At 35.9% G+C, this 57,671-nt stretch carries 57 protein-coding genes (1 of these 57 only partly in view); 39 read left to right on the top strand and 18 right to left on the bottom strand.

Translation table 11 applies throughout. From position 1 onward, the window contains the following. A protein-coding gene (locus AC3EA5_RS09640) for an SRPBCC family protein (protein WP_488608134.1) crosses the window boundary here: on the bottom strand, window positions 1-304 show its 5' portion. It extends 170 nt beyond the left edge of the window; only the first 304 of its 474 coding nucleotides appear in the window; its start codon is at window positions 302-304; its stop codon lies off the left edge, out of view. Between the two features lie 154 nt (window positions 305-458). Here AC3EA5_RS09640 and rlmD point away from each other — a divergent pair, with 154 nt between their 5' ends. The 6 genes from rlmD to AC3EA5_RS09610 all read left to right on the top strand — a co-directional run bounded on the left by rlmD (window position 459) and on the right by AC3EA5_RS09610 (window position 8,954). Continuing rightward, a complete protein-coding gene (rlmD, locus tag AC3EA5_RS09635) occupies window positions 459-1,826 on the top strand; it encodes a 23S rRNA (uracil(1939)-C(5))-methyltransferase RlmD (protein ID WP_488608133.1) in 1,368 nt (455 codons plus the stop codon). A gap of 139 nt (window positions 1,827-1,965) precedes the next feature. Further along, window positions 1,966-2,928, top strand: a complete 963-nt coding sequence (locus AC3EA5_RS09630) for a tRNA dihydrouridine synthase (protein WP_488608213.1) — start codon at window positions 1,966-1,968, stop codon at window positions 2,926-2,928. 1,097 nt (window positions 2,929-4,025) lie between these two features. After that, window positions 4,026-4,733: a M48 family metallopeptidase gene (locus tag AC3EA5_RS09625; RefSeq protein ID WP_488608132.1), complete on the top strand. Its 708-nt coding sequence runs from the start codon at window positions 4,026-4,028 to the stop codon at window positions 4,731-4,733. A gap of 255 nt (window positions 4,734-4,988) precedes the next feature. After that, window positions 4,989-5,486, top strand: coding sequence for an LURP-one-related/scramblase family protein (locus AC3EA5_RS09620; RefSeq protein ID WP_488608131.1), 498 nt, complete (start codon window positions 4,989-4,991; stop codon window positions 5,484-5,486). A gap of 159 nt (window positions 5,487-5,645) precedes the next feature. Beyond that, window positions 5,646-6,194, top strand: a complete 549-nt coding sequence (locus AC3EA5_RS09615; protein WP_488608130.1) for a GNAT family N-acetyltransferase — start codon at window positions 5,646-5,648, stop codon at window positions 6,192-6,194. 366 nt (window positions 6,195-6,560) lie between these two features. After that, window positions 6,561-8,954, top strand: a complete 2,394-nt coding sequence (locus AC3EA5_RS09610) for a S8 family serine peptidase (protein ID WP_488608129.1) — start codon at window positions 6,561-6,563, stop codon at window positions 8,952-8,954. An 80-nt stretch (window positions 8,955-9,034) separates the two neighbouring features. On the opposite strand, the gene AC3EA5_RS09605 is transcribed toward AC3EA5_RS09610, so the two are convergent. Both AC3EA5_RS09605 and AC3EA5_RS09600 read right to left on the bottom strand, forming a co-directional pair. Continuing rightward, a complete protein-coding gene (locus AC3EA5_RS09605) occupies window positions 9,035-10,267 on the bottom strand; it encodes an MFS transporter (RefSeq protein ID WP_488608128.1) in 1,233 nt (410 codons plus the stop codon). A gap of 248 nt (window positions 10,268-10,515) precedes the next feature. Continuing rightward, entirely contained in the window at window positions 10,516-11,100 is a 585-nt protein-coding gene (locus AC3EA5_RS09600; RefSeq protein ID WP_488608127.1) for a vWA domain-containing protein, read from the bottom strand. Window positions 11,101-11,196: 96 nt separating this feature from the next. Here AC3EA5_RS09600 and AC3EA5_RS09595 point away from each other — a divergent pair, with 96 nt between their 5' ends. Further along, window positions 11,197-11,688 carry a hypothetical protein gene (locus AC3EA5_RS09595; protein ID WP_488608126.1) on the top strand — a complete coding sequence of 164 codons (492 nt, stop codon included), beginning with the start codon at window positions 11,197-11,199 and terminating at the stop codon, window positions 11,686-11,688. 54 nt (window positions 11,689-11,742) lie between these two features. Then, window positions 11,743-12,174 carry a DUF4181 domain-containing protein gene (locus AC3EA5_RS09590; RefSeq protein WP_488608125.1) on the top strand — a complete coding sequence of 144 codons (432 nt, stop codon included), beginning with the start codon at window positions 11,743-11,745 and terminating at the stop codon, window positions 12,172-12,174. Between the two features lie 84 nt (window positions 12,175-12,258). Here AC3EA5_RS09590 and AC3EA5_RS09585 read toward each other — a convergent pair whose 3' ends face one another. After that, the gene (locus AC3EA5_RS09585; RefSeq protein ID WP_488608124.1) at window positions 12,259-13,728 is read right to left on the bottom strand and encodes a protein adenylyltransferase SelO; all 1,470 of its coding nucleotides are present in this window, start codon (window positions 13,726-13,728) and stop codon (window positions 12,259-12,261) included. A 119-nt stretch (window positions 13,729-13,847) separates the two neighbouring features. On the opposite strand from AC3EA5_RS09585, the gene AC3EA5_RS09580 reads away from it, so the two are divergent. The 5 genes from AC3EA5_RS09580 (at window position 13,848) to AC3EA5_RS09560 (ending at window position 16,832) form a co-directional block, all read left to right on the top strand. Continuing rightward, a complete protein-coding gene (locus AC3EA5_RS09580; protein WP_488608123.1) occupies window positions 13,848-14,069 on the top strand; it encodes a hypothetical protein in 222 nt (73 codons plus the stop codon). Between the two features lie 125 nt (window positions 14,070-14,194). Next, a complete protein-coding gene (locus AC3EA5_RS09575; protein WP_488608122.1) occupies window positions 14,195-14,710 on the top strand; it encodes a hypothetical protein in 516 nt (171 codons plus the stop codon). A 158-nt stretch (window positions 14,711-14,868) separates the two neighbouring features. Further along, window positions 14,869-15,483, top strand: coding sequence for an NUDIX hydrolase (locus AC3EA5_RS09570; RefSeq protein WP_488608121.1), 615 nt, complete (start codon window positions 14,869-14,871; stop codon window positions 15,481-15,483). A 24-nt stretch (window positions 15,484-15,507) separates the two neighbouring features. After that, window positions 15,508-16,290, top strand: a complete 783-nt coding sequence (locus AC3EA5_RS09565; RefSeq protein ID WP_488608120.1) for a GNAT family N-acetyltransferase — start codon at window positions 15,508-15,510, stop codon at window positions 16,288-16,290. Between the two features lie 26 nt (window positions 16,291-16,316). After that, entirely contained in the window at window positions 16,317-16,832 is a 516-nt protein-coding gene (locus AC3EA5_RS09560) for a hypothetical protein (RefSeq protein WP_488608119.1), read from the top strand. 55 nt (window positions 16,833-16,887) lie between these two features. On the opposite strand, the gene AC3EA5_RS09555 is transcribed toward AC3EA5_RS09560, so the two are convergent. Together AC3EA5_RS09555 and AC3EA5_RS09550 are read right to left on the bottom strand one after the other, a co-directional pair. After that, window positions 16,888-17,511 carry a hypothetical protein gene (locus AC3EA5_RS09555; protein ID WP_488608118.1) on the bottom strand — a complete coding sequence of 208 codons (624 nt, stop codon included), beginning with the start codon at window positions 17,509-17,511 and terminating at the stop codon, window positions 16,888-16,890. Further along, the gene (locus AC3EA5_RS09550) at window positions 17,501-17,689 is read right to left on the bottom strand and encodes a hypothetical protein (RefSeq protein ID WP_488608117.1); all 189 of its coding nucleotides are present in this window, start codon (window positions 17,687-17,689) and stop codon (window positions 17,501-17,503) included. Before AC3EA5_RS09550 ends, AC3EA5_RS09555 begins: the two co-directional genes overlap by 11 nt. Before the next feature lie 230 nt (window positions 17,690-17,919). On the opposite strand from AC3EA5_RS09550, the gene AC3EA5_RS09545 reads away from it, so the two are divergent. The 14 genes from AC3EA5_RS09545 to AC3EA5_RS09480 all read left to right on the top strand — a co-directional run bounded on the left by AC3EA5_RS09545 (window position 17,920) and on the right by AC3EA5_RS09480 (window position 25,849). After that, window positions 17,920-18,270, top strand: coding sequence for a hypothetical protein (locus tag AC3EA5_RS09545; protein WP_488608116.1), 351 nt, complete (start codon window positions 17,920-17,922; stop codon window positions 18,268-18,270). A 12-nt stretch (window positions 18,271-18,282) separates the two neighbouring features. Further along, a complete protein-coding gene (locus tag AC3EA5_RS09540; protein WP_488608115.1) occupies window positions 18,283-19,611 on the top strand; it encodes an amidohydrolase family protein in 1,329 nt (442 codons plus the stop codon). 30 nt (window positions 19,612-19,641) lie between these two features. Next, window positions 19,642-19,785, top strand: coding sequence for a hypothetical protein (locus tag AC3EA5_RS09535; protein ID WP_394189135.1), 144 nt, complete (start codon window positions 19,642-19,644; stop codon window positions 19,783-19,785). Between the two features lie 26 nt (window positions 19,786-19,811). Then, window positions 19,812-20,645 (top strand): alpha/beta fold hydrolase, encoded by an 834-nt coding sequence (locus AC3EA5_RS09530; RefSeq protein ID WP_488608114.1) that lies wholly within the window; start codon window positions 19,812-19,814, stop codon window positions 20,643-20,645. 56 nt (window positions 20,646-20,701) lie between these two features. Beyond that, complete coding sequence (locus tag AC3EA5_RS09525) at window positions 20,702-21,160, top strand: DIP1984 family protein (protein WP_488608113.1); 459 nt, start codon at window positions 20,702-20,704, stop codon at window positions 21,158-21,160. 315 nt (window positions 21,161-21,475) lie between these two features. Next, a complete protein-coding gene (locus AC3EA5_RS09520; RefSeq protein WP_488608112.1) occupies window positions 21,476-22,567 on the top strand; it encodes a DUF4362 domain-containing protein in 1,092 nt (363 codons plus the stop codon). Window positions 22,568-22,590: 23 nt separating this feature from the next. Next, a complete protein-coding gene (locus tag AC3EA5_RS09515; protein ID WP_488608111.1) occupies window positions 22,591-22,929 on the top strand; it encodes an NIPSNAP family protein in 339 nt (112 codons plus the stop codon). Window positions 22,930-22,978: 49 nt separating this feature from the next. Further along, a complete protein-coding gene (locus AC3EA5_RS09510; protein WP_488608110.1) occupies window positions 22,979-23,419 on the top strand; it encodes a hypothetical protein in 441 nt (146 codons plus the stop codon). 86 nt (window positions 23,420-23,505) lie between these two features. Further along, complete coding sequence (locus tag AC3EA5_RS09505) at window positions 23,506-24,033, top strand: hypothetical protein (protein WP_488608109.1); 528 nt, start codon at window positions 23,506-23,508, stop codon at window positions 24,031-24,033. A gap of 80 nt (window positions 24,034-24,113) precedes the next feature. Next, window positions 24,114-24,392 (top strand): hypothetical protein, encoded by a 279-nt coding sequence (locus AC3EA5_RS09500; protein ID WP_488608108.1) that lies wholly within the window; start codon window positions 24,114-24,116, stop codon window positions 24,390-24,392. A 129-nt stretch (window positions 24,393-24,521) separates the two neighbouring features. Further along, entirely contained in the window at window positions 24,522-24,788 is a 267-nt protein-coding gene (locus tag AC3EA5_RS09495) for a hypothetical protein (protein ID WP_488608107.1), read from the top strand. A 215-nt stretch (window positions 24,789-25,003) separates the two neighbouring features. After that, the gene (locus tag AC3EA5_RS09490; RefSeq protein ID WP_488608106.1) at window positions 25,004-25,252 is read left to right on the top strand and encodes a hypothetical protein; all 249 of its coding nucleotides are present in this window, start codon (window positions 25,004-25,006) and stop codon (window positions 25,250-25,252) included. A gap of 19 nt (window positions 25,253-25,271) precedes the next feature. Beyond that, complete coding sequence (locus AC3EA5_RS09485; RefSeq protein ID WP_488608105.1) at window positions 25,272-25,547, top strand: hypothetical protein; 276 nt, start codon at window positions 25,272-25,274, stop codon at window positions 25,545-25,547. A 146-nt stretch (window positions 25,548-25,693) separates the two neighbouring features. Then, window positions 25,694-25,849: a hypothetical protein gene (locus AC3EA5_RS09480; RefSeq protein WP_488608104.1), complete on the top strand. Its 156-nt coding sequence runs from the start codon at window positions 25,694-25,696 to the stop codon at window positions 25,847-25,849. A 532-nt stretch (window positions 25,850-26,381) separates the two neighbouring features. Here the strand turns inward: AC3EA5_RS09480 and AC3EA5_RS09475 are convergent. Then, window positions 26,382-27,773: a bifunctional metallophosphatase/5'-nucleotidase gene (locus AC3EA5_RS09475; RefSeq protein WP_488608103.1), complete on the bottom strand. Its 1,392-nt coding sequence runs from the start codon at window positions 27,771-27,773 to the stop codon at window positions 26,382-26,384. Between the two features lie 199 nt (window positions 27,774-27,972). On the opposite strand from AC3EA5_RS09475, the gene AC3EA5_RS09470 reads away from it, so the two are divergent. Next, window positions 27,973-28,923 carry a DUF2268 domain-containing putative Zn-dependent protease gene (locus tag AC3EA5_RS09470; RefSeq protein WP_488608102.1) on the top strand — a complete coding sequence of 317 codons (951 nt, stop codon included), beginning with the start codon at window positions 27,973-27,975 and terminating at the stop codon, window positions 28,921-28,923. A gap of 109 nt (window positions 28,924-29,032) precedes the next feature. Here AC3EA5_RS09470 and AC3EA5_RS09465 read toward each other — a convergent pair whose 3' ends face one another. Together AC3EA5_RS09465 and AC3EA5_RS09460 are read right to left on the bottom strand one after the other, a co-directional pair. Next, window positions 29,033-30,088: a hypothetical protein gene (locus AC3EA5_RS09465; RefSeq protein WP_488608101.1), complete on the bottom strand. Its 1,056-nt coding sequence runs from the start codon at window positions 30,086-30,088 to the stop codon at window positions 29,033-29,035. Between the two features lie 20 nt (window positions 30,089-30,108). Then, complete coding sequence (locus AC3EA5_RS09460; protein ID WP_488608100.1) at window positions 30,109-30,546, bottom strand: HIT family protein; 438 nt, start codon at window positions 30,544-30,546, stop codon at window positions 30,109-30,111. A gap of 581 nt (window positions 30,547-31,127) precedes the next feature. On the opposite strand from AC3EA5_RS09460, the gene AC3EA5_RS09455 reads away from it, so the two are divergent. The 7 genes from AC3EA5_RS09455 to AC3EA5_RS09425 all read left to right on the top strand — a co-directional run bounded on the left by AC3EA5_RS09455 (window position 31,128) and on the right by AC3EA5_RS09425 (window position 44,831). Next, the gene (locus tag AC3EA5_RS09455; RefSeq protein WP_394188881.1) at window positions 31,128-33,023 is read left to right on the top strand and encodes a PrkA family serine protein kinase; all 1,896 of its coding nucleotides are present in this window, start codon (window positions 31,128-31,130) and stop codon (window positions 33,021-33,023) included. Between the two features lie 132 nt (window positions 33,024-33,155). Beyond that, window positions 33,156-34,313 carry a sporulation protein YhbH gene (gene yhbH, locus AC3EA5_RS09450; RefSeq protein ID WP_488608099.1) on the top strand — a complete coding sequence of 386 codons (1,158 nt, stop codon included), beginning with the start codon at window positions 33,156-33,158 and terminating at the stop codon, window positions 34,311-34,313. 20 nt (window positions 34,314-34,333) lie between these two features. Continuing rightward, on the top strand, window positions 34,334-35,728 hold the full coding sequence (locus AC3EA5_RS09445; protein ID WP_488608098.1) for a SpoVR family protein: 1,395 nt from the start codon (window positions 34,334-34,336) through the stop codon (window positions 35,726-35,728). Between the two features lie 836 nt (window positions 35,729-36,564). Then, window positions 36,565-38,100, top strand: a complete 1,536-nt coding sequence (locus AC3EA5_RS09440) for a TIGR02677 family protein (protein WP_488608097.1) — start codon at window positions 36,565-36,567, stop codon at window positions 38,098-38,100. Continuing rightward, the gene (locus AC3EA5_RS09435) at window positions 38,100-39,281 is read left to right on the top strand and encodes a TIGR02678 family protein (RefSeq protein ID WP_488608212.1); all 1,182 of its coding nucleotides are present in this window, start codon (window positions 38,100-38,102) and stop codon (window positions 39,279-39,281) included. The genes AC3EA5_RS09440 and AC3EA5_RS09435 overlap by 1 nt, the downstream gene beginning before the upstream one ends. Next, window positions 39,274-43,512, top strand: coding sequence for a TIGR02680 family protein (locus tag AC3EA5_RS09430; RefSeq protein WP_488608096.1), 4,239 nt, complete (start codon window positions 39,274-39,276; stop codon window positions 43,510-43,512). The genes AC3EA5_RS09435 and AC3EA5_RS09430 overlap by 8 nt, the downstream gene beginning before the upstream one ends. 26 nt (window positions 43,513-43,538) lie before the next feature. Continuing rightward, complete coding sequence (locus AC3EA5_RS09425) at window positions 43,539-44,831, top strand: TIGR02679 domain-containing protein (protein WP_488608095.1); 1,293 nt, start codon at window positions 43,539-43,541, stop codon at window positions 44,829-44,831. 195 nt (window positions 44,832-45,026) lie between these two features. Here AC3EA5_RS09425 and AC3EA5_RS09420 read toward each other — a convergent pair whose 3' ends face one another. The 4 genes from AC3EA5_RS09420 to AC3EA5_RS09405 form a co-directional block, all read right to left on the bottom strand. Further along, on the bottom strand, window positions 45,027-45,704 hold the full coding sequence (locus tag AC3EA5_RS09420) for a hypothetical protein (RefSeq protein WP_488608094.1): 678 nt from the start codon (window positions 45,702-45,704) through the stop codon (window positions 45,027-45,029). Window positions 45,705-46,034: 330 nt separating this feature from the next. Next, window positions 46,035-47,180 carry an ABC transporter permease gene (locus AC3EA5_RS09415; RefSeq protein ID WP_488608093.1) on the bottom strand — a complete coding sequence of 382 codons (1,146 nt, stop codon included), beginning with the start codon at window positions 47,178-47,180 and terminating at the stop codon, window positions 46,035-46,037. A gap of 35 nt (window positions 47,181-47,215) precedes the next feature. After that, window positions 47,216-48,136: an ABC transporter ATP-binding protein gene (locus tag AC3EA5_RS09410; protein WP_488608092.1), complete on the bottom strand. Its 921-nt coding sequence runs from the start codon at window positions 48,134-48,136 to the stop codon at window positions 47,216-47,218. A gap of 249 nt (window positions 48,137-48,385) precedes the next feature. Continuing rightward, the gene (locus AC3EA5_RS09405; RefSeq protein ID WP_488608091.1) at window positions 48,386-48,682 is read right to left on the bottom strand and encodes a hypothetical protein; all 297 of its coding nucleotides are present in this window, start codon (window positions 48,680-48,682) and stop codon (window positions 48,386-48,388) included. Window positions 48,683-48,835: 153 nt separating this feature from the next. Between AC3EA5_RS09405 and AC3EA5_RS09400 the strand changes: the two genes are divergently transcribed. Next, window positions 48,836-49,756 carry a patatin-like phospholipase family protein gene (locus AC3EA5_RS09400; protein WP_488608090.1) on the top strand — a complete coding sequence of 307 codons (921 nt, stop codon included), beginning with the start codon at window positions 48,836-48,838 and terminating at the stop codon, window positions 49,754-49,756. Window positions 49,757-49,817: 61 nt separating this feature from the next. Here the strand turns inward: AC3EA5_RS09400 and AC3EA5_RS09395 are convergent, their stop codons facing one another. Both AC3EA5_RS09395 and ku read right to left on the bottom strand, forming a co-directional pair. Beyond that, window positions 49,818-50,033 carry a small, acid-soluble spore protein tlp gene (locus AC3EA5_RS09395; protein ID WP_488608089.1) on the bottom strand — a complete coding sequence of 72 codons (216 nt, stop codon included), beginning with the start codon at window positions 50,031-50,033 and terminating at the stop codon, window positions 49,818-49,820. Window positions 50,034-50,108: 75 nt separating this feature from the next. After that, the gene (gene ku, locus AC3EA5_RS09390; RefSeq protein WP_488608088.1) at window positions 50,109-50,936 is read right to left on the bottom strand and encodes a non-homologous end joining protein Ku; all 828 of its coding nucleotides are present in this window, start codon (window positions 50,934-50,936) and stop codon (window positions 50,109-50,111) included. A 112-nt stretch (window positions 50,937-51,048) separates the two neighbouring features. Between ku and AC3EA5_RS09385 the strand changes: the two genes are divergently transcribed. From AC3EA5_RS09385 to AC3EA5_RS09375, 3 genes are all read left to right on the top strand, one after another. Then, entirely contained in the window at window positions 51,049-52,893 is a 1,845-nt protein-coding gene (locus AC3EA5_RS09385) for a DNA ligase D (RefSeq protein ID WP_488608087.1), read from the top strand. A gap of 81 nt (window positions 52,894-52,974) precedes the next feature. Beyond that, on the top strand, window positions 52,975-53,235 hold the full coding sequence (locus tag AC3EA5_RS09380; RefSeq protein ID WP_488608086.1) for a hypothetical protein: 261 nt from the start codon (window positions 52,975-52,977) through the stop codon (window positions 53,233-53,235). 659 nt (window positions 53,236-53,894) lie between these two features. After that, entirely contained in the window at window positions 53,895-55,130 is a 1,236-nt protein-coding gene (locus AC3EA5_RS09375; protein ID WP_488608085.1) for an MFS transporter, read from the top strand. A 305-nt stretch (window positions 55,131-55,435) separates the two neighbouring features. Here the strand turns inward: AC3EA5_RS09375 and AC3EA5_RS09370 are convergent, their stop codons facing one another. The 3 genes from AC3EA5_RS09370 to AC3EA5_RS09360 all read right to left on the bottom strand — a co-directional run bounded on the left by AC3EA5_RS09370 (window position 55,436) and on the right by AC3EA5_RS09360 (window position 57,446). Next, window positions 55,436-55,879 carry a GNAT family N-acetyltransferase gene (locus AC3EA5_RS09370; protein ID WP_488608084.1) on the bottom strand — a complete coding sequence of 148 codons (444 nt, stop codon included), beginning with the start codon at window positions 55,877-55,879 and terminating at the stop codon, window positions 55,436-55,438. Between the two features lie 237 nt (window positions 55,880-56,116). Next, window positions 56,117-57,214, bottom strand: coding sequence for a DUF3626 domain-containing protein (locus AC3EA5_RS09365; protein WP_488608211.1), 1,098 nt, complete (start codon window positions 57,212-57,214; stop codon window positions 56,117-56,119). A 94-nt stretch (window positions 57,215-57,308) separates the two neighbouring features. After that, window positions 57,309-57,446, bottom strand: a complete 138-nt coding sequence (locus tag AC3EA5_RS09360) for a hypothetical protein (RefSeq protein WP_488608083.1) — start codon at window positions 57,444-57,446, stop codon at window positions 57,309-57,311. Between the last annotated feature and the right edge of the window lie 225 nt (window positions 57,447-57,671).

Below are 57,671 nucleotides of genomic sequence, written 5' to 3'. Positions count from 1 at the left end.
CTTCTTGAGACAATGTCCAAATGCCTTTGCCTTCTAACTCACCCGACGCCTTAATTTCAATGTATCTTGGACTTTCTTTTTTTATGACTTCCGATTCAAACGAAAGTTGGTAGAGAAGCTTGGTATGGAAGGTGGTAATAAATCGATCTCCAACTCCGTTCAATCTCTTACCCTTTTTTATTTTCTTAGCGTCCATTCCATTCCACCAATCACCGTGGTCAAACCCATTGATGAGTTCCCATATCTGTTCGATGTCAGCTTCGAACTTCCAATGTGTTTCAAATTGATATTGATATCGAGACATAGTATGACCTCCACTAAACTTTATGCTTTTGTGGATATATACCCGAATTGTCGCAGTTCAATAAACTTTATTTGGGAAAGAATAAAAATACATTCCTTATAGGAACGACTGATTCTCATGATACAATAAACGTAATTGAAATGGAGGAAGTTACATGTCTTTACCCGTACAAAAAAACGACCGCATCACGGTTCATATAGAAGATTTAACACATGACGGAGCAGGTGTCGCAAAAGTAGACGGCTACCCGTTATTTATTGTTGGCGCATTGCCAGGAGAAACGGCAGAAATTCATGTGATGAAGACCTTAAAATCATATGGTTTTGGAAAATTAATCGAAGTGATAAAACCATCCGAACATCGAGTGGCACCACCATGTCACGTCTTTGATATTTGTGGTGGTTGCCAAGTTCAGCATTTATCTTATGAAGGACAACTTCTATGGAAACAACAAATGGTGAAAAACGCCATGACACGCATCGGCAAATTACCAAACGTACCTGTACATCCTGTGAAAGGAATGGACAACCCATGGCGCTATCGCAATAAATCTCAGATTCCATTCGGACTTCAAGATGGTAAAGTCGTCGGTGGCTTTTACCGAACTCGTTCACATGAAATCGCAGACACAGATGTGTGTATCATACAAAGTGAAGAAGCAGATGACGTTCTACGTGAAATGAAACAAGTCATGCGTGAATTAGGCATCATGCCGTACGATGAAAAATCTCATCAAGGGATGCTTAGACATATAGTCGTTCGTAAAGGACGTGCAACAGGCGAAATCATGGTAGTACTCATCACGAATAAAAAGAAATTCCGTGAAAGAGACGAAGCGGTTAAAGAAATCAGAAGAATTCTACCGGAAGTAACGTCGATCGTTCAAAATATAAACGGTGAAAAAACGAATGTGATTTTTGGTGAAACTACGATCACATTATGGGGCAAAGACGCGATTGAAGACTTAATCGGAGATGTACGTTTCGAAATTTCAGCTCGTTCTTTCTATCAAGTAAACCCAGAACAAACAGAAGTGTTGTACCAACAAGCATTAGATTATGCGCAACTTACAGGTGAAGAAACAGTGATTGATGCCTATTGTGGAATCGGAACCATTTCGCTATTTTTGGCCAAACAAGCAAAGCAAGTACTAGGTGTAGAAATCGTGCCTCAAGCCATTGAAGACGCAAAACGAAACGCAGAAATCAACGGCTTCACAAACACCTACTTCGAAGCAGGTCCAGCAGAAGTAGTCATACCGAAATGGTACAAAGAAGGAAAAACAGCGGATGTACTAGTTGTCGATCCACCGCGTAAAGGTTGCGATGAAGCTTTGCTACAAACAATCTTAGAACAAAAACCGAAGCGAATTGTGTATGTTTCATGTAACCCTGGAACACTTGCAAGAGATTTACGAATCTTAGAAGACGGTGGGTACGAGACGAAAGAAGTACAACCAGTGGATATGTTCCCTCAAACGACTCATTGTGAGGCTGTTGCTTGGTTGGAATTGAGAAAATAATGGAAGAGGAAGTCCGGAATCTTTAATTGATTCGAGGACTTCCTTTACATTCATGATCGAAAAAGAAGTGGGATATTTGGACATTATTTTTGGACAAGAAAATGAAGTTGTATCCATAGTGAGAGGATTTGAGTTTAAAATGATCGATAATTTTTGGCGTGATTTACCACGACCATTTTTTGTACTTGCACCAATGGAAGATGTGACAGATGTTGTTTTTCGTCATGTGGTAAGTGCTGCTGGTCGACCGGATGTATTTTTTACAGAGTTTACAAATTCGGATAGCTATTGTCATCCAGAAGGCATGAAAAGTGTGCGTGGCCGTTTACTCTTTACAGAAGATGAACAGCCAATGGTGGCACATATTTGGGGGGATAATCCCGAATATTTCCGTCAAATGAGTATTGGCATGGCTGAGTTAGGATTTAAAGGGATCGATATTAATATGGGCTGTCCTGTACCGAATGTGGCAACGAGAGGGAAAGGTAGTGGCCTTATTCTGCGTCCAGACGTTTCAGCAGAACTAATTCAAGCTGCAAAAGCGGGCGGACTGCCTGTCAGTGTGAAAACTCGACTTGGCTATAATGAAGTAAATGAGTGGGAGGAATGGCTAACACATATTCTAAACCAGGATATTGCAAACCTTTCGATTCACTTACGTACAAGACAGGAAATGAGTCAAGTTGATGCGCATTGGGAGTTAATTCCGGAAATCAAAGAATTACGTGACCGTATCGCACCAAATACGCTAATAACAATCAATGGAGACATTCCTGACCGTCAAACTGGGCTACAACTTGCATTGAAATATGGTATTGATGGCGTTATGATCGGTCGAGGTATCTTTAAAAATCCTTTTGCTTTTGAAAAAGAGCCTAAAGAACATAGCAGTAAAGAATACCTTGATTTATTAAGACTGCAGCTTGATCTTCAAGATCAATATGCCGAAGAGGTGCCACGTTCAATCTCTGGACTTCATCGCTTTTTCAAAATTTATGTCAAAGGATTCCGTGGAGCTGGTGAATTAAGAAATCAATTAATGAACACGAAATCCACAGATGAAGTGCGTGCATTGCTTGATAACTTTGAAAAAGAAAGTTGATGGGACGGGAACAGTGCAATAATTTAACACTCAAAAAGTTAGAGGCACTTGGATCAGCTGAGAATGCGGTTATAGAAGTTAATGAATTAGAGTAAGCATATTAGAACGCTCAATCTGACATAAAAGCCACTCACAAAATAATACATTTAGTAAGACTTAGAGTATCTGTAAAAAACTCTAGGTCTTTTTTTGTTTAATAACTATGCCTTCGGCGTATTCCATCATGAACGCTTTGATAAGGCTGTATGGACCCTAAGAATATGACGAGAATAAAAGATTTAGATATGGTATATTATGGTATTATAAGGTGAGGAAAAAAGGGGGCCTTTATAATACGTTCACGGAGTATTGTTGTCTTCATTGTTAGTTCTGTTCTCTCTGTCTTATTTATAAGTTGGAACTGGATTCAGAAGCACATTCTGATGAGTGATATACCATTTCAGTTTTCTATGTCTGAAGGTTTATCCTTTAACATATCCATATTATTTACAGTATTGATGCTAATTATTGTCTTGTTTTTTTCAGACCGATTTTTAAAAGTCGTGACTGGGATTTATGGATTTTTTACGATATTTTGTTTAGTTATCTTCATGAAAAGGTGGTTGACTTACGAAGATTATACTATCTGGAAGTACTTAGACTTGGTGTTTATATTAATGTACGCAATTCCTACAATTGTAGGCTTATTGTTAATATATAAGATCAAATTAAACACCCCTATGAAATGAAACCACTAAAAGTAGTGAATGATTTATAAAGGTTGTAAAGGATCAACAAAAGTCTAAATATAAATTTTAACTACCTCAATGATTAGAAATAAACACATGTTCAATTCTTTCTCCAAAGGTCTGTCCCCTTCTTTAGGTCCATACAAATTTTATTGCTAAAAGAGCTTATATATCGGCATATGTTATATTGATTAGGTAAATTAGGATTGTCGCAATCAGTGAGATGGCTAAAGTGGACAGGTTTGTTCAACTAGAAAGTTTTGATAATGAATTAGTAGTCGATGAGAAACAAAATGAAGTGGCTTAAAATTAATAGGATTAACTATAAATATGAGGATAGGCGCGTGAACCGCTACTACAGGTGAATAAATGAGACATACCTACTTAGGTGAAACGATACAATTTGAAATCAATTACAAAAAGCGGGCATCCATGGGTGTTCATATAGACGCCTATGGACATGTTGAAGTCCAGGCTCCTAGAGGGACATCCGATGCAATAGTGATTCAATTACTAGAGCGAAATTGGGATCAGATTCAGCAAAAATCAAAAGAAATGAAGGAAAGAAGGCTTGGGCCAAAGGAGAGGGTCTATCATCATGGTGAGAGCTTTCTTTATTTGTGGAAGACCTATCCTATTCAGATTTCTCAAGATAGCACGATTAAGCAAGATCATGTCGATTTTGAAGAGGGTATATTACATATATTTGTGAAACAACTAGAGGATGAAAAAATTAAACAAGCTTTAAAACGATTTTATTATCAACGGTGTAAAGCTTTGGTAGAGAAAAGTGTCAGAAACCATCAAAGTGACTTTAAGGTAAAACCACGCTCTATTCGTATAACTGATAGTCAAAAAACATGGGGCACTTGTGATTCACAACTGCAGTTAACATTTAACTGGAGGCTGGCAATGGCGCCACTAGAGGTGATTGACTATGTGGTCGTTCATGAAATGTGCCATATGGTCCATCTTAATCATGATCGATCCTTTTGGCGTCTTGTTGGGAAGATGAGTCCCAATTTTAAGGAACAGGAAAATTGGTTAGCCCAATCAAGCTGGAAGATGACCGTTTAATCGTTTAATTTAAGGACCTGTGTACTTAGTAACTAGCTACAGGTTTTAATAATGAATGATGAGATGGAGGCAATCATTATTGCGTTATTTATCGCTAGATCATGTATTTTACCAGAGCAATTAGTCATATAAAATTGCGAGTTAAGTTATAAGAGCTTTAAGTTTAATTTGCGGATATTTAATATTTAAATGAATGTATATCATCTTTGATAAAATCAGTATTTTAATAATATGCTATAGCGAAGGAGGCTTACGATGAAGGAACTTTACATAAAACAAAAGGTATTCAGTCTCAGTGGCAAATTTACGGTGATCGATCAGCAGGAGAACGACATTTATTACGTAGAGGGAAGTTTTATGCAATTCCCAAAGACTTTCTCCATTATGAATACAACTAGAGATGAAGTCGCGCTTATTACGAAAAAAATGTTAAGCTTTTTACCGAAGTTTTTTGTTGAGGTAAATGGTCAAGAGGTGTTAACGATTAAGAAGGAGTTTTCTTTCTTAAAAGCACGTTATACGATTGATGCTGCAGATATTGAGGTACTTGGTAACTGGTGGGATATGGATTTTCAAGTTTTACAGCAAGGTGAAGTCATCGGCCAAGTGAACAAAGAGTGGTTCACTTGGGGCGATAGCTACAAGGTGCAAATATTAAATGAGGAAATGGAAACCATCATTATAGCGTTAGTGATCGCAATTGATTGTGTGAAGGCTGACCAAGCGGCTGCATCGTCCGCAGCGACGATTTAATGCAAAGTCGTACATACGATGGGTCCTTGTAGTCACTCAAAATTAATACCAAAAAAGTAGGGGATCTCAAATGGATTTCCTGCTTTTTTATCGAAAAAAATGAAATTAGAATGTACAATTCATTCGAAATGTAATTTACTTTAAAAAGAGGTGAAATTTATGAATTTCTTGTATGAGATTATTTCTGAAGAAGAGATTGAATGCTGTAGAGAACTTTGTAATGAACTCATGGTCTTTCAAAAGTCAAAAGCATACATACAACCAGAACTGTTTGATAACATGAATTTTGACACACGCATGATTCCGTCCGTTAAAAAAGCATTACACAATTATATTGTGGTAGTGAAAGATGAGAATCAGATAGTAGGATATGTGTATTCCAATATTTCTCCAAAAGAGACGTATTCAAATGAATTCGCCACTTTTTTTGATCTTTCTAGTGTAATTGGAGACAACGTTGGTTGCTTATCTCAATTTTATATAAGAGAAGGATATCGAAAATATGGGATTGGTTCAAAGCTAATTACAATGTCAATGGAGTGGTTGCAACAGTTTGAAGAAATCGAAGATTATTTTATCTTTGTTTCAAACGGAAATGATGATGCCTTGGAATTCTATAAACGAAAAGGATTTTCCGTTAGCCATGACATTTTAGAAGGTTTTATTACAGTATTACGAAAGCATAAAGGTGAAAATATTAATACATAAGCAATTAAAGTTGAATTATCCAAAAGGGACTTCCAAGTGAAAGTCCCTTTTAAAATGTTGTTTATTTCAACAAAACAAGTGTTATTCCTCTAAAGCTATTTTTAAGATAATTCCTCGATTATTATCTGAATTTGAAGCATTTAATCGTTTCATAGAATTTATTCAACAGAAATTGTCCTAAATGGTCGGAAAATTGAGACGAATTATCCAAAGGAGATAGGACGGTGATTGGTTAACTATATAAGTGTAGGAATTTCTTGACTATACTTAACTCTTTTCCTATGGGAGCATTCTTCAAATAGGACAAAGTGTGAGTATTAAAAATGAATTCTTAACATGAATTATGAGAGAGGATGAATCAAGGGGATGAAGAGAAATTTTTCAAAAGGGTTATTTAGTTTCTTAGCATTTATACTAATTTTCTCAACGTTTAGTCTAGGTGCAACAGCAAGTACTACGCCAAAAACACAGTTGACCGAATTGCAGTTAGCTGAAATTTTTGGTGATATTGAAATGTCTTCAAGCAGACCGACATCGGTTATTGTCGAGCTAAAAGCTGAGTCCATTGTTGAAGCAAAAAACAAGGGGAAAAAGCAAACGAAGGCAAATTTAAGTGCCGAACGAGGTAAAGTAATCAATGCATTAGAAAAAGCAGTAGTTAGTGCGGATGTAAACAGAGAATATGACTATGTATTTTCAGGCTTCTCTGTAGAACTACCTGCTAATGAAATGATTAAGTTATTAGCAATCCCAGGTGTGAAAGCTGTTTATCCGAATGTACATTATACAGCGGATGTCATTTCTGCAGAAGAAATTACGGCAGAAGCATTCAGCCCAAATATGATGGAAAGTGCTCCATTTATCGGTTCGAATGAAGCTTGGGAAAGTGGTTTCACTGGTAAAGGGATAACAGTAGCTGTTATTGACACTGGTGTAGACTATACGCATCCTGACTTAACGCATGCGTTTGGGAGTTATATAGGATGGGATTTCGTTGATGACGACAACGATCCACAAGAAGGTGCAGGACAATACCATGGTACACACGTATCTGGTACAGTAGCTGCAAATGGGCAAATCAAAGGCGTTGCACCTGAAGCTACATTGTTAGGTTACCGCGTTTTAGGACCAGACGGTGGTACAACTGAAGATGTGGTTGCTGGTATTGAACGTGCAGTGCAAGATGGCGCTGACGTAATGAACTTATCTTTAGGTAATTCACTAAACAATCCTGACTGGGCAACTTCTATTGCTTTAGATTGGGCAATGGCTGAAGGAGTAGTAGCAGTTACTTCTAACGGTAACGCAGGACCAAACAACTGGACTGTTGGATCTCCTGGTACTTCTCGTGATGCTATCTCTGTAGGGGCTACTCAGCTTCCTTATAACGTATACACTTCCGTATTATCAACTTCTGAAGGTGTAAGTTATCCTACTGCAAAAGTAATGGGATTCCCTTCAGATGAAGAATTATTAGCTTTAAATGGAGAAGAATATGAGTTTGTTTATGTAGGACTAGGTGCTGAAGCAGATTTTGTAGGTAAAGATCTGACCGGAAAAATTGCTTTAATTAGCCGTGGAGGTTTTGCATTCGTTGATAAAGCAACTAATGCTAAAAACGCTGGAGCAGTTGGCGCAATCATTTTCAATAATGTGGCTGGCGAACATGCAGATGTTCCAGGTATGGCTATACCGACAATTAAAACTGAATTAGCAGATGGACAAAAACTTCTTGCTGAATTAGCAGCTGGCAATAACAAAGTTTCTTTTAACGTTGCATTCTCGAAGCATGTTGAAGAAACGATGGCCGATTTCTCTTCACGTGGGCCAGTAACATTATCTTGGATGATTAAGCCAGATGTTTCTGCACCTGGTGTGAATATCGTAAGTACGTTCCCTGGCAACACATATGCTGCGTTACAAGGAACAAGTATGTCTTCTCCTCACGTTGCTGGTGCTGCTGCAATATTATTGCAAAAGAACCCTAATTGGGGAACTGAAGATGTAAAAGCGGCATTAATGAATACAGCTGTAGATGTGATTGACCCTGCTACAGGAGTGGCATACAAACACAATTCCCAAGGTGCAGGTAGTATTCGTATCGTTGATGCGTTAAATACAAAAACGCTTGTAGCTCCTGGTAGCCACTCGTTTGGTAAATTTGTTAAAGGTAGTGGCAAACAAGTAGAAAAACAAAGCTTTGAAATTAAGAACCTATCAAATGTACGCAAGAACTATAGCTTTGACGTAGAATTTGATGGAAATCCAGATGGAATCAAAGTGATGTTAAGTAATAATTTAAAAGTAAATGCAGGAAAATCTCAACAAGTGAACTTCAATGTTCAAGTAGACACTTCTAAATTAGTGCCCGGCTACTATGAAGGAACGATTACAATAAATGATGGCACTCAAACAATTGATGTTCCTACGATTCTGTTTGTAGGAGAGCCGGATTATCCTCGTGTAACTGGCGCATTCATGGATAAAGTAGAAAATGGGTACTATGTTGGTGCTTATTTACCTGGCGGCGCTGAAGTACTTCAGTATGACTTATATGTACTCAATGCAAATGGAACAGTTGGTGGAAAGGTAGATACATTAGGTTATTATACAAATGCTTCTGCTCCATATCATGAATTCTTATGGGATGGAACTGTACAAAACGGTATAAATCTACCTAATGGAGATTGGGTATTGGCAGTTTATGTTGAAAAAGCTGGAGTTGCTGAGTATAAAGCTTATTTAGTAACAAAAGAATAATAGATAAATTAAAAGGATTCCAACTAGTTTTCTAGTTGGAATCCATTTTACTTCTATTGAATAAGCGTTATTGATACATATCATTCGTTAGTAAGAGGACTTGCCGTTATTTTCTGGTCGCGAGGTAGCGCAAGACCAACGAGTCCGATTATGGGTAAGAATGAAATGATGATCATTGTATGATAGATCCCAATATGGTCCATCAAAATACCGATTGAGACAGCTCCGATTGCACCCATACCAAATGCTAGTCCAACAGTTAACCCCGCCATCGTCCCAATTTTACTCGGAACCAGTTCTTGTGCATAAACCACCGTTACCGAAAAACTCAGCATGATGAAAAATCCAATGAGGATGAGCAAAAGAATGACAATTGGCAGTGGGACATACGGCAAGATAAGAGATAACGGAATTGGAACGATTAACGACAGAACGATGACATTTTTTCGTCCCATTTTATCCGCCAAAGGCCCACCGAAAAATGTACCAGCTGCTCCGACAGCTAGAAATAAAAATATTAAAAGTTGTCCTTTTTGAATCGTTAAGCCATAAGCTTCAATTAAATGAAAGACATAAAAACTAGTTATATTCGTTACATAAATGGAGCGGGCGAAAATAATTAGAAGTAACAAAGTAAGTGCGATACCAATTTGTTTTTTTGTTAAATTGGCCATGGAAGAAAGGAGCACTTTTTTCCGATTCAATAATCGTTCCTGTTCTAACTGGCCATTATACCAAGCGGATATCTTCATTAAAATAAAAATTCCTAGAGCCGCAACTAATATAAATAAAGCAATCCCTCTTTGTCCAAGAGGAACTAAAATAAATGCACTGATGAGTGGAGCTAATGCTTGTCCAGAGTTTCCTCCCACCTGGTAAATAGATTGCGATAAACCTCTTTTAGAACCCGCAGCCATAAAAGATACCCGAGATCCCTCAGGATGGAAGATGGCAGAACCAAGTCCAACAAAAATGACGGAAACGAGAATCATCCAGTATTCTGGAGCAAATGCGAGTCCTGCGATTCCAAGTAATGAAAGAGTCATTCCAAAAGGAAGGGAATAGGGTCTAGGCTTCAAGTCGCTAAAATAACCAACAACCGGTTGTAAAACGGAAGCAACCATATTCAAAGCAAAAGCGATTAATCCCAGCTGTGTAAATGTAAGACCGAGATCTTTTTCAAGAACAGGAAACATCGCTGGAATGACCGATTGCAGGGAATCATTTAATAAATGAACGCCGCCAATCGCAAATATGATTGGATAGACTGGATTTGAAGCCAATGAAGATGAAGCTGTTTTTTTAGTTGTCATAACACACAATCCTTCTGCACTCGAAATAAATAGATGAATACATTATAACAACCACTTTAATAGAAAGAAACATAACACCCTCAGTTAGATAGGGTGAAAATACAAAAAAACACCAAACAATTAGTCTGGTGTTTTTGAAAAATACGATTCAATTATTGAGTTATTGCATCCGTTAGAGTCATGATATTGCTCTATTGCTCAATTATATTTCTCGAGTTATTGTCTTACCGTATTGTAATTTCCTAATTTTATTTTTTTCTTCTACTTGCAATATTCTCATTCACCATCTCATACATAGACTCAACACCAGCTTCAGAAGCAACAAAACTAAATGAGTTACTTACATGTATCCCCATACTGTCTGCTTCCTTAGCAGCATCGATGTTTGCTCCAATGAAAATGAACTCCCAGTTATGATTTTCTTCTTGGTGTTTAATGAGGTCTTTTATTTTTTCATAAGTGAATTCGCGGCTAGCGTTTTCCATTCCATCTGTTGTGATGACGAATATGACTTTGTCGGGTTTACGATCTTCAAGTGTTTTCGATAATCTGTGATCGACTTCTGATATGGTTTTTCCAATTGCATCTAATAGAGCTGTCATGCCTCTAACGTAATATTCTTTCTTCGTCAGTTTTGCTTTGGTTGCGTCGATGCCGTTCCATAATAATTCGTACTGATCATCAAACAGAACTGTCGTGAGGGAAACTTCTCCTTCAAGTTGGCACTGCTTTTCAATAAAAGCATTAAACCCTCCAATCGTGTCACTTTCTAAACCAGACATGGAACCGCTTCGGTCTAACAGGAAAATAATTTCAGTTAAATTAGTTTTCATTATCATCAACCTCTTTCGTTTGTTGGTATGATAATAGTAGCTAATTTTTAAGAAGGTTTGGTCGCCTGTGAAGCGACATTTTTGAGGGGGATGTTCATGAGTGATCAACAGATGTTGGATGAGTTAAAAGAGTATATCGAGTTTCACTTAAGTATTGAAAATTTGGTTCTCCATAATAAATTGCAAGATCTTGACTACACGATTCAAGCTGAAAGTTTTTCACTTGAAATGGAGTATTATATTAAGAATCATCGTCAACCAACGGTGCATCAAGTATTGTTTAACTTTATTGACGAAAAAGGATTAAGTGACACCGATATTTATAAGAAGGCGGGTATCGACAGAAGACTTTTTTCGAAGATCCGTTCTAACCCAGAGTATCGACCTAGTAAAAATACAGCCATTGCTTTAGCTCTGTCATTGCAGTTAGATAAGGAAGACACTGAGTCACTACTTAGTGCTGCTGGATATTCCTTATCAGATAGCAACACCTTCGATTTGATTATTCAATATTGCCTCGAAAACAATATCTATGATTTGTTTTCAGTCAATCTAGCTTTAGATCATTACAATCAAAAAACTTTGTGACATTGCAAATATTTAATGGGTAATAATGGTATATTAGTATGGGGGGTGATTGTGATGTTCGGGAATTCAATTTCACAAGATTTTGAGGTTAAAATAATAATATTTCTTATTGGTTGTTTTGTATCCATCATGATTAGTAATGCTGTTTTAAGAAAAGTGCTGAACGTAGAGAAGAGAAAGTTTTTCTCCTACAACTTTGTGAATGATCTTCATAAAAAAGGGGAGTGGATTATTAGAATTAGTTTTGTCCTCATATTCACAGCAATTAATATATACGTTATCAACAATTCATTTACACCATACTTTATTTATGCCGCCATCGCATTTGGTATTATACTTTCCGGTTTCAGAGCAATCATTGAAAAGAAGTATGCTGAAAACCCGAGGGATTACCTATATACGCTTAGTGAGACTGGGTTCGCTTTCATCATCATATTTGTCATGATAATTTTAGTGCTTCCAGAATACATGGCATTACTGATCTGAATGAATATAAACATTAAAAAACGCTTGTCATCAGAAGAAGTAATTTCACTTTCGATGACAGGCGTTTCTATTTTATTCATTCAATCATGTGCCACAATACGTTCGGTAAGGTAGGTTCGACTGAGTAGGTACAGTGTTGAAATCTGTTTGTTCCTGGGAATGCGCATATGGATTGGAAAGGACTTTAAGTAGGTTCTCCATAACACTGTAGTCCCCATTTTCCACCGCAGCTTCGATTGCTTCCTCTACTCGATGATTTCGAGGAATAATCGCAGGGTTACTGTTCTGCATCAATTGCTGTGAGTCTGCTTTGGATTCATCTTGTCTAGTACGCCTTTCTTGCCATAATTCATGCCACTGAATAAATTCATTACTACTAAACAATTCTGCATCCTCTAATTGATTCAAAGTCAGCGCACGGAAGGTGTTCGTATAATCTGCTTTATGCTTTTGCATCAAATTTAGAAGATTTTCAATTAGCTCTTCATCTTGCTTTTCTTCATTGAAGAGTCCAAGCTTGGCACGCATCCCAGCAAACCAATGCACATGATACAAGTTGTTGAATTCTCCAATGGCTTCATGCGCTAATTCAATCGCTTTTTCTTGTTCTTCATGCAATAAAGGCAATAAGGATTCAGCAAATCGCGCGAGGTTCCAACCAGCCATATAAGGTTGATTGCCATACGCATAGCGGCCTTGCTGATCAATCGAACTGAAGACGGTTGCTGGATCATACGAATCCAAAAATGCACATGGTCCATAATCGATTGTTTCTCCACTAATTGTCATATTATCTGTGTTCATGACACCATGAATAAAGCCTACTAATTGCCATTTTGCAATGAGAGCAACTTGGCGTTTAATCACTTCTTGAAGGAATGAAAAATAGCGATTTTCTCCGTCTTCCATCTCTGGATAATGTCGTTCAATCGCATAGTCCGCTAGTTCCTTTAATTCATCGATGTTTGTCCAATTTGCCGCATACTGAAAAGTTCCAACGCGTAAATGACTTGCAGCTACACGTGTCATAACGGCACCAGGCAATTCGGTTTCACGAAGGACGGGTTCGCCCGTTTCTACAACTGCTAAACTACGAGTAGTAGGGATTCCCAAAGCATGCATCGCTTCGCTAATAATGTACTCGCGTAACATTGGTCCAAGAGCCGCGCGACCATCCCCACGACGGGAATATGGAGTTGGTCCAGAGCCTTTAAGTTGAAGATCGAATCGTTCACCTGTTGGTGTCATTTGTTCGCCAATCAATAAAGCACGGCCATCTCCTAACATATTAAAATGTCCAAATTGATGCCCAGCATAAGCTTGAGCTATTGGCAAAGAGCCCTTAGGAACCTCGTTTCCTGCAAGGACTTGGACACTTTCCTCACTTTGCAACGCCTTTATATTAAATCCTAACGACTTTGCTAAGGGTTCATTCAGAAAGATTAACTTTGGTAAACGCACCACATTTGGCGTAATGTTTGAGAAAAATGACTGTGGCAGGTGTGCATAACTATTATCTAAATTCCATCCTGTTTCGTTCGTTTGTTGTGTCATTAAATTTCATCCTCGTTTTTTTGTCTTATATAACTCAACATTTTTCTATATGGATAACTTTGAAACTCTTCATGACTTTTAGTCGTATATAATTTATTAGAAAAGAGAGGTGTATCATCGTGGTGAATGTGATTTTCTGGTTAATCATTTGTATTCCTTTATATGCAGTATTGATTTGGCAGTATGTAAATCCAAAAGAAGCAATGTTATGGGGCAAGCGTTGGATGTACCAAGATGAGCCTCAAATAACTGATAGTGCTATTCGTAATACCAAATTGTTGTCTCTTTTTGGCATGATATTTTTATCAATTATTTTAATAATTTTATTTTTGTCTAAATAAAAATTCAGTGACTTCTACCTATCTATAGTATACCCTTCAGACAAGAAGTTAGCCTCTTCACTTGTTTAGCATCTTGCAGAGGATATACATACATAGCGTTTGCGAAATTTTGGAGGATTGGAAAAATGGAGAAACAGCAAGCTATAGTCTTAAGCGATTATTTTGACCGCTGGAATGTATACGGTTCTTCAACTTATGAACTCAATAAATTAGACACAACAAACGATACGCTCATTCATTTTCATCAATGGGCTAATAAAAAACCTGTCGTAGCCGCATTTGATGTCAACAAACTAGGTCATGATCGTTATTATTTCTTATTCATTGATTGGCACCGAAATGATAACTATTACTTAGTAATTTATGCGTACAATAAATCAACGACTCTAGCCGAACTCAACAAAGTCATTGAAGAAGACGGCGAAACACTTCTTTCTTGGAAATACAATCCGTTAAAACGAGATGGGAAAAATGACGTTCGGAAATCGTATTTTAAGCAAACGCATGGGTCAACAACCATGAACATTCCACTTCCAACATCTGTTTTAGAAGTTGAACCTTTTGTAAATCAACTCTTTAAGCTTTGTCAAAATCGTGTTCGAGCGGATCGAATAGTGGAGATTTTGGGTCCTTCATCATAAAGAAGTATTTGAAATCATAGACTATACATATCAGTAACGCCCAAAATTTCGGGCGTTATTTTCTTTTTATTGGCGTATTCAATGAACGAAAAAAACAACGACATTTATGAAATCTGATAACATGGGATTATATGAAACTTTGCGATGGGGGAGATTTTATGTTCTTAGATCGGATTAAGAATGAGTTAATTCAAAATCAGCCTCTTTTTATAGGTGAAGACACGGCGATGCGTTCAGCCGTGCTTATTCCATTAGTAAAAGTAAACGAAGAATGGCATGTCCTTTTTGAAGTTCGTTCACTCACGATGAGACATCAACCTGGCGATATTAGTTTTCCAGGAGGTCGAATTGATCCAACCGATGCATCACCAATTGACGCAGCCATTCGAGAAACTCATGAGGAGTTAGGAATCGATCCAAGTGAAATAACCGTCATCGGTCAGATGAGTGCTTTTATTCCAACTTCATCCTTTGTTGTCTATCCATTTGTTGCGACAATCGATAACCATTTAACGCATTCTCTTAATAAAGATGAAGTCGAAGAAATCTTTACAATTCCAGTTAATTGGCTGTTAAATTATGAGCCTTATTTACATAAGGTGCCTGTTCAGCCTATGCCACTAACTGATTTTCCTTATGAAAAAATTGCGAACGGCGATCAATATCAATGGAGATCGCGAGTTATTGAGGAATGGTTTTATGACTATGAGCAGTACACGGTTTGGGGCTTAACCGCACGAATACTAAAGCATTTCATCGATACGATTAAATAGACGATACAACAGAGGAGTTCTCTAATGCGCATTGAACATATCTTTCAATTAGATTTTGCTTATTTAGAAACATTTTCAGCGCGGACAGATACGAAATGGGGTTCATTGTTTTTAAATGAAAATCAGCCTTCCTATTACGATGCCAACCATGCACATATCAATGAACCTTGTGAAAATCCGCAAGAGGTGATGGAGGAAGTAATAGCGTTTTATCAGTCTAAAAATATCATTCCAAGATTTTATTTGTACAATTTAGAAGCGATTGGAGATCTTATCTCTACATTAAAAGATAATCACTTCGGCTATGAAGAATTAACGACGCCAGTTCAACTTTGGGACAATAAAATCTTGAATAAAAAACTGAATGAAAATGTCTTGTTTGAAGTAGTGAATGAAAATAATTATTCTGAAGCACTAGATATTGAATGCAGCATCAAAGAGTTTGGTGGAAAAGATGTAAGGGAGAAAGCATTTGAAGAAGAATTTAGTCATCCCAACTTCATTCACTATTTGCTTCGATATGACGGGGTAGCGTGTGCAACTGCTTGTCTATTTATTAGTGGAGACCAAGCGCGATTGGAAAGTGTAGCTACTTTAGAAGCGTATAGAGGAAGAGGCTTAATTGGCGACTTGATTCATTATATACAAAAGGAAGCGGCAAAAAAGGATTTAGAAAATCTTTGGGTCTTCCCGATTAATGAGGAAATCGAAAAAGTCTATTTGAAGTACGGATTTCATACAGTAGAAAAACTAATTACGGGACACGCATTTTTAGGTGGCAAAAGTATAGTAGAAATTCGAGGATAAAGTGACTATCATTTGGAGGAATCGGTATGTATGATCCAACCATCTTTGACAATTTAAAAGTAGCTTTTGAAAACCAAGTGTACGATCTCGATAATTTGGAAAATGAAATCACCATTACAAACCGAATCGATCGAATGGATTTTGCGGTAATGGGCAGGGAATTCACCATTGAATTTACTCTCGTCGATTTGCCTGACGTCACTGCGGAAATTGTATTAGAAGCTTCATTAGAAAATACCGCAGCTGAGATCATGGAACTACCAGGAAAAAATCCAGGTTGTTCTTTGTTATTGCGCTTTTATAAGCGTGTTCACAATGTGACGAAGCAGTGTAAGGAAATTGACCAAGCTTTAAAAGAAATTTGGGAAGCTGACCAAAAACTAACCCAAACATTAAGCTTCATGTATGAACAAGACACTTCTAGCTACTTAGATACAATCGAAGTTTCATTTAATCACCTAATAAATGAAGAGCACATGGATGAGATTGAAGAATTTCTAGAACATGTATTAGAATCACTAGAAGTGTTAAATGAAATATAAAAAAAGAGCGATGACTTAGTCATTGCTCTTTTTTGTATAAGACAGAATGTCCTTGTCATTGTAATTCAATCGAAAAAAGATAAACTAAATCATTATTTGGTATCTTCATGAAATCTTCTTCAGTTTCAATTTCACGGACATATGCAAACTCATCATCATTTGAATATAAAAGTGTGGAAATGATTTTTTTCTCTCCCATTTTTATCGGACCAGTTCTAACATTACTTTGACTCGAGCCATATTCACCTTCAACAATATGTTCGATATTCTGAAAAGAACTAGTAGACAATTCAGAGGAACTGTCAACGGTTAGATTAGTGAACCACATTTCCTCACTATTATTAGCTGTTTGTCTTAAAATCATAGCTCTCAAATGATCTTGCTGTTGCTCTTTTGAAATTAAGTGAGTTAATTGACTTATTTGACTGATGAACTTGCCGTTCTCATAATAATCGATCGTCACAATTACTTTTCTGATTGAATCATCCTTCAATTCAATATCAAAGATTTGAAAATCCTTGTTCGAAAGACTAAGCAGTTTTTGTTCATATTCACTCAGCTTTACATCCTTAATAAAGGCATCACCAGATGAATTTTCGCCATCACAAGCAGAAATGAAGGAAAGGAGAAGTACAACAAAAAATAACATCTTTAAATGATATCCTCGACTACCTCTCACGAATCGCTTCCTCTTTTAGTAAGCGATTCGCTTCTTCTAATCTCGCAACCCTACTCTCAAGATTGCTATTCGGTATTGTAGTTTGACGATTTTTAGTTATTAAACGGTAGATAAAGAAAATGATCAGTCCCAAAATCACCATTAAGATTACCGGTGACCATCCTAATAAAGTTGACATATTTCCCCTCCTTTTTATTCATCATAACTTACAAATACGTCAATTCCAATATCAACCAAATGAAATTTTTAAAGAGTTATTAGGGAATACCAAGAAATTTAATAATAAAAGAATAAATGCTAATTTTTAACAAGTTGCAGGATTTTTGGAAGTCTTTGGAGAAAGGTATGTGATGATGAGGTTACACCGAAAGGTTTTCATCATAAACGATTAAAATTGGAGTGTGTGTGATGGATTTTTTCATATTCTTATGCGTGTTTATAGTTTTGATTTTAGCTATTAATAAAACGATTAAATTTTCATCATCAATATTAATTTTACTATTATTCTCCATAATTGCTAATGTAGCTCTAGCACAGAACTATACACAAAGTTTGATTCCTGAAGCGAATGACGGAATAAGCATTTCCAATCAATTATCTTACATGATAATAGGTGAAGATCGCTGGTCCCATGAGTTGTTTGAATCTACATATAATTCATCAACTATAATTTCGATTGTACTTTTAATTGTCTATTTGCTCACTTTGGTTTTAGAAAAGTTTTTAAGAGAAAAGTCGTTGAAAAATAATAATCTTTAAAAGGAGAATCCCATGTATTTGTTGAAAAACGGTCTTGTTTTAGATATAGGAAGTGGTGAATTTCATAAAACAAATATCATGATCGATGAGGGTAATATTATTTCTATCGAAGAAATACACAATGAAATTCCGGTTGAAGTAATAGATGTAACAGGAAAGTATATTATTCCAGGTTTAATAGATATGCATGTTCATATTAAACACAAGTTCGCTCCATTATTTACAGCTGCAGGAGTGACGACTGTTCGAAATACAGGAGGAAATGTTAACGAATTAGAATCATTGAGAAAAGCCACTAATGATTCGACAACTCCTCGAGTTATTTCAGCGGATCGTTTAATCGACGGTCCCCCTGGATTATGGGGAGAAACGAGTCCTTGGAACCTCAATGTTTCTAATAATGAAGAAGCAAGGAATGAAGTGAAGCGACAAGTTGAAGCTGGTGCTGATTTAATTAAAGTATATGGCTGGTTATCAGAAGAAAATATGAAAACAGTTGTCGAAGAAGCGAAGAAACATCAATTAGATGTTAGTTGTGATCTAATTTACTCAACTGACGTGACTGCAATCGATGCGGCAAAAATGGGTATTAAATGGAATGAACATGCATCGGGTATTCTTCAATTATTATTTCCAAAGTGGTCTATGAAGGCAGAAGATACAATTTGGAATGAGATTGACTGGAAAAAAGATTATCGTCAAGAATTAGAACCGATTTGTCAGGAATTAATCAATCATAGTGTTATCATATGTCCGACATTAACGCTTTACGATCAGTTATATCGTATGCCAGATGTATGGAAGCCAACAGCTGAATTTCCAGCGAGTCTCTCGAATCCTCAAAATCTAGTTAGACAATGGACGTATTTAGAATCGTTAAAAGAAGCATTACATAAACAGGGAAAGCCCATACATATTATTAAACAAATCGTAAAGCTTTATCACGATTTAGGAGGAATGATTGTTGCGGGGACCGATACGCCAGCAGGTGTTTGGACATATCCTGGGCTTGCTCTTCACCGAGAATTACAACTATTAGTAGAGTCGGGTTTAAGTGAATTGGAAGCATTGCAAAGTGCAACAAGGCATGCTGCTTTAGCTCTAGAAATAGATAATCTCGGAGAAATCAGTTCGGATTTCATTGCAGACTTATTAGTGTTAAATAAAAATCCTTTAGAAAATATTGAACATACCTTGTCCATTCACCAGGTTATTAAAGGCGGGAAAGTATACGAGCAAAAAGAGATATTAGCATCCGTTCCTTCCGATGATGAAGTAGAAATTATAATGAATAAGTTTATTCAAGAATTTCAAGACGGTTTATTTGTAGGAAAACTTTGAGATTAAACAATAATATAGGTGGTTTTGATCATGACATTTATCTTCACTTTGATTGTAACCTTACTTATCGGTGCATTTATGAACATCATATTTAAAACGACTAAAGTTACTGATTGGTTAGGCGTTATAGCTGTCTCGATTTTTAGTTCCATGATTATCACGGTTCTTTTATAGAACTGTTTTTGTAAAGGGGGGAAAACATGTGGGTTCAACGATTTATTGATACAACACGAGGAGCATTTGAATTGTTTGAAGCGGGTCAAGGTGAACCGCTGGCTGTTACTCATTTATACTGCGCTTTTAATGAAAAAGGGAATTTGTTTGCCAATCCATTTACATCCCACTATCGAGTGTATTTAATCAACCTTCGAGGTTGTGGGAATTCAGTGAATGCTGATCATGAAGGTCAATATAGCATGAATGAAACCGTATTAGATTTAGAGGCAATTAGGGTAGCGTTGGGATTGGAAAAGTGGGGGTTTGGAGGACATTCAACCGGTGGAATGCTTGCGTTAAAATATGCCATAGTCGCACCATCTTCTCTTACTAAAATTATTGCTGGTGGAGCTGCAGCGAGTATAGAATACGGATTGGATCCTAACAGTATTTATTGTTCAGAAAACAAGAACTTTAATCGAATAATCGATATTATGGACAAACTAAATGAATCTTCAACTCAAGTTGAAGAACGTCAGAAACTTGGATATGAGTGGGCTTTGATGTCCTATTTCTCAGAAGATAAATTGAAAGAAGCTTTAACAAAACCAAACAGTGGAAAGACAGTTGGCGCTCGTTTAGATTACTTTAGAAAGATTGAATGTAAGACCTATGATCTCCGAAATGATTTAGAAGATGTGAAATTACCAAGCTATATATACGCTGGTAAGCATGATGCACAATGTCCATATAGATTCGGTGTTGAAATTGCCAATCTATTACCCAACTCAACATTTATCACGTTTGAAGAAAGTAACCACAACCCTTTTTCGGAAGAGGAAGAAAAATTCCAAGAGTTTGTGAGATTAACTGTTTAAGCATATTTATGATTTATTAGAGAAATTAATTAGTAGATTAGAACGGGGGAATTTTAATGAAACTAGCTGAAGCATTAATATTAAGAACCGATTCTCAAAAGAGATTAGAACAGGTCAAGCATCGGTTGCTTTTAAATTCTAAATTCCAAGAAGGAGAATCGCCAAGCGAGGATCCGAAAGACTTAGAAAAAGAATTAAAGCATTTACTTAAACAGCTAAAACAACTCATTCAAAGAGTAAATCGTACAAACTTATTAACACCATTTGATGAACAACGATCACTTGGAGATGCTTTAGTCGAACGTGACCTAATTGGCCAAGAAAGAAAAATATATAGCGAATTACTGGACCGCGCATCCGTGCGGCATGATAGATATTCAAAGACAGAAATCAAATTCGTCACGTCAATCAATGTAAAAGACACACAAAAGCATGTAGACGAGTTATCTCTCAAATTCCGTTTGATTGATACTCGAATTCAAGAACTGAATTGGTTAACAGATTTAGTCGATTAATTGAGCAAGTTGGTAGCAAAATGAAAAGGCGAGTATAATCCGCCAACTGGACAAGTTGGAACTCAATGGCAAAGGTTCAGGGGTAACCTTGAGGTTCAAATCCTCTTACAAGTTAAACCCATGACAGTCACAGTTTTACAAGTTACTTATACAGTTTACTACCGCGTACTGATTTTCATTTTGTGAGGGTGGATTAGGGGATGCAATGTCAAAAAGGAGCTGCTACGGTGGCTCTTTTTTTGATTAAACAAAGCTGTTATGAATAAAAATAGTGAAAAATTCTATTAAGATGGGCGTGAGAAATGAATGATGAAAATGAAGTACATCATATATCTTTTCGTACTAGCCTCGCTTCTTGTAGCTTGTAATACTTCTAACGGTTCAGGTGGGATGCAAGAGAGAGTGAAACCGTCAGTGAAGGGTGTAAGTGACGTTGATGTAGTTAACACTCACGGTGGAGTTGAAGGTGTAGAAAAAATGCAGGTCTTTTATGAAAATACTCAAAAAAAGATAGCTGCTGACTTACGAATTGTCCACTACACGATTGAAGGAGATCCAATGGTTACGGATTTAAGCTATAACGGGGATACGATTGAAGTGGAACACGATACGACAAGGGATACATTTGGAAGTGGTCAAGTCACTTCAAATACCTGCGGCAATATGTTGGTGGAGTCAAACCCAACGAATATCTCGTATATTGTAACCGACTGTGAGGGGCTGACTTATGGGATGGATAGTGTTTTACAAATAGACTATGACATGAATCAGCAGGATTTATTTGAAATTGAACTGAAGTATGGTGTTGAGCTTGAGAACGAAATAAATACGGTAAGTAATACTATGAAAAAAGTTATCAATACTCAAGAAACTCAAAGTAAGAACGATTTTGAGTTACCTGAAAGTGTTATGCAAGAAGTTTATAAGAAATTGGTGCTCATGAATTATTTAGGTGAAAAAGACTTGCAAGCTAAATGTGATGATGAAGATGCAATGAACTATCAACTAAATGTGCATATAAACGGTGGCCAACGTGAATTCCAATGGACTTCGTGCGATCAAAGTTATGATGGACTGAAATTGACGGAAATTGCAGAGTACGTCATTGAACAATCCGAAATAGAACAAAGTGAAATGCCAGATGTTGAGGTTCAAGGCTACGTGCTCGAAATTAAAGATAATATGCTGCTCATCGTGGAAGATGTAAATATGCTTGAATTTGAATGGCTTAAAGTGGAATTACCTCAAAATGATCTGGATACATGGATTTTTGATTTCGCTAATTTAGAAGGAGTTAATACTGATGAATTCAAAATTGGTGATAAAGTCCACGCAACGATTCAAGGGGATATCGTTGGTTCTAAACCAGGGAAAGCGGTTGTGAACGAAATTAAGAAAATAGATTAACTCAATTTTAAGGTGGAGATATCATGTTCTATCGAAGAAAATCTTATATTGTAAAAAGTGATTTTGTAGAAGTTTTCAATAAACATTTCAATGAAACAAATCTCCCAAATCAATTGAAACGAGGAGCAAAGTTAGTGGGGAGATGGATGCTCCAAAATGATGAAGAAACGACCTGCGTATTTGCTATTTGGGAATATGATAGCTACGAGCAGTATGTAGAAATCGAGACTACTATTAAAGCAGATACATCCCATGTGCAGCGAATTCAAGATTGGTATGATTCCCTTGGCGGAAGAGAAAATGTTTATAAGAATTATATACTCGAAGTGAAGAATGAGAGACTGGAATCGACATTATTGTAATTAGTGATTAGTTATTTGTGGATTAGTAATGGGAGGGTGAGTGATTCCTGTGAGATTTAATATAGTTATTTGTGTTCTATTTTTATCAAGTTTACTTTTAGTAGGGTGTAGTGAGGATAATACAATTGATTGGAAGCCGACACCTGCATTTATTTCAGATGATATGGACTTACATGGAACTAAAGGAAAGTTTGGTATTAGGAAAGTAAATGGTGAGGTCGTTGAACCTGAATTTCCAGTAGTTGGCCAAGGTAGACTATATCACCTTTATTTCTTAGATAGCACCAAGGATTTCAATGGTAAAACGTATAAAATGTTGGCAACTCATAAAGATTCTGAAAAGACCATCGAACTTTATGAAGATAGTATTGAGAACAATCAAAGTGGAGCAAAATTTGTTCTTGAGAAGACAGGTCTGTGGAAAATTGATGTTTTAGTTGATAACGAACAATATACGAGTTTTGTTATTGAAGCAAAAACCAATGAGTGACTTGAAATTAATAGCTAATGAATAGGTTTATAAAGAATTACTTTAAGGGGGTAGTAGATATTAGAAAAATAGGAATTGGTACACTAGTGATTTCGTTATTTTTTATTTCTATCATTATTTACAATCACAAACAACAACCAACAATAAATGACGTCTTTGAAATTACAAAGAAATGGTCACCAGGAACTGAAGAAGTTTATTTCGTACGAAAAATTGATGGGAAATGGGTAACCATTCTTAGAAACCAACATTCTGTAATGATTGGAGAATTAAAGCATAATTGGTTTGGATTATGGCAAATTCGAGATGATGTTGGCGAAGAAAGTTCGTTAGCTTCAACATATTATCCTCCAGAAAAAAATGACGAAATCACCTGGAGTATAGCGGAAAGAGAAGAAAATAAAATAGTGTATTATTTTGGACAATTAGTGAATCCAGAAATTCAAAAAATCACAGTAGAAACTAATGAAAAACCCGCTGAAGTTGTTCCTCTTATCACTTCAAATGGAAATCGATTTTTCTTTAAAAAGATAAAAGCTAAGGAAGTGTTTCCTGCAAATATCAAAGCATTTTCTAAATCGGGAGAATTAATTTATTCAACTCTTCCAGAATAACCCTAGAAGAAATTATTAATAAGCCAAGTAAAAAATTGATTAACCCTAAAATTTGGGTAATTACTATCGGAGGTTATACTTTGAATGAAAAAACAATGAGATTATCACTAACTGGTGCAATAATAATTTTGAGTATTGCCATCCTTTTTTCTGCCTCTCAAATCTCAAGCGCAATAAAAGACTCTTCATCAAATTCAAATAACACGGATGTAGAGCAAAATAGATATGAAATGATTTCACCAAATGATAGCAATATTATCATTTTCGATAAACAAAGTGGAGAATATTGGAGAAAGTTTATTGAAACTGGTGAAGGGCCAACTGAATGGGAAAAGCAAGCATCCCCAATCGGTAATTAAAAAATTGAATTATGTAAGAGCATTTCATTTCTTGAATTCCTTAATTCAAGAATTATTAAAGGGTTAATTCTGTATTTTTCTTATTCAACTGAAGTTTTATATTAATGAACAAGGGATCGGAGTAGTCAAATGACAAAAGACAAATTAAAAGGTTTAGTAGCACTAGGTTTTTTATTGACTGTAATTGGTTTCGCATTGCTATTTTTCAGTGTTAATTTGGGAATATCACGAGGTTCGAATTGGCTAATCGAGCAAGAAGTGGCAGACACTTCAACATACCTAATTATACTTGAAGGCTATACAAATAATTTCTTGGCTGCAGGAAGTATCCTTTTTGGGATTGGTCTTGGGACAATCATTTTCACTTTTTATAAGATACTTAGTATTAATGAATAGAAGTGATTATAGTGGAACGATTGCCAAAATTTATTTATCAAAGTGGAGCAAAATTTGTTCTTGAGAAAACTTGACTGTGGAAAATTGATGTTTTCATTTGTAAAGAACTATATACAAGTTTTGTTATTGAAGCAAAAACCAATGAGTAACTTGAAAATAATAGCTAATGAATACCTATCTGAAAAATAAGCCTTAAACAATAATTGGAGTTGAATATGGTGGTGTTAATTGGATACTTGTTGCCTACAGTAATAGCCATCTTCGTAGTAGGTGCTTTTGCACCTTTAGTAGGGCTAGTTGTAGGGTTTTTTATTCATATGTTTATAATGATTTTTGAAATACATAAAATAGTAGTTAAAAAGGATAAAAGAGATAAAGGTCAAATGGCAGTTGAAGAATATAAACGTGAAAGAGATATAAAACAAAAACAGATGGAATCAGAAGGGTTGAAGAAGAAATTTTAAAAATAGGGAGTGGAAATAAATGAAAAGAGCCATAATTGGTGGCTTTATAATGTTAGGAGGATTATTAACCACATTAACAATTATTTTATCTGGAACTATATTTGCAACGCATATTACCGTATGGTCTGGTAAGTCAAAATTATGGTATGCAATCTTTGGGGAGAGACAATATGAAGATGAAGTTGTAGAGTCATTATTCTTAGGATTTCCATTCGGAGTAGGAGTGGTTTTTACACTTTTGGGTCTAGTTATTTTATGTATCGAATATTTAAAAACTTTTGAAAACCATAGTTAAGAAAATTTTGCTTCAACCTCATGAAAATTCAATTCTGTTCTCAACTCATTTTCATTCTCTGTGGTGTAGCGTTGGTTTTGCGCTACATGGATGGCTAACGCAGCAGTTGAGTTTTATATATAGTAGTAAAATTGGGGGTATTAATTATGCGTTTATCACTTTTAGGAATATCATTATCGATTTTTGGTATAGCACTTATTTTAACATCAAGTGGTACAGGAACGACATTAGGTCTTGGTTTTTCATTTTTAGGTGTAATAGTCGCACTTGTTTCTTTTTTTGTAGGTGGATTTAAAAATTAAAAGACAACTCTTATTAAACTAACTTGGTGCTATAGCTCGAAAACGGAAAAGTTAGAATTTCAAGCGAAAGATGAAGTGATTATAATGAATAAACAAAGAGAAGCAACGCCTGCATACATAATAATGACTTCTATTATTTTTAGCTTATTTGTTATTATTCAAAGCGTTCAAGTTATTTACACGCCACATACATTTGTGAGAGTTATAAACTTAATAACTATAATTTTTCTATCTTCAGCAATAGGTGCTTTTATTAGAGAACTATTTATTTTAAAGAAGAAAAAAGTAAATATGAATTAGCTTTTCAACTAAAGGTTCGCTTTTAGTTGAATAATACATCATACAAAAACATAGATTTTTGGCTGTTTTTTTGCGTTCGATAGGTACATTTAGGGTCAAATTAATATTTTATTTCTAGTTATTAAACTATTCTTGATACTTATGTATTTCTAAAGAGCTCAATTCATTTACGAATTGAGCTCTATTTGTATGTTGAATTTAGTTTTTGTAACAGATAATTAAACGTTTTTTTCTATTCACTCTGGCATTCCCTTAAGTAGTCAATAAAAATATCTTTAACCATTAACACTTTGGAGTAGTCAATTAGTTTATTTCCTTTAACACTTGGATATCCGCTTACATCTTCATATACAAGAGGCATGCCAGTTCCAACTGTATAGGTCTTACTAAAATCAATAGGTTCCCCGTTAATTTGAATGTCCGAAATATTGTTATCGACTTGGGTCCAAATCACACCAGCAAATTGGAGTTTTCCAATGCTCCCACCTTGAGGGCGGAAACCGTTCCCATACACTTTTCTATTTGTGATTTCTTCATTTAGAGTTTCATTTAGGAGACCAGCTATTTGTTCGCCGGTTAACTCGATTAACGCTGAGGATTGCATACTCTTACATGCATTAACTATATCACCTTTTGTGATATCCCCACCGGTTACTCCGCTAGAAGCAGCCCCGCCATACATAATTCCAATGTCAGACTGCCAAAAGTCTTTGACGCTATGAGCCATTAACTTTACTAATTCTTCGTGACTAATATCCTCATCAGAGCTGTAGATAATTTCAGATAAAAATTTATCCGTTACTACTCGAGCTCTATCTACAATCTCACTTAATTCCGGATCACTAACATCATCCATTGATATCTCGGTTAAATGACCTGTATGATCAACTACTTTCTTTTGATCCGTATCCACAGTAACTTTTAGTTCACCTAAATACTTTCCAAAAGAACCTGCTTGTACGACGACGATATCAGAAACAAATTCTGGCTGGTTCAATATGGTATGACTATGTGCACCAACAATGACATCAACTAGCCCGGATAATTCCTTGGTAAGCCCTAAATCTGTGTGATAACCCATATGTGATAGGAAAATAATGAGGTTAGCTCCGTCATTTCTTAACTTCTCAACTGCAAGCTCGATTTCTTTAACCGTATTTTTATTGCGCAAGCCGTGCTTCTTTTCATAGGTATCTTCAAATTGATCAGTAGCTCCAAAAAGTCCGATCTTTAAATGCTCTCCAACCTCAAGTAACAAAGTCTCTTTAATACCACCAATTTGTGAGCCATCCGCTTCTTCTATATTAAGTAAAAGCCAAGGTACTTTGGATTGTTGACTGAGTTCTCGAATTCTTTCCATAGGTAAACGCAACAGTTCATTATTTCCAACTGTCATCGCATCATAACCAGTGGCAGCAAGCATTTCAAGATGGATAGCTCCAGAAGTAGCTAAGCATTCATTCATGCTCAAATCCATATGATCACCGCCATCTAAAACAATCACATTTTCTCCTTGGTCCAATAATTCTTGCTTCCTCTTTTTAATTAACGCCGCTTGTCTAAGTGCTAAATCATAATAACCATGCAAATCATTCGTATGTAAAATCGTAAGTGTTTCCTTCATTTTCGGCCTCCATTAAATAAAACCCATTTTTATGTAATTATAGCATTGATAATAATGTATGTTTCCATGTAAGTTTATTGAAACCTATTGCATTTATTTTCGTAGTAATTAGTATAATTTACCTTTAAAACCAATTATTTATCGTGACTTAGTTAACAATGAAATTCAGCAAATACCAGAAGAGTAGGAGGGAAAGTGGTTGAAGAAAATTAGTTCTTTTGCGTTATCAATTAGCTTATCATTTTTACTTATTAGTTGTAGTGAGACAGAAAAAGTAGAGAGTCCCACACCTGATATGGACGAAAATCCGATCGTATTTAAACATAACGAACAAGAATTTAAAATCTATACCTATTATGACGAATTCGAAGGATTTTTGGAAAGTGCAAAAAAACAACCTGATAATATAGATGAACTGTATGAAGAAGCAATTGTAAAACCAGTTAGTTCCGATATGGGAATCCCACGTTTAAAACATTGGATGTTAACACCTCCTAAAGATGTGGAGGCTATGGAAGAATTAATGGGGAATTTAACTGAAAAGAAAACATTAATAAACGAATTGGTAATTGAAGCTCTTAAAGAATCATCGGATTTGCTTCCTGGAGAAGATAAGTTCATTTATGTTTTACCATCAACTCCTCAATATAAATCTTCGCTAAAAAAGGTGAATTATGTAACTGGAGAGGCATTCAACAAATATACAATGATCATATTGGTGGATCCTTCATTTCTCGAAATAGACATAAAACATACCATCGCACATGAATATCATCATCTTGTTGCTATGGAAAGTGAAGTAGGAGATACACTGATTGAAAAAGTCGTATTAGAGGGAAAGGCAGAAGCATTTTCGAAAAAAATGTATCCAAGCATTGATGTACCGTGGGTCAAGCCATTAACAGGATACTACAAAGAAGAGTCATGGAAAATTTTCAATGAGAATTTAAACTCAGCTGATTATGAGGTTTGGTCAGATTTCTTCTTTGGTAACCGAGGTAAAGGGATTCTCCCCTTGTCCAACTACAAAATTGGTTATGAAATTATGGAGAGTTTTTTGATGGAAAATCCCGACGTCTCGCTTGAGGAATGGACACAGATGCCAGCTGAAGACATATATGCAAAGAGCAATTTTAAGGGAACGGAATAATGGATTGAAATTATAGTGTTTGGTTAAGGACTGTCAGATCATAATTGATTGACAGTCCTTTTTGTTGCCACCAATAATGATGTTGACTTAACCCGGAATTTAGAAAAGTTCAGGTGAATTGTAGTAATTCAATTAACTTATCATAAAAAACAGACAATCTTTCTTCTACATCTTCTTTAGACCCGAAACGGATGATTTGTTCTTCGTTTAATCCTTCTTCCAACATACGACCGTGATTCACAGCTGAATCCAATACTTGAAGCATTTGTTCTCCTCTTAGGATCACAATTGAATCGGGATTTTGTGCACAATAACCTTTTACAAAACCATCCGCAATGCTCTGCAATGTTTCTTGGCAATTATTAAATCGATGCTTCTTATAGCGTTCAGTATGTGCGAGTTCCACAAATAACGTTTCATATAAATTCAAAAAGTTTCCAGCCATTACTTCGCCAAAATACAAGATTGGAAGTGGGTCAATGAGTCGAATTTGCCCCTTATCGATTAACCAATTCTCTGGAGATGCATCTTGATTCGTTAATACTGGATGACTGATTGCTTTTAAACGAGTTTCGCATATCTTTTTTATGCCATTCCTTAAATCGGGGTTGTCGAAAATGGGTCTCTTTAGTGACAATTCATGGTAGTCATCCATTACTTCTTTACATTCATCTTCAATGAATTCTTGGAAATCACTCAAAAATTGACCATGTAGACCTCTTTCTTTATTCCATGTTAAATATCCTAATCCTTCGAGGCCATGATCAACCTGTTCAACTTCCCTATATAATTGACCAATTACTTCACCCATTTCGAGTGCATCGCTCTTACTCAATTTGTGTAGATTCACATGATTTCCTGCAAAAGATTCCACGGTATACGTTAACTCTTTTGATACATAGTGTGCTAACATCTCAGGGGCAGCACAGGGTTCGACTTGATTCACAGAGCGATAATAAAGGTCAGTACCACCATATTCTGCTTTTAAGGCGGCTTCATCGTAAGGAACCTCTTTGTTGTAGGCGAATTTTTTAGGAATTCGTAAAACAAGTGGTTCGTGTTGGGCGCCCGTCAACTTCCAAGCTTGATGCCACGCACCTTCACCTAAGTAATCTGCCTTTGAATTAATATAATTTGAATGTTGTAATGCGTTTTTGAGTGTCATGATGATTGCTCCTTTACTATTTACAGCTTAGAACCTAGTCCTTCTCGAATAGCTTGGATTAAATTCTTTTGTGTTTCTTTCAATTTTGCCGGGTCTTCTATTAAAATCGGTTCATCTTCCATGTAGAAAGTGGCGAACGACTGATCTTTATACCTTGGTACGACATGCATATGATAATGTGTCAATTCATTAAAAATTCCACCGTTTTGACATATCGTGATTCCATCAGGCTTATACAGTTTTTTAATTGCTTTTGAAATAAACATAGAAGCTTTCATTATTGATTCGGCTGTATGTTCATCCAATTCATCGGCGTCGAGAATATGACTTTTAGGCAATATTAATACATGACCTTCATTGAATGGTTCATGATCTAAGAAACAACTAATATATTCATCTTCAAACACAACATAAACCGGTTCTTTTTCGTTCGCTAACCTACATCCTATACATTCCATAAACACACAACCTTATCTATTGGTAAATTCTGATAAAATTATTTTAACATAGAGAAATTAGAAAACAACTTAGCTTTAGTGATTGATGATACCGTGGAATTGTCATTGTGAAAAAATTGAGTTGTCCAATAAGTTGTTTTATCTAATTAGGAAAAGAATTTTTAAACTTCCCCAAATTCACTCGATTTTTTATTTTATTCCTATTCATAGTTGATATTGAATTGTAGTGGAAGACGGCGTAAAACATCTGCTCCTGCATCGCTTCGCTAGCTTCGTCGGAAAGATTAGCACCAAATCCTTTGGTCCTAATCTTTCCTGCGGGAATAGCATGAGCTGAAGGCCCCGGAAGAACGAAGTGATGAGTAGACTGAAGCCATGCCCGCGGAAAGCGTCCGTCTGAAACGGAAATCATTTCATGGAAAAAGTGATTCTGATTGATAAATCCCCAGTTTGATTGATAAATCCCATAGCTGATGAAAATTCAGCTCTCAACCTTTCACTACCCCTTCGCATTTCTTCGTCATCATCACAACCCTCCACTCATACTATAAATAAACCAACCCCTGAATGGAGGGAAAAGTATGGACATCTTAAATAAGGTGAAAAGCTACCGAGAAGAAGAGAATAAACTCAAGTGGGAAGGCACATTTTCCGATTACTTAGCCATTGTGAAGGAACGACCTGAAGTTGCTCAAACCGCTCACTCACGGGTTTACAATATGATCAAGAGTGCTGGAGTTACGGAAGAAGATGGCCAGAAACGATATCAATTTTTTGGCAATGAAATATTTGGACTCGAAACTGCACTTGAACGACTCGTGGAAGAATACTTTCATCCTGCAGCCAAAAGATTAGATGTTCGCAAACGGATTCTTCTTTTAATGGGTCCTGTAAGTGGTGGTAAATCGACTCTTGTGACCTTGCTTAAACGAGGCTTCGAGAAGTATTCAAGAACAGATGAGGGTGCGGTTTACGCCATAAAAGGTTGTCCCATGCATGAAGATCCTCTTCATTTAATTCCTCACGAGCTGCGCAAAGACTTTTTCGAGGAATATGGCATTCATATTGAAGGGAGCTTGTCCCCACTCAATGCAATGCGATTAGAAAAAGAATATGGTGGACGAATTGAAGATGTGCGAGTTGAGCGGATATTCTTCTCCGAAGACAAACGAGTCGGCATCGGAACGTATACGCCTTCTGATCCGAAATCTCAAGACATCGCTGATTTAACAGGAAGCATCGATTTCTCAACGATTGCCGAATTTGGTTCTGAATCTGACCCTCGTGCTTATCGGTTCGATGGTGAATTAAATAAAGCGAATCGAGGAATGATGGAGTTTCAAGAAATGTTGAAACTAGACGAAAAGTTTCTCTGGCTTTTATTGTCGTTAACACAGGAAGGTAATTTCAAAGCTGGAAGATTTGCCTTAATTTCAGCGGATGAATTAATTATTGCGCATACGAACGAAACCGAATACCATTCGTTTATTTCCAATAAAAAGAATGAGGCTCTTCATTCAAGAATTATCGTTATGCCTATTCCTTATAATTTGAAAGTGAGCGAAGAAGAACATATCTATGAAAAAATGATTAAGGAAAGTGATATGACGCATGTTCATATTGCACCTCAAGCTCTAAGAACAGCGGCTATTTTTTCAATTTTAACGAGACTGGAAACGCCTAAGAAACAAGGCATTGATATCGTCAAAAAAATGCGACTGTATGATGGGGAAAACGTAGAAGGCTATAACCAACTTGATGTTGAAGAACTGAAGAAAGAATTTCCTACTGAAGGTATGCATGGAATTGATCCGCGCTATGTCATTAACCGGATTTCTTCAGCCATTATTCGCAAAGAAGTGCCTTCTATTAATGCACTAGACGTTTTGCGTTCATTAAAAGATGGACTTGACCAACATGCTTCAATTTCACAAGAAGATCGAGAAAAGTATTTAAATTATATTTCGATTGCACGAAAAGAATATGATGAAATTGCGAAGAAGGAAATACAAAAAGCCTTTGTTTACTCTTACGAGGAATCTGCTATTACGTTAATGGATAACTACCTCGACAATGTGGAAGCATTTTGTAATAAAAACAAAATGAGAGACTCACTTACTGGGGAAGAAATGCAGCCAGACGAAAAATTAATGCGCTCGATTGAAGAACAAATTGGTATTTCAGAAAATGCGAAAAAAGCATTCCGCGAAGAGATTTTAATCCGTTTGTCTGCTTATGCAAGAAAAGGCACACGCTTTGACTACAATTCGCATGAACGTTTGCGTGAAGCGATTCAAAAGAAACTGTTTGCGGATTTAAAAGATGTTGTGAAAATTACGACATCATCGAAAACGCCTGATGAATCACAACTGAAAAAAGTAAACGAAGTAGTAGCGCGATTAATAGATGAGCATGGGTACAATTCGATTTCTGCGAATGAATTATTGCGATACGTTGGAAGTCTGCTTAACCGATAAAATGATAGAAACAAGACTAATTATTTTTCATTAGTCTTGTTTTTTATTTGCCCTGACATGTTCATAACTTGATTGTCCGTGCATATGATAAGGAAATTAAAAGCTTCTATTAAAAGATGGGTGTGGATGGAAATGAACGAAAACCAACATAATCGTTTTGTCATCTCACAGGAAAACTGGTCGCTTCACCGAAAAGGATACCAAGATCAGCAACGTCATATGGACAAAGTAAAAGAAGCCATTAAAAATAATTTGCCGGATTTAATTAGTGAAGAAAGTATTATCATGTCAAATGGACGAGATGTGATTAAAATCCCGATTCGTTCATTGGATGAGTACAAAATTCGATACAATTACGATCAGTCAAAACATGTCGGTCAAGGCGATGGAGATAGTCAAATAGGCGATATCCTGGCACGTGATCCTAACAATGGCAAAAACGGTCAGGGTCAAGGTAAGGAAGCGGGAGACAAACCGGGCCAAGATTATTATGAAGCTGAAGTGACGCTCGAAGAACTTCAAGAGGTTTTATTTAAAGAGTTGGAATTACCGAATTTAAAACAAAAGGAAACAGCCGATCATACCATTGAAAAGATTGAATTTAATGATGTTCGCAGAAAAGGTCTTATGGGGAATATTGATAAAAAGCGTACGATTTTAACTGCTATCAAACGAAATGCTTCGAAAGGGAAAGCTGAAATTTCCCCGATTCATAATGATGATTTGCGTTATAAAACATGGAATGATGTCATTAAACCTGATTCCAAAGCGGTTGTTTTAGCAATGATGGATACAAGTGCTTCTATGGGTGTCTTTGAAAAATATATGGCCCGCAGTTTCTTTTTCTGGATGACGAAATTTTTACGTACGAAATATGAAACCGTTGAAATTGAATTTATTGCTCATCATACAGAAGCCAAGGTGGTTTCGGAGCAAGATTTTTTTAATAAAGGTGAGAGCGGTGGAACCATTTGTTCCTCAGCCTATGAAAAAGCAATTGAACTCATTGAACAAAAATACAATCCATCTAGGTTTAATATTTACCCTGTGCACTTCTCGGACGGGGAAAATATGACGAGAGACAATGAGAAATGTGTAAAGCTAGTCAATGAATTAATGGATGTTTCGAGCATGTTTGGATATGGAGAAGTAAATGTGCATGGTCGCTATTCGACTTTAATGTCAGTCTATAAAGGGATTTCAAATGATAAGTTTCGTCATTATGTATTAAGAGAAAAACAAGATGTCTACCACGCAATGAAACGATTTTTTCAAAAAGGAGAAAAATAACACGCGAAGGGATTAAGTTGATGGATAAAGAGCTTCATCGTGCGATTGCTGAAATTACGGAAATTGCCTCGGGATTTGGCCTTGATTTTTATCCAATGCGCTATGAAATTTGTCCAGCAGATATTGTCTATACATTCGGTGCATACGGGATGCCGACACGTTTTTCTCATTGGAGTTTCGGGAAGCAATTTCATAAGATGAAGCTTCAATATGATTTAGGATTGAGCCAAATATATGAACTCGTCATTAATTCGGATCCATGTTATGCGTTTTTGCTGCATACGAACAGTTTGACACAAAACAAACTAATCATTGCTCACGTACTTGCTCACTGTGACTTCTTTAAAAACAATGTTCGCTTTTCTAATACAAGACGCGATATGGTTGAGAGCATGACAGCAACGGCTGAACGAATTATGAATTATGAACTGATTCATGGGAAGGAAGAGGTCGAACGATTTTTAGACGCTGCATTAGCCATCCAGGAACATATAGACCCTTCGATTATTAAACATAAACACAAAGAAGAACTTGATATAGAAGACGAAATCAATGTACGGAAAACGCCTTATGACGATTTATGGGGAATTGATTATAAGGAACCTGACAATAAAAATATTTTAAAGAAGAGAAAGAAATTTCCGCTTAGTCCAGAAAAAGACCTTCTATTGTTTATTCAAGAATACAGTACTGAACTTGAAGAGTGGCAACGTGATATTTTAACGATGATGCGAGAAGAAATGCTCTATTTTTGGCCACAAATCGAGACGAAAATCATGAATGAAGGTTGGGCAACTTTCTGGCATCAACGAATATTACGAGAAATGGATTTAACGACGGATGAGGCAATTGAATTTTCTCTGTTAAACGCAAACGTTGTGCAGCCTTCCAAAACAAGTATCAATCCCTATTACTTAGGGCTGAAAATTTATGAAGATATTGAAAGAAGATACAACGAACCTTCTGAGGAAATGTTGAGATTAGGGGTTAAGCCGCAGTCAGGTAGAGACAAAATGTTTGAAGTTCGAGAAATTGAATCCGATATTTCTTTCATTCGAAACTACTTAACAAAAGATCTGGTGAAGCAAGAGGATCTTTATTTGTTCGAGAAAAAGGATGGAAAATATATCGTGACAGATAAAGATTATGAACATGTACGTGACCGTCTTGTTTCCATGCGTGTGAACGGAAGCTTTCCATACATTGTCGTAGATGATGGCGATTATTCACGTAATGGAGAGTTGTATTTAAAACATGGCTATGAAGGAACTGAACTAGACCCACAGTATTTAGAAAATGTGCTTCCGTATATTTATCAATTATGGGGAAGACCCGTTTATATGGAGACTTTTCTAGATAATAAACCAATGGTGTATATGTATGATGGGAAAAAGGTGAGTCGGAGAATTATATAACTGAAGTAGTCACGTTGATAAATAGGTTTGATGAAAATGGTATTAGAAACTGTATAGCAATTCGAGAGCGGCCGAGATTTTGTTTCGGTCGTTTCTTTTGATTATAGATTCTATAATTTTTCATTGGGAAATTTAAGATCCATTTTGTTATTAAAATGAAAATTTTGGAAGGTGAATATTTAGATGGTGTCGAAATGAATCAAAGGAGTTTAATCTCTTTACTATTTGACTCTAACATAGAAAAAAGAAATTAAGGGGAATGAACTTCTTGGAGAGTATAAACATCATTGAATTGATTGCGACGATTTTAGCTTGAATTGTAATTGGGTGGTTAACCAATTTTCTATATACCAAGCAAGAAGTGAAACCAACTTTTTGGAAGTTTCTACTGATTTTATTTATTGGGTTTTTTACTTTTTCAATTAATTGGCCGTTTTGGAATCAACATTTCATACAAAGAATCTAAAAATGCTTTGCGTCTTTTAAGTGTTCCAACGTTTTAAAGGGAAAAGATGCCATCGAATGTGCCTAATAGAAGAGAATTTAACGCATTTTCCAGAAGATAAGTCAATTTCTGATGAGAATATCTTTGTTTTGAGTATTTTATTGCTTTCATTTCTGAATTCACAGCAACCATTTCTGTTAATTGATTGGACCTCGCTATTGAAAGAACCTGAGCCCCGTTACTGCCACGCACGCTATATCCAATACACTTCCTTCCACATAATCAATCGCAAACCTAAGAGCAATTTGTGAATTGCGAAAATGAGGTATTGATAAAATAGAAGAATTAAAATTTAAAAGAATTAGTCCTTAATCTATCGAGGTGAAAGTGTATGAAAAAGTATAATTTTGATTCCGTTCATGTGTTTAAATACGTCTCAGAGAAAAACTCTTATATCTACCGTCCAATTATGCGTTTTTTATACGAAAAACATATGGGGCTTGAACATCACTCAGTAACGGTAGATGAAATATACCATTTGCTTAGAGAAAATGAAACAATAACAGATAGTTTTACGGAATTACATTTGCAAGAATTGTTGAGTCAATTGGAAACGTGGGAAAACATATCTTCTGACAAAGTAAAGCGAAAAGGAATAACTATTGAAGAGTTCAAGAGAAAGCGTTATGCCTACCAAATTACTGATGTAGGTATTGAGGTAGAGGAATTATTGATTCGGATGGATGAACTTGACGAACAATTGATAGGCGGAATGAAAAGTCGTCAATTTAGCCTATTGTTACGAAACCTTGAATTATTAAGGGATACTGTGCCTGGCTACTTATCTTCAAGTGAAAAGGCAGTTGAAATTTGGTCAGGTGTGTTTGATACACATAAAACATTACGAACAAATGCGTCAAATTATTTGTATCACATTCAAAAAGCAGAAAAAGACAATCTTTTTAACACGGTATTGTTTTTAGAATTCAAAGATAACATTATTCAATTTTTGGGCTCTTATATCACCGAATTGAATAAAACAAAACACAAGTTAAACAAAGTGATAGGAGAGATTAGAGACTCTCACATAGAAGAATACATTGAAATGATGATTCAAGAAAACAAAGCCAATTCTATTCTTTATGATAACTATTCACCTGAAAGGTTACGAATTTCACTTATAACCAAATGGAAAGAATTAAAAATTTGGTTCTTAGGTGGAGATGGAAATGTCAGTGACATTGTTACATTAGGCGATAGAACAAGTGAAGCCATTGCGATGATAGTTTCTTATGCAAATCGCCTATCAGAGTCAACTAGCAATTCGCAAAGTCGTATTGATGATTACAGAACCTTAGCGTCATGGTTTAAATCATGTCAATCATTAAATGAAGCAAATCAACTGTTTGTTGCAACTGTTGGTGCGACACGTTCAAGAAGTTTGTATGCCAAAGACGAAATCGATATTAATCATGATGGCAAGTATATAAATGCGAATGAGTTTTGGGTCACGGATACAGAAAACTTTATAACGCCAAATATGAGCAACCGAGGTCCAAAAGGCAAAACAAGGGCAACCACGATTAAAAATAATAAAATTGAGCAACAACGTAGAATTATGGCTAAATTAGAGCAACGAAAACAAGAAGAAGAAAGTGTCAAAAAACTGATTAAAAACGGAAAAATCATTTTGGAAGAAGTGGGGGTGTTGGACGCTTTCCAACGTAAAACCATATTAAAATGGATTAAGAAAACAACGAAACAGCGTGTTGGGGGTCAAGATAAAACGAAACTTTATCGCACTGAAACTGGACTTAGAATGAGAATTTTTTATCGAGAAGAAAGGAAACAAATTGAAATCAAGTGTGAAGATGGCATTCTTAGGGGGCCAAACATTGAAATTATATTTGAAGGTGGGGTGTCGTGATGGAAGTAGCAACGAAAGAAGGATTGGGTATAGCTGTTGAGGCGCTTTTAGAAAATTTCGTTGTGGAAAGAAGTACGAACATCGAAGCCTTTCGTGAAATTATTCATTACGAAAAAACGCTGCGAAAATTCATGAGTTACAATTTTGGCTATCAATTAAAAATAGATTCAGAAACCGTAAAATTAGAAAAGGTGCCTTACATTGCGCGTAGTTGGATGGGCATTCAATCTTTCAAAGATGAACATGACTATATGTATTTGATGGCGATTCTGGCGATTTTAGAATCGAAAGCAGCCGATGAAGGTTTTTTATTGAGTGAAATTATTGAAGAAGCCAAGCTTTTCTTAATAGATATTTACGATGTCGAGTGGAAGGTTCAACACAACAGACAAAGTTTCATACGTGCATTAACTTACGCATCAGACATGAAGTTAATTCAGCTTTTAGATGGAAACATTTCAGATTTTGATAAAACAGAAGAAGGAGAAGTGCTGTATCGAACGACATCTTTGATTCGTTATATGTTTCGCAATGTTTCTAAGCCAATCTCTGAATTCACCGGAATCGACGAATTGTTGCACGATGGTTTGGACTTAGACAATCCGAGGCATTCATTTTTTAGAAAGTTGTACTTTGAAGCGGTTGTTCATTTCGATGAACTAACAGACGAAGAGAAAAAATATTTAACAAACGAAGAGCATTATGAAGAAATAAAGGTAACCATTGAAAAATATACGACTTTTGAAATGGAACGTTCTTATCATTGCTATTATTTAACAAACAGCGAACGAAAAAGGAGTTTAGAACAACATCCTAGCTTTAAGCATGAATCGTATATCGTTGCACAGGTCGCTAAAGCATTAACAAAAAGAATCGAACAAATGGATGAAAAGCCACAGGGATTATTGCCATACAGAAATCATGAGTTTGAAGCTTTGTTAAAAGAAACAATCGATAATTTTTCAATCGCCTGGTCTCAAAAAATGAGAGAAATGGAGTTCGCAAAATTCAAAGATATGATCATTCATTATGTAACGGAATGGAAACTTGCCACTTACGATGAAATAACAATGGAAATAGTTTTTTATCCTCCATTTATTAGAACCGTAGGTGATTATGACGAAGATTTGAGAGAGTATATCAACAATCAGAAAAAGGAGGTTGGCTTGAATAATGAATAAGCGAATAGACCGATGGGTGCCAAGCAAGACGGGGTTTATAAATTTTTGGGTATACGAGAACGAAGAATATGACTTTCACAAAGGAAATATACTATTTAGAGGTGAAAATGGGCAAGGGAAATCGGTGTCGATGCAATCAATCGTTCCGCTTTTATTAGATGGGAACAAACTACCTTCAAGGATTGACCCATTTGGTTCAAATAAAAGAAAAATCATCGATTATTTTAAAGTAAATGATGTCGTGGATACAAACAAAGTTGGTTATTTGTATTTAACATATGAAAGGGAAATATCGAAAGAGTTGGTTACAACGGGTATCGGATTGAAGCCGACAGATGACTCTACTGTTGATTTTTGGGGCTTCATTTTAAAAGGGGAAAGAATTGGAGAAGACTTTCCTTTGACTAAAAGCAGCGGATTCAACAAAGATGGTTTGGAAGAGTTTACGCCTTTATCGAAGATAGAATTAAAAAGAATTATTAAAGAAAAAAACAACGCCGTTTATGTGGATACACAAAGTGATTATGCTGAAGAAGTGAATAAACATGTGTACAAATTTGAAAATGTCGATTTATTTAAAGAGTTAACGGATTTATTGATTCAAATTCGTTCGCCGAAGCTATCAAAAGAAATGAAACCAACGATTTTATATAATGCATTAAAAAATGCGTTGCCTGAACTACCGTCAAGTGACTACTCCATGATTTCGAACACCATTAAAGATATCGATGACCGTAATCGAAAAATTGAAAATACGGAAAAAGATTTAGTATTGGCAAAAGAATTGGCGCATGAATTTAAAAAATACCGTGATGAAGTGTTTAACCAATCAGCTTATCGTTTTGTTGAAGCAACGAAAAACCAAAAACGAATTGGTACAAATCTATCCAAAAAAGAAAATGCTTTGGTTTCCGAGATAGTCGAGTACAAGAAAGTAAAAGATGAAATAGAAGACTTGGAAATTGAAAAAGGGACTAAACAGAGTAAGTTAGATTTATTAGAAACCCCTGAGTTGCGTACATTAAACAACGATAAAGAGAGAAAAGAAAAGGACTTTTTGAAAAAAGAAGGAGAGTTGAAGAAGAAAACCGAACAACGCGATGCCAATGAATCAGAAATGATGCAACTGAAAAAGCAATTGAAATCATTTGAAGATGCTTGTTATGAAATTGAAAGAAAATTAAAGAATGAGATTGCAGACATTGAACTTGTCGCAGAAGAAATTCAATTTCAAGAAAAAGATACGTACATTTCAGCTGCAAAAGATAATTTGGTTCATTTCCGGAAAGATAAAGGTTACTTTACATCTTGGACGATGCGATTAAAAGACCATATTGCCAAATTAAAAAGTGTATTAAAGTTGTTTGACGAAGAAAAACGATTGAAAGATTTGGCCGAAAGCAAAAAGGAAGAAATGAGAGAGAATGAAACCAAAATTGAAGAAGCGAGAAAAGCACTTAAAACTTCCATAAAGGCAATGGAAAAAGAAAAAGAAAATTACAAGATTGAGTTTCGCAAATGGATACAGGAAAACGAAGAATTTTACATTGTTCAAGATAAAATTGGGGAATTAATGAACATCGTTGAAAATTTATATGACTTTTCGAACATGGTTCCGAGTGCATATGAAAGGGAACTATCCAATTTAAAAGATGCGTTGTTGGGTTCTATTAACGAAAAGTATTATGACAATAAAGCTAATATGAAAAAGTTATCTGATGAACTGAATGAACTGGAAATAGAAAAGAAAAGGCTTGAAAATGTTACAGAAATCGAGCCTGGAAGACGAAGAACAGAAACCAAAAACCAACGTAAATTACTTAAGGAAGAAAATATTCCTTGTATCCCATTTTACGAAGTGGTTGAATTCGTAGATGGTCTGTCAGAAGAAGAAAAAGAGAGAATCGAATCATCGCTTTATGATATGGGTGTGTTAGATGCACTAATTGTTCCTAAAAGGCACTACAACAAAGTGCTAGAAAATGATGCGGTTTTGCTTCCTAAAGTGATAAAAGTAGAAAACGAAGAAGAAACATTGGAATGTTATTTAACGGTTGTAATACCGCAAGTAGATGTGTCAGAAAGTGATATTAAAGAAATTCTTCAAAGTATCGTTGTGGGTTCGCTAGAAAAAAATTCTTCGATAACAATGGATGGAAAATATCGCAACGGCATTATACAAGGAAAAGCAATAAAGCAACCGAAGGCATCTTTTATTGGGAAAGAAGCTAGGCGGAGGAACAGGGAAGAAAAAATTGCAGAAGTGAGTCAACAAATCAGTGAATTAGAAGAGAACATTAAAGAATTGAAAAAGAAAGATACAAAAACCCGCCAAAGAAAAGAGATGCTAGAAAAAGAATACGAGGAACGTCCTGTTTTGAATAATGTTGAAAATTCACATGACCAAAAGAAACAGATGGAAAATGTTTTAAATAATTTTGAAGAAATCAATGGTAAATTAAAAAATATCCATCAAGAATTATCCGATAGTTATGCAATAAGTAGGAATGAAAGAATTATCCAAAGTGGTTTTTTGAGTGGACAAAAAGATAGAGAAACCATCGCAAATATTATGGAAGTGGCTGATGGAGAGCATCGAGACGCTATTCAAGCATTGGCGAGCGGATTTCACACATTTGAAACAAAAAAAGTGGAACAAGAAGGTTCGAAAGTCCGATTAGAAAATTTAGAAGCGATAAATGATGAAGTAAACAGTGAAATTGATGGTTTGAAACGTGAAATCAAAACCATTCAAAAACAAATTGAAAACATCGAAGGTAGATTGAAAACGCTTGGTATAGATAAAGCCGAGGAAGAAATTGCTGAAATACGACAAAGGCTGGCTGAAATTGAGAAAGACATACCTTTAAGGATTGAGGAGAGAACAAATCATCAAAATAACATTAAAAATTTAGAAAGTGAAATCGAGAGAAGCCAGCGAGAACTTGCATTTGCGAATGAGCTTCAAGTCGCAAGGAAAGAAGTTTTTGAAAATGCAGTGCGTACGAGTGAGTTCGAAACAGTAACAGATATGTATAGCCTTGCGCTAAAGAAGCAGGACGAACACGCTAATATTTCAGCAGCCATACAAAAAATGCAAGAATCTGTTTATAATGTTCGCTCTAAAGGTCTGGAAGATTACTCGTTAACGAGTCATGAATCAGTTTCTGGAACATACGATATCAACTTGCAAGTGAATGAAGATAAAAAAGATGTTGTTTCGATTTTAAGGGATGAAAGGAAACGCGTAAATATTGTTCTATTCGTAAAAGGGTCAAAAATGAATCCTCAAGATTTTCACGACCTTTTAGAAAGTCAATTAATTGACCAAAAGTTGTATTTGAAAGAGGATGAAGAAGCTTTAATTAAAAATGTGATGATTCAAGGGATAGGAGAGAAAATTAGACACCTAATCGTAAAAGCAGAAAATTGGAAAAACGATATTAATCGTTACATGAGAGAAATGAACAATTCGATTAGTTTGCGTTTAATTTGGTCGCCGATTACGAAAGAAGATATGGGTGGAGAAGTTTCTTTATCTACGACTAAATTAGTCGAATTACTGGGACGGGATTACGACACATTAAAAGATTCGGATATTGAAGCCTTAAGTAATCACTTCATGACAAAAATCAATACCGCAAAAGAAAACTTGAACAATAAGAACAATAAAAAAAGCGAAGCTGAGAATTTAGAACAAGCATTGAAAGAAGTGTTGGATTATCGCGACTGGTATCAATTCAAGATTATGTATGAATTGCCAGGAGAAAAAGAGAAGACCTTAAATGAAGATAACTTGCCTAAATTAAGCGGTGGGGAAAAAGCGATGGCTATTTACATTCCATTGTTCTCGGCAGCTTACTCCAAATATAGTGCAGCAGGTGATGATGCGCCGTATTTGGTGGCGCTTGATGAAGCATATGCTGGGGTAGACGAAAACAATATCTCAGAAATGTTTGGATTCATGGAACGATACGGGTTCGATTATATTCTTACTTCGCAAGCTTTATGGGGGGATTATGAAACCGTACCTGGAATCAACATCTACGAATTGAGCTTTGATAAAGTGGCTCGTTTCGTTTTCTCTGAGCCGTGGAGATGGAATGGCGAAAAGTTGATGATAAACGAAGATATGTTGAAAAAGAGTGGCTTATATGCAAACGATGACGGCTCGTATGAAGGAGAACCAGTTCAAGATGCTTTTGAATTTGACTTCGAAAAAAGCAAGTAGCCGAATAATTATTTGAGGTGCTGTAAATGGAAGAAAAAATTGAGCTCCAAGCAAAGGAATACTTTGGAAGACAGGAATTCAAAAGCCTGTTTTCCTCTTTTAAAAAAAAGATAGAAGTGTTAGGAAAAGTTGGCGGTTCGGTGTTTGTTGCGATGAAAGAGGATGAACGTAGAGCAATAGAAAATTGGTTTGGTCAAGAATTCAAAGAAAAAACAGTATCTATCTCTCTTAAGAAGTTTGAAAAACGTTTGGAAGGTAGTAAATTTGAGAAATTAACTTTGTGGGAGTTAGTAGAAATTGTAACTAATCAGCCAATTATTTTAAAGAGAGAGAGAAAAGAACAAGAAGAACAACTAAGAAGGAATTACTTCGAGGGTCTGTTGCAATCATTTCCTCATAAAAATGCACAAATTATCATTAATAAAGTGATAGGAAAGGCGAAAGGAGTAAATGGATTTCTAACATCTTATAACAATAATGATAAAGAGGGCATCGAAAATTTGCTGAAAGCGATATCAAATCTACCGGCAGAAGGGGATTTTGAAAAGATTCCTGTCTTTGCAGAACGGATTACAGGAAATCCACATTATTTCGATAAGACGAATAAATTGACTCAGACGCTCGAAATGCTGCTTTCAGAGCATGAAAAACGACCATGTAGAGGCGATATTAATGCAGAAGAAAAAGCGGAACTTCTTACGATGTTTGGCTTGGCTAAAGATGATTTGCATAGTTTTGTTACGTGTTACGGTTTAGAAGCCTATCAAAATAATGAACAATTGAAACAATGGTATTGGGCTAATAAGGAAAAAACGGTTCAAAATATCCCATTACGGTCCATTAAAAAAATAGATAGGGTTGAACCTAGTAACGGTAATGTTGTGTTTGTAGTTGAAAACAGTGGTGTATATTCTAGTATAATTGATATTTTAGGGAATAAATTAGTACCGATTGTTTGTACCCACGGCAACTTCAAGTTGTCTGGACTTCTTTTATTGGATAAATTAGTTAAAAGTGATACTAAAATATTTTACTCTGGCGATATTGATGTAAGTGGAATTAAGATTGCCTCGTACTTGAAGAAAAAATACAAAGAAAATGTGCATTTTTGGAGAATGGGGCCTGACGATTACTTAAAGTCGAATTCACAAGTAGAAATAAGTGGAGAGTCTTTAAAAAGATTAGAGTATATAGACGAGCCTCGTTTCCAATCCGTAATTAAACTTATGAAGGAAAAGATGGTTGCAGGTTATCAAGAACCCCTTATATCAAAGTACGTTTTGGATATCGAGCAATATTTAGATTCAATTGAATTATAAAGTACTTTTTAGAGATAAACCCATCTTCTCAAGAAAACTTAGGTAAGAATGGAAGTTATATATCATGAATTTTGCAAATAGAAACGAATTTGGGAGTGAAGCTGTAAGTGAAAAGCATTCAGTGAATATCGCATATTGATGCCATATAATAATCAGTAGGTATTGGTGACATCCATCCAATACCTACTGTTTCGTTTACTGAATAATCATATCTTCAAAACCAGGCAAATCGTCCATATGACTCGCGATCATTGCGATAATGGTGCTCGCTTCTTCTTTTGCGAAGGTGAATTGACTTTCATCTTTGAAGATTTCTTCATCAGTCCAAAGTCGATTTACTCTGCGCAATACGCCTTCACCTGTAGCACTGACTACCCCAAATTGATAGGTTGTTTCCACTTCATCTTCAATATAAAAGGCAGTGACTTCTGGTGTTTCCCATTCGATTCCTGAAACACTAACCTCATTTATTTCATCTTCAATTTCAGTAATTTCGTAGGAATCATCATCATCTTCGTCATCTTCATCACCATTTTCATCTACATAATACATTTCGTGTTCTCCGTTTAAAAAGGCATGAAAGCTTTCATGAACAGCGTCGATAACATCCTCAATATCAGCAAGAATAACTCTTGCAGGTTGTTCAAATTCTACATCAAAGCTTTCAAGATAGAATTCTTCATTATGAGGATCGAACAAAAGGGTGCAGAAGTATTCTCTCTCTCCATTTAGCGTATCCACAAAAAATTCGATACGTGGATGTTTTGTGCTTTGATCAATTGTCATATGACCAATTTGATCGTACTCTTCACAAATGGATTCAAGCTGTTCTTGAAGTTCTCCAGTTACTCTGTTAAACCATTCCAACGCCATATTGTTAGCACCCCTTTTAATTTGTTTCTACAATAAATTATCTTGTCCTAAAACGGTTTAATTTTACATTCCATTTGTTACCAATATTAAGGCTAGTTAGTTAAACAGTTTATCGATCTTCTTCATGGAAAGGGACACGGAATTGGAAACAGCTGGGTAAACGCTCATAGGATGCTGATTTGAGTGTAAGGTTCCGAGATGAAAGAGCAAGATAGTCGTTTGAATGAGCAAGAGTGTCGATCGAAAGTGAAAGCTCACCCGAATCAAACAATTTGTCCAATAAAAAAACCGTCATCCTAAAAAAGGTGACGGTTTTTTAGAAAAGTCAATTTAACTAATCGCTGTCTTAATGAAATATTTGAACCTTACTAATGCAATTAAAATTCCAAACGCCCCATAGCCTAATAACACGAGTAGACCTTGCCAAATATCACTTACATTTGCTCCTCGCACCATGATATTTTGTAAACCGGTCTGTGCCCAGTATTGTGGCGTAAAAATACCAATTGCTCTTGCGAATGAAGGAAGCATTTCAAAGGGAAACCACAGTCCAGCCAACACTGCACCGCCTAAAGAAAATACCTGTGTTAGCGCAAGCCCTTGGTTTTCGCCTTTCACGTTAACGGCCATAGCTAATCCTAAGCCAGTTCCGCAAACTGCTAAGCAAATGACAATTGTACTGATAGCGAAAAGATTGCCCAAGTTCAATCCATATACAAAGTGTCCAAAACCAAGGAGAACTGAACATTGAATAATAACACTTAGCATAGCTGGAATCCACATACCGACTAAATAAGTTATCGGTTTTAAAGGTGTACTTTGCATACGTGCAACCATGCCTGATTCGCTCTCTTGGAAAAAGCGACGGACCATCGTAATCATGATGAAGAACACAAACATGACCGTATACCCTGGAACATATTGTGAAATGGCATCAACTTGTTTTGTGCTGGTATTGATTTGTTCGATCTGTATAGGCGCGGTCAAAATGTTTTCGACCTCTGCTTCATTCAGACCTGTACTTGCAAGTGCACCAGCTAATTTTTGTTCACGGTAGCCAATTGCTATATTTTCTAGAATGGCTTCAATGGGTGAAATTGTCTGTGCTTCTGCCGGATCCCGATAGAATTTTATACCTGCTTGTGAGCTGCTGGAAGTTAACTCTTTCTCAAAATTCTCAGGAATGACGAGAAGGGTAGATATTTTTCCGGATTTTATTTGTTCAACTTGTTCTTGTTCGTTTCTATCAACTTTTTCTAACTCTAAGGCACTGATTCCTTCTAATTGTTCAAGAAATGCTTTTGAGGTTTCTGATTGATCATGGTCAATATATGGGATGGTGAATTTGGTATCCGTATTCCCGAAAATTGAACCGAAAAGAACAATGAACATGATCGGCATGCCAATAAGAAAGAAGAAGTTTCCTTTTTCTCTGACAATGATTTTAAGTTCTTTTATGATAATACTTTTCAACATGGTTTTCGCCTCCAATACGCATGCTTCCTAGTCTGCTAATCTCTTAAACTTGTACCAGTTAACGATAGAAAGACGCTTTCTAAAGTAGGTTGAACCATTTCTAATGCCAAAATTTCAAAGCCATGTTCCACAGATGCTTTTAGTATTTCTTGAAGCAAAGTCACAGGATGTTCCGATTCAATAATCCAACCATCGTTCTTTGCCGTAATTTTAGAAATGTTAGGGATGCGTCTTAGTTTTTCAATTTGAGTCGTTTCAATGTAAATCACTTTGTCGCTATATCGTTCTTTTAATTCTTTCAAATTTCCTTGCGTAATAATTTGTCCATTATCGATAATGGCAATTTCATCACAAAGCGTTTCGACCTCTTCCATATAGTGAGTGGAGTAAACGATTGTTACACCATTTTCTTTTAATGCTTGAATCATATCGAAAATATGATTTCTCGATTGAGGATCGATACCGACAGTCGGTTCATCGAGAATTAATATTTGAGGATTATGTAAGAGTGCTGCGGCAATATTGATTCTTCTTTTCATCCCACCGGAATATTCTTTAACCTTATCCTTAGCGCGTTCTAACAGACCCGTTTGTATTAATACTTTGGTGATTCGTTCTTGAAGTGTATGTCCTTTTACACCGTACATCTGCCCAAAGAACACAAGATTGTCAAAAGCACTTAAATCTTCATATAACGTAATGGATTGCGGGACATAGCCAATTGTTTTTTTAACCAAAAGTGGATTCTTCTTCGCATCGATTCCTTGTATGAGGACTTGCCCCGTGTCTGGTTCCACAATTCCGGTAAGAATTTTCATTGTTGTCGATTTTCCTGCGCCGTTCGGTCCTAGCAACCCGAAGCAGGATCCAGCTTTGACTTTGAATGAAATATCCACTAAAGCCGTCTTTTTTCCATAAGCTTTTGTTAAATGTTGAACGTCCAATACATGATCCATTGACTCACCTTCCCTAAAAACAATGTACAAAGCCTTTTCAATATATGTAGAGACTTAAGTAATGATTAATACCTATGTGATCTTACTATTAGCCTATCATTACACATTGGAAAATTCTAGATAAATTCCATCAGATTTATTGTTGAATGTTGTCATTATTTCTCGGGAAATAATTTGAAAGAATTTTTTTATTGTCAATAAACGACATAGAAAAGGGGCTAACATAGACGTTAGCCCCTTAAATAATCCTCAACCTGTATAAGAATCAATGAACTCTTCATGACTGATTGCATAAATCTTTTGATAATTTTTTACCGCTTGAATACGTTCGAGTAAAAGAGGATCTTCTGGTAAATACATTTTCATTTGATGAATTTCCTCTTTATTTTTATGATAATGAGCTTTGATTTTACCCTCAGCAAAATCGAATAATGTCACAATATGTGCAGTTTCGTCAGAAGAAGGGATACAGACATAGTAAACATATTCATCACGAATTGCTAAGTATTCACCCGTGTCGTCCTTAAAATATTTGAATAATAACATCTCTAAACCCCTTTATGTTGATAACATTATTGTAGACGTGAAAGATGGTTATTATTCATTAAAAGTTTGAAGCTATTCAAGCTTGTTCGACGTTCTAATTTCTCTTATTCATTCTTACAGTGTAAGAAGAGATGAAAAAAGGAGCGTTTTTATATGTTAATTGATGGTGTGTTTTCAGGAGGTGGAATAAAGGATTTTGCATTAATCGGGGCATATCAAGTGTTAGAGGAAAAAGGATTCCAATTTCATCGTCTTGCTGGTACCAGTGCAGGAGCGATTCTTGCCGGATTTATTGCCGCTGGATATTCCGGAAAAGAAATTGAAAGGTTGTTGGACGAACAAGATTTTAAAATTTTTATGGATCCTCGAAACACCTTTCTGCCTTTTCCCTTTATGAAATGGTTTTTTCTTTATTGGCGAATGGGTTTATATCAGGGCAATGCACTTGAAGATTGGCTTGCTGAAAAGTTAGCAGCAAAGGGGATTCATTCATTTGGGGATTTACCTGAAGGGTCATTAAAACTAATTGCTTCTGATATTACGAATGGCAAGATGTTGGTTCTACCAGATGATTTAGAGCGTTATGGCATATCAGCTAAAACCTTTCCGATTGCTCGTGCTATACGTATGAGTTGTGGCATTCCATTTTTCTTTGAGCCTGTGAAATTGAATTTGGATTCTGCCGAGTCATTAATTGTGGATGGTGGTGTTTTAAGTAACTTTCCTATTTGGTTATTTGATGAACCAAATGGGAGAAAACAACGTCCAGTGATTGGATTGAAAATTAGTCGGGGACATAACGAGACGCCAGTTCATATTGTTAACAATAGCCTAAATCTATTTGAAGCACTTTTTTCAACGATGCAAAGCGCACATGATTCAAAATATATTTCGCGAAAACATGAGAAAAACATCATATTTATTCCTGTAGAAGATACAAAAACGACGGATTTTGATTTGAGTAGTGACACAAAAATAGCACTTATGGAACAGGGAAGAAAAACGACCATTAATTTCTTGAAAAACTGGTCACCACTTAATATTCAAACAAACGTCCACTCCATGTATCGATAATCTGTATTATCCATTTAAAAGGAGCTCTCATTAGTGAATAACTGAGAGCTCTTTTTGCATGTTAGATATAGCCGTTGATGCGAGATTTTTCTTCAGCGACTACTTCCCTATTCAAACCTGAAATGGCTTCCTTACGTCGTTCATTTTTTTCCTTAATCCGTTCACGTTCTTTTCCATCTGCTAATGCCATGGCTTCTTCGGCAGCTTCCATATTGTTAATGGTGTTATTCAAACGTTCTACATTATCGGCTGAGTCATTTGGTAGTGGTCTTGGCATAAGGGTTCCTCCTTTTTTTTATCAAGATTTACTTTTATAGCTTTCCCAAAATCCTGTCTTCTATTTGTAAAAGTACTAAGAAGTCTTTGCTTTTGCGGTGCGTTTTCTTGGTGCTGGTTTTTTCTTTTTCGTTTGGTCTAATGAAGCTTGAAGTGCAGACATCAAGTCCGTCACGTTTGACGGCGCAGTTGGTTGTTTTTCAGTCGTTGTTACCGTGAATTTGCCCGATTTCTTCTCTTCGATTAACTCCATTAATGCTGTTCTGTAATCATCCGTATATTTCTCTGGGTCAAAGGTAGTCGTTAATTGATCCACTAACATGAGTGCAGTATCTAACTCTTTTTTAACCACCACTTGTTCTTCAGGAATGTTTGGGACATCCTTAAAGTTACGAACTTCATCTGGAAAATGAATCGTTTCCATTAATAAGGTTTCATTGTAAACACGCACTACTGCCAGTTGTTCTTTAGAACGAATCATAATCTTGGCTACTCCAATTTTTCCTGACTCCATTAGAGCTTTTCGTAAAAGGGAATATGCCTTTGCACCGCCACTATCAGGCGCCATGAAATAGCTTCGTTCAAAAAAGATGGGATCGATTTCTTCTAGTTTTACAAAATCGATAATCTCAACGGCTTTGTCTTCGTTTTCCTTTTTCAATCTTTCCAGTTCTTCATCGTCCAATACGACAAATTTATTTTTGGCATACTCATATGCTTTTACGATATCTTCACTTTTGACTTCTTCGCTGCAGCCAGAACAAACTTTTTGATAATTGATAGGAGCATGACACTCTTTATGAAGTTGGCGTAATTTAATATCTTTGTTCTCGGTTGCAGTATGAAGCTTCACAGGAATATTAACCAGTCCAAAACTGATGCTCCCTTTCCAAACGGTATGCATATGTTTCACCTACACTTTCTTTTCCTTACTATGCAATGTTTTGGGGTTATTTATGTATCAGATTGGAAAGAACATCAAAAGCTAGGACAAACAATCGAGAGTGGGATGAAAATTGAAGCCTATGCTTTTGTCTTCTGCAACAGAAATTCCTGTCGGAAAGAACTGGCTCTATGAAGTGAAATATGATGGTTTTCGCTGTTTATTAAATTGGGAAAATGAAACACCCATTTTGTTAAGTAGAAATGGGAACGTCTTGAATAAGATGTTTCCTGAAATCATCCATTTCAGTGAAACGATATACGAAAAAATCAAACCCTATTTGCCATTGAAACTGGACGGAGAATTAGTGTATTTAGCGAATGATGTACAGAGTACATTTTCTACCATTCAGTTAAGAGGGCGTATGCGAAATCAGTCGGTTATTCTCGACCAATCAAAGGAATTTCCATGCCATTATATTGCGTTTGACTTGATGGAAATAAAAGGCGAGAGTCAAAGTAATTACTCCATTGAAGCAAGAAAGAAAGTGCTGCAAAATCTTTTTAAATCGATGAAACTTCCTTTATCAGTTGAACGAGAAAATCCGAAATTAATTCAAGCTATTGACGTTTATAAACACAGAAAGACAGTATGGAATAAAGTTCAAGTAGGACATGGGGAAGGCATCGTTGCAAAGGGAAAATCGAGTAAATGGGAGAGCGATAATCGAACCGGTCAATGGCTCAAAATAAAAAACTGGAAATACGTAACGGTTATTTTAACGAAATATGATCAAAGGAATGGTTTTTTCCATGGTTCCATATTCAATAAAGAAGAGTTAGTTGAAGTGGTGACGTTTAAACATGGACTGGCTGAAGATGAAAAGAAAATATTAAGTACCCTATTTCTGTCGAATGGCATTGAGTCTGAAAAGGGTACATGGCGACTGGAGCCGTCTATATGTGTGGATATTGCGACGATTGATTTTGATGGAAAACACATTCGAGAGCCGAGATTTTATGCATTTAATTTCGAGAAGAATCCTGAAGAATGCACATGGCGTCACATGCAACGTCAGCTTTTTCCTTTGCCTGAAAGGGTTCAGATCACAAACCCCGATAAACCGATTTGGCCCATGATTGGTGTAGAAAAAGATGATTACCTGCTTTATTTACAAAAAGTAGCTCCTATGATTTTGCCTTTTCTTCGTGATCGTCTCCTTACCGTTATTCGATTTACACACGGTGCAGGCAAAGAGAGCTTTTACCAAAAGAATGCGCCTGAAGCAGTTCCTGAATTTATTATGACCAAAGAAGTGGAGGATACACGGTTTCTATTATGTAATAATGTTGAATCATTGCTATGGCTCGGTAATCAACATGCACTTGAATTTCACATCCCTTTTCAAACCTATTTGACGAATAAACCTCTTGAAATTGTATTTGATTTGGATCCACCATCTGTTAAGGAGTTTTATCTTGCGATCGAAGCGGCAGTTAGAATGAAGGCGATATTTGACCAATTCGGATTGACATCTTACGTGAAGACCTCTGGCAGAAAAGGCTTACAAGTGTACATCCCTTTGCCGGTAAATGCTTTTACGTATGAAGAAACGCGAGTTTTTACTAAGTTTGTATGTAACTTTTTATGTGAACAGGAGCCTCAATGGTTTACGACAGAGCGCTTAATTAAAAACCGCAACAACAAACTATATTTAGATTATGTTCAACATAAAGAAGGAAAGACCATTATTGCACCATACTCTCCTCGCGGCACTGAACAGGGGCTAATCGCAACGCCTCTTAAATGGAATGAAGTAAATGAAAACTTGAGACCTGAGCAGTTTACATTTCATGCAGTATTGGAACGTCTTACAAAACAAGGAGATCCATTTCGGGATTTTCGACATGATATCGATGGACAGGCTTTTAAGAAGGTTTTGAAAGAACTGAAGGAATTAGTTTTCCATGAACGTTAAGTAAGTATTTAAGGTATGAAAAGCTAGGCGTTTGCCATAATAAGGACGAACTAGTTAAGTAAAAGTTGGGAGGACTTGGCTATGGAAGACCATACAAAAGTAAGTTGGAAAGATGACTCGGTAATCACTCGATTGAACAACTCAGTGGATAATGTGACAATGGCTGTCGGGCAGGCTCTTACCAATCCATCAGAACGTGCCCTTTTACATCTACAAGATATGATTGAACATGCCGAACGTTCGGTGGCAAATGCGCTTGAAAAAGAAGGGGACATAGAGCCTATTCGTAATCTTCAACAACGTTTAGATCAAAGCAAAGACAAATTCAATACGCTTCATTAATACGAGAACGCATGAAAATCCAGCAGACGAAAAATCTGCTGGATTTTTTCTATAGACAAATGAAAATATTGATTTACATTGCGACGGACGCTTTCCGCGGGCAAGACTTCAGCCGCTTCCCTCGCGATGCTCAGTCCAGGGTCTTCAGTTCTTGCTGATTCCGCTGGAGTCGCCGTCTCCATTCCAATCAACGGATATTGCAACAAAAGAAATAATGACAGTTTCAGTCTCTATATAAAAATATACAATTGATTATTTTTCAATTCTTATTAACATATTTGGTAAGTTTGACTTTACATTTGGACGTAAGTGGTCGGCTATTTCTGAAGACTCCTGCGGAAAAACGAAACACGCTAGACCCCACAGGCATAGCTGTCAGAGACAGCTATGCTGAGGAGGCTTGCGTTTCGTCCGCGGAAAGCGAAAGAAATAGCCGGCCACTTTCACTTTATGTAAAATAAGTCGAATTTCTACATAATAAATTAACTATTATTCTTTTGTCTACAGCCTGAATCTAGCAAATCTGCTGGATTTTTTCTTTTTGAATATCAGTCATTTGAATGAGATGTTTTCTAGACTAATGAATGAATGGATTCCATTCATTTTCATTTACAGTAAATGTAACAGAAAATTATATAGAACAAGAGGAGAATAACATCATGAAAAATCTTCTTCAAGACGCACGTTTTCGAATGATACTATTTGCCAATATTGCTTCATCAGTAGGGTCTGGCATAACGATGATTGCCATTCCATGGATGCTTGTAACGAGTAAAGATGGAAATGAGGTTTTTGGTTATGTAACGATTGCTACAACAATTCTAAGCTTTATCTTGACGCCTTTTATCGGTAATCTGATAGATAATATGTCTCGAAAGAAATTACTTCTAGTTAGCAAGGTTATCAGTCTGGCCGTATTGCTCATTTTTGCAATGATTGGATTTGTGGGGATAGAGTATGAAATTTGGCATTATATAATCATTTATATGATTGGAACCTTATATTACACGATTTTTTACCCATCCATGTTCGCGTTAAATCAAGAAATTTTTAACGCTGATCAATACAAAGTATTAAACGGAGCGATGGAAGTTCAGGGGCAGCTATCTAGTGTAATAGCAGGTGCCTTGGCAAGTATTTTATTAACAAAATGGGAATTACAAACGATTTTATTAATGGATGTTTTAACGTATGCTGCGGCCATTTATTTTTATTTACGTATTCCATATGCTCAAACGAGCCGTCTAACTACTAATAAATCCTTTAATAAAGCAACGGCTGGTCTTTTATATATGCTGAAAAGACCCTTAATGTTTATATTTCTCCTATTTTCAATCATGCCTTTCATTGGCGTCATGATAACGAATTATTTGTTTCCAGTTTATTTAGCAGATGTGTTAAAAACATCTGGAAATGTCTATGGAATTCAAGGAATGGTTTATGGAGTAGGGGCTATTCTTGCAGGAGTTTTTGTCCCTTTAATTGCTAGAAAACTAGGAAATGAAAAAACTATGATTTACGGAGTTTTAACATACACACTTGCAATATCATTAATTGTTGTAGCGAATGTGCCATCTTATTTAGCACTTATGCTATTCATAGCTATTGGTAATAGTGGAACAAGAGTTGCAAGAAATTCATTTTTAATGGATCAAATCCCTAACGAATTAATTGGAAGAGTCGACAGTTTGTTTCGATCGGCAGGTTTGCTCATAAGAATCGCACTGCTAGCTCTTTTTACAGGAATGGTTTCAAACGGTCTAATTATGTCTTGTTTTATTGTGCTGAGTGGAATTTTGATCATTTCCTCAGTGTTAATATTGGCATCTTGGAAGAAAGGATTAATATCTGATATTATCGGGGTTAATAAAATAGAGGTCGAGGTAACAACATAAAGTGTATGGTTGCCACATTAGCTTAAATAGCCGTGCATAAAAAAAAAGAATAACATTTAAGTTAACAAATAAATTATTTATGCTCTTACCAGTTTACCATTTTAATAATAGGCTATGTTAAAGTTAATGGTTGATTTTGCATAGAAAAATGAGCTTGATACTTCTCCAAGCTCATTTTTTTCTGTCTATTTTTTTACAAAAAGCACCGGTTAGCCATCCATGTATCTCAAAAATAATATCTACACCACAGATAATGAAAGAATATTACGTTCTTTCATGGGAGTTGAAGAAGGGAACTAGTATTCTTATATCAGACTTAATTCATATTGATAAAATTGTGAATCCTTAACGTATCCATTTTTTTCATATAGTCTTTGAGCAGCGTAATTGTCGGGTGCTGTACTTAGACTAATTCTTTTAGCTTCTGTTTCAACAGCATAATCTTTAGCTTTTTGTAAAAGCATTTCTCCTACTCCCTGTTTTCTGGCTGTTGCATCTACATATAAGTCGTTTAATATCCAAGTTCTTTTCATAGATATTGATGAAAATGTAGGATAGAGTTGTGTAAATCCAACATACCTATGGTTATCTTTAACGACAAATATTACAGATTCTTTATTTTCTAAACGATTTTTTATGTATTTTTTTGCACCTTCTATATCTGACGCTTGCTGATAAAACATTCGATAGAGATTAAATTGATTTGACACTCCTTCTAAGTCTTCAATTGTAGCTTGAAATATTTCCATTACTTTTTCTCCCCTTTATATATGATAAATAAATAATCCTACTAGGTAATATTCCGTTAAAGTTAATCATTTTATATGATAATTACTTCAAATAAACTGCTGCGTTAGTTTAATAAGTTCAACAAAAAAAGCGTTAATCCTTCTTGGTTCAACGCACTCGTTAGTTTAAGTACAAATCATCACAATCTCATTTTTTTACTATAGTTAAAATAAGGAGACGCCTCAACAAATCCTTGTTCAAATGTTACTGCTTTTAGTTCCATTTTTTCCGTATCTCACTAAAACGTGCCACAATAGTTTTAATTCCTGAAGTACCTCCTTATAAGTTCCACGATCGCTCCAAGATACTGGGTTGCGTTTCAAGTCCATTACAGCAGATCCAATTATGTTCGCATCGATAAAATTATTTTTTGCAATGCGTTTTGCCAAGGAAGTCATTGATGGACCTCTAAAATCTGCAGGAACCTCGTCTACCATGAGTACAAAGCCCATGTGCCAATAAAGATCAATGGAATACTTAAGGCATATTTGTTCTATTGTTCTCCCTACATGAGTGTCCTTGAATGAAGGATCTGCAACAAGCACTTCCACGTCTTCTTTAAGAGAAATATCTCCATGAACTTGGGCTTCAATATAGTGGTTAAGATTGCGGTTTGGTTCTTTGTTTGATAGGTCTGTAAACGGCTTTTCTAGATTAACCATCAAATGTTTGATTAATCTTGCTGGTGTCAGATTTCTTTCACCTATTGCAAAATCTCTTAGGAACGCCTCTTCTAAGAGTGCAGCCAAAATGATTTCAAACTCTTCATAGGTACCCTTTTCTTTTGGGTCTTGATGCGAATCCATATACGTGTAAGTAGAACGATATGATGCCTCAGGGGAAAGAACAAAATAGCATGATCCAAATCGTGGAGCAGGTCCATCTGGATGTAACATCAAATTTAGTGCCCCATATTTAGGACGTTGGTTATTGGTCGTGCCCTCCAGTTGATATGCTCCTCCAAAAATTCTCTTCTCCCAAATGTCGCGTTCACCACCAGGGTAAGCGGATACGCTACCATTAGATAAAAGAGTTTCAAACTGGCTTTTATATAATCCCTGCTCAAGTAGTGAATCAGCAACACTTTTCATAGTCGAATCTGGTCTATCTGGATGGAAATGTAGGCCAATCTTTGCGTAAGTCTTTAAATTAACAACAGCATTTTCAAATAGCTTATCCGAGATATTAGACATTTTTAGTATGTGATTAATTGTGGCTTTAGATTCATGTTTATGGTTCCTTGCATACTTTGAAAAATGCTCTAAAGCAAATAGTTGTGACCTTGTTAATTCCATGAGCAGATGAGTCTCTCCTTTAATTATATTGATCATAATTAATTCAATTTCCTTCATGTCCAACTAAACTGCTTCGTTAGTACAAAATAAAATATTATTTATTTCCTAAAACCATAACTATATTCCATAGATTATCTTTGATTTCACCAAGTTCAATTGCGATAAATACACTTGAACATGCAATGACAATTAAACAAATTGCCTTGATTAAATTAAAAGATTTATCACTCAAATAGAATCCCTCCTAAAATATCTGCCTTTTGTTCAATAATGTACATTTATTAACTCATTCAACACTATTCTAAAAACCTTCTTCTTCAACTAACCTGCTTACGTTAGTTTAAGTGAACACTTTCAAAATCTATTATTAATTTTAACATAAATATCCATCGAGAAATTAAATTGAGATATTCATTTCCCATATTCATTAACGATTAATCAACCTTCTCCATAACAG

It is taken from the genome of Paenisporosarcina sp. (assembly GCF_057785155.1).
Note: the sequence above shows the minus strand (reverse complement) of the source record. Positions and strands in the feature narration are given on the sequence as shown.

Excerpts from the sequence above, each read along its gene's own strand:
- rlmD (WP_488608133.1), top strand. The coding sequence starts at position 459 with ATGTCTTTACCCGTACAAAAAAACGACCGCATCACGGTTCATATAGAA.
- AC3EA5_RS09630 (WP_488608213.1), top strand. The coding sequence starts at position 1,966 with ATGATCGATAATTTTTGGCGTGATTTACCACGACCATTTTTTGTACTT.
- AC3EA5_RS09625 (WP_488608132.1), top strand. The coding sequence starts at position 4,026 with ATGAGACATACCTACTTAGGTGAAACGATACAATTTGAAATCAATTAC.
- AC3EA5_RS09620 (WP_488608131.1), top strand. The coding sequence starts at position 4,989 with ATGAAGGAACTTTACATAAAACAAAAGGTATTCAGTCTCAGTGGCAAA.
- AC3EA5_RS09615 (WP_488608130.1), top strand. The coding sequence starts at position 5,646 with ATGAATTTCTTGTATGAGATTATTTCTGAAGAAGAGATTGAATGCTGT.
- AC3EA5_RS09610 (WP_488608129.1), top strand. The coding sequence starts at position 6,561 with ATGAAGAGAAATTTTTCAAAAGGGTTATTTAGTTTCTTAGCATTTATA.
- AC3EA5_RS09605 (WP_488608128.1), bottom strand. The coding sequence starts at position 10,267 with ATGACAACTAAAAAAACAGCTTCATCTTCATTGGCTTCAAATCCAGTC.
- AC3EA5_RS09600 (WP_488608127.1), bottom strand. The coding sequence starts at position 11,100 with ATGAAAACTAATTTAACTGAAATTATTTTCCTGTTAGACCGAAGCGGT.
- AC3EA5_RS09595 (WP_488608126.1), top strand. The coding sequence starts at position 11,197 with ATGAGTGATCAACAGATGTTGGATGAGTTAAAAGAGTATATCGAGTTT.
- AC3EA5_RS09590 (WP_488608125.1), top strand. The coding sequence starts at position 11,743 with ATGTTCGGGAATTCAATTTCACAAGATTTTGAGGTTAAAATAATAATA.
- AC3EA5_RS09585 (WP_488608124.1), bottom strand. The coding sequence starts at position 13,728 with ATGACACAACAAACGAACGAAACAGGATGGAATTTAGATAATAGTTAT.
- AC3EA5_RS09575 (WP_488608122.1), top strand. The coding sequence starts at position 14,195 with ATGGAGAAACAGCAAGCTATAGTCTTAAGCGATTATTTTGACCGCTGG.
- AC3EA5_RS09570 (WP_488608121.1), top strand. The coding sequence starts at position 14,869 with ATGTTCTTAGATCGGATTAAGAATGAGTTAATTCAAAATCAGCCTCTT.
- AC3EA5_RS09565 (WP_488608120.1), top strand. The coding sequence starts at position 15,508 with ATGCGCATTGAACATATCTTTCAATTAGATTTTGCTTATTTAGAAACA.
- AC3EA5_RS09560 (WP_488608119.1), top strand. The coding sequence starts at position 16,317 with ATGTATGATCCAACCATCTTTGACAATTTAAAAGTAGCTTTTGAAAAC.
- AC3EA5_RS09550 (WP_488608117.1), bottom strand. The coding sequence starts at position 17,689 with ATGTCAACTTTATTAGGATGGTCACCGGTAATCTTAATGGTGATTTTG.
- AC3EA5_RS09545 (WP_488608116.1), top strand. The coding sequence starts at position 17,920 with ATGGATTTTTTCATATTCTTATGCGTGTTTATAGTTTTGATTTTAGCT.
- AC3EA5_RS09540 (WP_488608115.1), top strand. The coding sequence starts at position 18,283 with ATGTATTTGTTGAAAAACGGTCTTGTTTTAGATATAGGAAGTGGTGAA.
- AC3EA5_RS09535 (WP_394189135.1), top strand. The coding sequence starts at position 19,642 with ATGACATTTATCTTCACTTTGATTGTAACCTTACTTATCGGTGCATTT.
- AC3EA5_RS09530 (WP_488608114.1), top strand. The coding sequence starts at position 19,812 with ATGTGGGTTCAACGATTTATTGATACAACACGAGGAGCATTTGAATTG.
- AC3EA5_RS09525 (WP_488608113.1), top strand. The coding sequence starts at position 20,702 with ATGAAACTAGCTGAAGCATTAATATTAAGAACCGATTCTCAAAAGAGA.
- AC3EA5_RS09520 (WP_488608112.1), top strand. The coding sequence starts at position 21,476 with ATGAAGTACATCATATATCTTTTCGTACTAGCCTCGCTTCTTGTAGCT.
- AC3EA5_RS09515 (WP_488608111.1), top strand. The coding sequence starts at position 22,591 with ATGTTCTATCGAAGAAAATCTTATATTGTAAAAAGTGATTTTGTAGAA.
- AC3EA5_RS09495 (WP_488608107.1), top strand. The coding sequence starts at position 24,522 with ATGACAAAAGACAAATTAAAAGGTTTAGTAGCACTAGGTTTTTTATTG.
- AC3EA5_RS09490 (WP_488608106.1), top strand. The coding sequence starts at position 25,004 with ATGGTGGTGTTAATTGGATACTTGTTGCCTACAGTAATAGCCATCTTC.
- AC3EA5_RS09485 (WP_488608105.1), top strand. The coding sequence starts at position 25,272 with ATGAAAAGAGCCATAATTGGTGGCTTTATAATGTTAGGAGGATTATTA.
- AC3EA5_RS09480 (WP_488608104.1), top strand. The coding sequence starts at position 25,694 with ATGCGTTTATCACTTTTAGGAATATCATTATCGATTTTTGGTATAGCA.
- AC3EA5_RS09475 (WP_488608103.1), bottom strand. The coding sequence starts at position 27,773 with ATGAAGGAAACACTTACGATTTTACATACGAATGATTTGCATGGTTAT.
- AC3EA5_RS09465 (WP_488608101.1), bottom strand. The coding sequence starts at position 30,088 with ATGACACTCAAAAACGCATTACAACATTCAAATTATATTAATTCAAAG.
- AC3EA5_RS09460 (WP_488608100.1), bottom strand. The coding sequence starts at position 30,546 with ATGGAATGTATAGGATGTAGGTTAGCGAACGAAAAAGAACCGGTTTAT.
- AC3EA5_RS09455 (WP_394188881.1), top strand. The coding sequence starts at position 31,128 with ATGGACATCTTAAATAAGGTGAAAAGCTACCGAGAAGAAGAGAATAAA.
- yhbH (WP_488608099.1), top strand. The coding sequence starts at position 33,156 with ATGAACGAAAACCAACATAATCGTTTTGTCATCTCACAGGAAAACTGG.
- AC3EA5_RS09445 (WP_488608098.1), top strand. The coding sequence starts at position 34,334 with ATGGATAAAGAGCTTCATCGTGCGATTGCTGAAATTACGGAAATTGCC.
- AC3EA5_RS09440 (WP_488608097.1), top strand. The coding sequence starts at position 36,565 with ATGAAAAAGTATAATTTTGATTCCGTTCATGTGTTTAAATACGTCTCA.
- AC3EA5_RS09435 (WP_488608212.1), top strand. The coding sequence starts at position 38,100 with ATGGAAGTAGCAACGAAAGAAGGATTGGGTATAGCTGTTGAGGCGCTT.
- AC3EA5_RS09430 (WP_488608096.1), top strand. The coding sequence starts at position 39,274 with ATGAATAAGCGAATAGACCGATGGGTGCCAAGCAAGACGGGGTTTATA.
- AC3EA5_RS09425 (WP_488608095.1), top strand. The coding sequence starts at position 43,539 with ATGGAAGAAAAAATTGAGCTCCAAGCAAAGGAATACTTTGGAAGACAG.
- AC3EA5_RS09420 (WP_488608094.1), bottom strand. The coding sequence starts at position 45,704 with ATGGCGTTGGAATGGTTTAACAGAGTAACTGGAGAACTTCAAGAACAG.
- AC3EA5_RS09415 (WP_488608093.1), bottom strand. The coding sequence starts at position 47,180 with ATGTTGAAAAGTATTATCATAAAAGAACTTAAAATCATTGTCAGAGAA.
- AC3EA5_RS09410 (WP_488608092.1), bottom strand. The coding sequence starts at position 48,136 with ATGGATCATGTATTGGACGTTCAACATTTAACAAAAGCTTATGGAAAA.
- AC3EA5_RS09405 (WP_488608091.1), bottom strand. The coding sequence starts at position 48,682 with ATGTTATTATTCAAATATTTTAAGGACGACACGGGTGAATACTTAGCA.
- AC3EA5_RS09400 (WP_488608090.1), top strand. The coding sequence starts at position 48,836 with ATGTTAATTGATGGTGTGTTTTCAGGAGGTGGAATAAAGGATTTTGCA.
- AC3EA5_RS09395 (WP_488608089.1), bottom strand. The coding sequence starts at position 50,033 with ATGCCAAGACCACTACCAAATGACTCAGCCGATAATGTAGAACGTTTG.
- ku (WP_488608088.1), bottom strand. The coding sequence starts at position 50,936 with ATGCATACCGTTTGGAAAGGGAGCATCAGTTTTGGACTGGTTAATATT.
- AC3EA5_RS09380 (WP_488608086.1), top strand. The coding sequence starts at position 52,975 with ATGGAAGACCATACAAAAGTAAGTTGGAAAGATGACTCGGTAATCACT.
- AC3EA5_RS09375 (WP_488608085.1), top strand. The coding sequence starts at position 53,895 with ATGAAAAATCTTCTTCAAGACGCACGTTTTCGAATGATACTATTTGCC.
- AC3EA5_RS09370 (WP_488608084.1), bottom strand. The coding sequence starts at position 55,879 with ATGGAAATATTTCAAGCTACAATTGAAGACTTAGAAGGAGTGTCAAAT.
- AC3EA5_RS09365 (WP_488608211.1), bottom strand. The coding sequence starts at position 57,214 with ATGGAATTAACAAGGTCACAACTATTTGCTTTAGAGCATTTTTCAAAG.